Source organism: Stenotrophomonas sp. YJH_SMC_54, from assembly GCF_059368435.1.
This window is the reverse complement of record NZ_JCAFRS010000005.1, coordinates 56,415-112,130: the sequence shown is the minus strand read 5'-3', so window position 1 is coordinate 112,130 and position 55,716 is coordinate 56,415. Positions and strand designations below refer to the sequence as shown.

Genomic DNA, 55,716 nt, shown 5'->3' with positions numbered 1-55,716 from the left:
TTTGTCGTTGTACGGCGGCGGCAGTTCGCCCATCCGCAGCAACGTGCTGCCCAGCTTGCGCGCGACCGCCCGCGAGTTGTCGTTGTTCTCGGCGATGGTATGGATCACCTCGTGCCAACCCAGCGTGTCGAAGGCCCAGTCGATCGCCGCGACCGCCGCTTCCGGCGCATAGCCCCGGCCCCAGCTGGCGCGGCGGATGCCCCAGCCGACCTCGGTACCCGGCCAGTCCTGCGGTTGCCAGGGGCCCATCCGCCCGATCCAGTCCCCGCTGGATTTTTCGATCACGCTGAACATCGAAAAGCCGAACAGCTGCCAGGCGCCAGCCAGGCTGCAGAAGCCGCGCCAGGCTACCGAAGGCGGCTGCACGCCACCGAGGGTGCGCATCGTTTCCTCGTCGGCGCAGAACGCCAGATAGGGTTCGTAGTCCTCGCGCAGCAGCGGACGCAGGATCAGGCGCTCGGTTTCCAGGCGCAGGTCGAAGATGCTCATGCCGACTCCATGTCGAAGGGGCCACCATGATGGTGGATTCCGCCTCCACACGGATGAATGCCCGCGCTCACAACGAAACGGGCCGGCATGCGCCGGCCCGTCGGGTACAGCACGTATTCTGGATTACTGGCGCGTGGCCGCAGTGGCGCCGGCAGCAGCGGTCTGCGTGACCAGCTGGCCATCGACCACCGGCAGGCGATCGCTGGCCGGCTTGTTGTCCATGCGCACGGTCTTCTCGGCGCCGTCGTAGCGGTAGGTCACGTTGTAGCCCTTCACCACGTCATTGGTGCCCATGGCGATGCGGTTGCCCGGCTTGCTGGCCATGCGCATGGTGCCGGTGGTGCCGTCCTCGTTGCGGTAGGTCACGTTGTAGCCGGTAACACGGCTCGACTCGGAGGTGGCGGTCTCGGTGTGGCACTGGCGCTCGGTGCGGTTGACCACGCGGCCACCCACATGGCGCTTGTCGATCTGGTTGCCGATGAAGCCACCGGCCACGGCACCGGCTGCGGTCGCGGCCTTCTTGCCGTTGCCACCGCCGACCTGGTTGCCGAGCAGGCCGCCGACCACCGCGCCGACCACGGTGCCGCCGACGTTGCCGTCACGCTCCGGCAGGCGCTCCTGCACGGTCACGTCCTGGCAGACCTCGTGCGGGGTCTGGGTGGTGGAGGTCTCGCGCACGGGATCGGTGCCGATCACGGTGGCGTAGGCCTTCTGCTTCTCGGTGATCGGGTCGACCTTCAGCACGTCGGCGTATTCCAGCCCGCGCGGTGCAGACGGGTCGAGCTTGTCACCACGCGCGCCATCGTCAACGGCATTGCCGTCAACCAGCCGCGATTCACCGTTGGGGGTTCCGGCGCTGATGGAATCAGGCGACTTGTCGCCACTCTTCATGAAGGCGGCGGTGGCGATGCCACCGACCAGCAGCGCGCCCGCTGCGACCAGGACAGTTGTAGTTGTGCTTTTCATGACCTGCTCCTTGCGGACCATCCGCAACGTTCTCGGCCCAGATTGCAGCATGCACTGCCTGAACGGAATCTCCACATTTCCTGCTCATTCCTGTAACCCATTCAGCATCGGGAAATGCTGGGCCCGTGGTAGCGTTTGCATATTCCCCACGAGGATCCACGCCATGGCCAACCCGATGCTGCTGCCGGTACTGCAATGGGCCCGCCGGCTGCGCTACCCCACCCTGTTCAAGCTGACCGCCGGCCTGTTCGTGCTGACCCTGTTCATTCCCGACCCGATTCCGTTCGTCGACGAGCTGGTACTGGGCTTCGGCACCCTGCTGCTGGCCAACTGGAAGAGCCGCAATACAGTCCCGGCCCCGCCGCCGCTGGAACAGCGTTGATTCCGCTGGTCGACAGCCACTGCCATCTGGATGCCAGTGAATTCGATGCTGACCGCACGGCGGTGATCGAGCGCGCGGGCGCCGCGGGCGTGCGCGAGCAGGTGGTACCGGCCGTCACGGCCGCCAGTTGGCCGAAGCTGCGCGAGGTCTGCCGGCAGGCACCGGGGCTGTACCCGGCCTACGGCCTGCATCCGATGTTCCTGGCCGAGCACCGGCCCGACCATCTGCCGCTGCTGCGCGAATGGATCGTTCGCGAACGCCCGTGCGCGATCGGCGAATGCGGGCTGGACTTCTTCGTCGAGGGACTGGATGCAGAGGCGCAACAGGCGTACTTCATCGGCCAGCTGCAACTGGCCCGCGAGTTCGAGCTGCCGGTGATCGTGCATGCGCGACGCGCGGTGGATGCGGTCATTGCCGCGATCCGTCGCGTCGGCGGCCTGCGCGGCGTGGTGCACAGCTTTTCCGGCAGCCCGGAACAGGCCGCGCAACTACATCGGCAAGGCTTCCTGCTCGGTCTCGGTGGTCCGCTGACCTACGATCGCGCGCAACGGCTGCAGCGCCTGGTGCGCGGGATGCCGCTGGAACAGCTGCTGCTGGAGACCGACGCGCCCGACCAGCCTGACGCCGGCATCCGCGGCCAGCGCAACGAACCAGCGCGACTGGCAGTCATCGCCCGCCACGTGGCCGCACTGCGCGGGATGGAGCTGGACGCGGTGGCCCAGGCCACGACGGAGAATGCGCGGCGCCTGTTCGCGCTGCCGGCAATGTAACGGGCAGGTGCCGGCCGCTGGCCGGCACGATCCATCACACCTCGCTGGACTCGACCACTTCGGCCTTCACCTTCTTCGGCTCCAGCAGCATTTCAAGCGCCTTGCCGACCGCCGCAAAGGCGAAGGCACCGGTGATGTGGGTTGCCGCACCGAGGCCTGCGCCACAGTCCAGTTTCAATGCAGCATCCGCACCGAGGTTCGGGCGGATGCCGCAGACGCTGCCATCGGCCTGCGGATACTTCACGTTTTCCAGCGAGTACACCGCCGGTACGCCAAAATAGCGCTTGGCATTCTTCGGGAAATTGAACTCGCTGCGCAGCTTCTTGCGGATCAGCGCCAGCATGGCGTCATGCTCGGTGCGCGAGACATCGCGGATGCGCACCAGGGTCGGATCGGTGCGACCACCGGCAGCCCCCACGGTCAGCAGCGGCAGCTTGCGGCGACGGCACCAGGCGATCGTCTCGACCTTCACCCGGAAGCTGTCGCAGGCATCGATCACCAAGTCGAAGCCACGGTCCAGCAACTCGGCCATGTTCGACACGGTCAGGAATGCCTGCACGGCATCCACCTCGATGTCAGGGTTGATCGCACGGCAGCGCTCGCCCATCGCCTCGGCCTTGTTGCGGCCGTAGTTGCCTTCCATCGCCGGCAGCTGCCGGTTGGTGTTGGACACGCAGATGTCATCGGCGTCGATCAGGGTCAGGTGGCCGACCGCCGAACGCGCCAGCGCTTCCACCACCCACGAGCCGACCCCGCCCATGCCCACCACCGCCACGCGGCTGCCCTGCAGGCGCTCGAGCGCACCTACGCCATACAGCCGTTCGATGCCGGCGAAGCGTTGTTTGACCTGTTCGTTCATGCGGCTATTTTAACGTGCAGGCGCCAGCGCCTACAGCGCGCCGGCATCGAACCCAACGTTGCACGCCAGGAGAGCCCGCCATGAACGCCAGCCCGCCCCGCCGCCCGTCCACTGCCCAGCGGTACCTGTTCGTGCTGTGCCTGGGCCTGCTGATCGGCCTGGTCGCCACGGTCATGGTCGGCCGCGCCCTGCAGGCCCGCCGCGACCCGTTCCCGGACAGCCTGATGCAGGTGATGCAGCGGCAAGCGCAGCTGCTGCAGCAGGCCCAGCAGCAGAACCGCTGCAGCCTGGCCGACAGCGTGCCGCGGCTGCAGGCCCTGCGCCTTCTGTCCAACGACCTCGACCTGGCCTTTCCCGGGCTGAAGGACAACGGCCGGTTCCAGCAGCACGCCAGCCAGCTGCGCGGCAACCTCAACGCCGCATTGGCGGCTCCGCCCAGTGACTGCACCGCCCTGGCCAAGGTCGTGGAAACCGTGCAGGCCGACTGCCGCGCCTGCCACCAGGACTTCCGCTGACGCGCATTCATCCTGTAGCCGGGCAAGGCACGCCTGGTTGGCACCTTGTTCACGTTCGAAAGGAGAGGATTCGTCCACCCTGCTGCATGACGCAGTACCACCCAACACCCGCCTTCACGGCCAGGAGACGCTCCATGAAGATCCAGCTCATTGCCGCCAGCGCCATCGCTACCCTCGCCCTGGCTGGCTGTGCCACCTCGCCCGGCTACGGTGGCGGTGGTTACAACAACGGCTACAACAATGGTGGCTACGGCAACAACGGCGGTTACAACCAGGGCCGTTGCGCTGACTGTGGCATCGTCACCCGCATCAACACCGTGCCGTCGGGCCGCACCGCGCCCAGCGCGACCGGCGCCATCCTCGGCGGCATCGTCGGTGCCGTGGCCGGCCATGAGATCTCCGATCACACCGGTGGCAGCCGTGGCAACAAGAACATCGCTGCGGCCGCAGGCGCGGTCGGTGGCGCGCTGGCCGGCAACCAGATCCAGAAGAACGTGACCAGTGATACCTACGACATCAGCGTACGCATGGACGATGGCCGCACCATCGTGGTCAACCAGCGCGACCTCGGCGGCATCCGCGAAAACACCTACGTGCGCGTGGTCAACGGCAAGGTCATCCTGCGCTGACCTGCGCCGGGCCGGCGGCAAAGAAAAAGGCCCGCTTGCGCGGGCCTTTTTCATGTGACGGCTTGCAGCGCGATCAGGTCGGCTGCACGGCGTCGGCCTGCAGGCCCTTCTGGCCCTGCACGACGGTGAAGGTGACCTTCTGGCCTTCCTTCAGGCTCTTGAAGCCCTGGGTCTGGATGGCACGGAAGTGCACGAACACGTCTTCGCCGTTTTCACGGCTGATGAAGCCGAAGCCCTTTGCATCGTTGAACCACTTGACGGTACCGGTCTCGCGATCAGACATCTCACTAACTCCCTGGTGACTCTCTCTTGTTGTTGGAAACGCCTGGTGGGCGGCTGACAAGCAAGGGGGAAGCGAGGTGCATCGATGCAGCGGATCGGGAAGATCTTGCTTCATCAGGCCACGATCCACGGTGACCTTGCCAAGCTCAGCGACTGCAACTTAACCCGCCCAAAACGAAAAAGCAACTGGCAAAATCTTTCACTGTCAACCCCAAAACGGCGACCATACGGGACAGCATGGGACTCTCATTCATCTTATATCTGCTAGCGGTCATTTTTGTCCTTGTCGGCATCGCCGGAATCATCCTGCCGGCCCTGCCCGGCATCCCGCTGGTGTTCATCGGACTGCTGCTGGCGGCCTGGGCGGACGGCTTCACCCACGTCGGCTGGCCGACCCTGGTCGCGCTGGGCGTACTGACCGTCCTCTCGCTGCTGGTGGACGTGCTGGCCACGGTGGTGGGTGCGCAGCGGGTCGGTGCCAGCCGCAAGGCACTGTGGGGTACGTTCGTCGGCAGCATCGTCGGCCTGTTCTTCATGCCGATCGGCCTCTTTGCAGGCCCCCTGATCGGCGCCCTGGCCGGCGAGTACTGGCACACCCGCGAACTGGGGCGCTCGACCAAGGTAGGCCTGGCCACCTGGCTCGGTATCCTGCTCGGCCTGGCGCTGAAACTGGCCGTGGTGATCGCGATGCTCGGCCTGTTCGCCTTCGCCTGGTTCCTGTAACCCGCACTGCCTTCACGCCGCGCGCACGCGGTGCCCGTGCATAAACCGTGGGGGCTGGCCGTGAACCGGTGCAGCCGCCACACTGTGCGATTCCCGTATTCACCTAAGGGCCTGCTGCAATGACCCTGTCTCCGCTGCTTCCCCGTCTCGCGCCGCTGGCGCTGGCCCTGGCCAGTGCGCCGCTGGCCGCGCAGGAGTTCGCGCCCAGCGCCGAAGCCTCGCCGGCCGCGTGCGCGGCGATTACCACCGATGCTGCCCGCCTGGCCTGTTATGACCGCCAGTTCGGCCGTACCCCGCAGGCCACTGCCGAGGCCGACGCTGCGGCCGAGGCGGCCGCGCAGGCCCGTCGCGAAGAACGCCAGACTGCACGCGTGAGCCAGGGCGAAGAGAAGCTGCGCGAGCGGGTCAGCGATCTGTTCCGTCCAGCAGCCCCTGACAGCGCACTGGCCAATGCTGGCCGCGGTTCGTTGCTGGACAGCCGCTGGGAACTGGCCGAGGACTCCAAGCTGGGCCCGTTCCAGCTGCGCGCCTACAAGCCGGTGTACCTGCTGCCGGCGTTCTGGACCAGCGATCGCAACACCACGCCGCATTCGCCGAACCCGGCCAACACAGTCACCACGCCGCAGGTGCTGGACAGCGCCGAGCTGAAGTTCCAGATCAGTTTCAAGACCAAGATCGCCGAGAACCTGTTCGGCGACAACGGCGACATCTGGGCCGGCTACACCCAGAGCTCGCGCTGGCAGGCCTACAACGGCGAGGATTCACGCCCGTTCCGCGAAACCAATTACGAGCCGGAAGTGATGATGGTGTTCCGCAACGGCTACTCGATCGGTGGCTGGCGCGGGCGCATGACCGGCATCGCGCTGAACCACCAATCCAACGGCCGCGCCGACCCGCTTTCGCGCAGCTGGAACCGGGTGATGCTCAACATCGGCCTTGACCGCGAGAACTGGGCGCTGGTGCTGCGCCCCTGGTACCGCATTCCCGAGACCCGCAGCGACGACAACAATCCGGACATCGAGGATTACATGGGCCGCGGTGATGCGACCCTGACCTGGAACCGCAACGGCCACGAAGTCTCGCTGATGGCGCGCCATTCGCTGCGCACCGGCAGCCGCTCGCACGGTGCCCTGCAGCTGGATTACGGCTTCCCGATCAGCAATCTGCTGCGCGGGCATGTGCAGGTGTTCGACGGTTACGGCGAAAGCCTGATCGACTACAACCACAAGGCCACCTACGTGGGCGTGGGCGTGTCGCTGCTGGAGTGGTTCTGATGCCCGTGACGATCTGGCACAACCCGGCCTGCAGCAACTCGTGCGGCGCATTGAAGCTGATACGTGATGCCGGCTTTGATCCAGCGGTGATCGAGTATCTCGGCAATCCACCCGATGTGGCTACACTGCGCCAGGTGCTGGCCGAATCAGGATTGAGCGCACGTGATCTGGTGCGCAGCAAGGAAGCGCAGTTCGCCGAACTGGGCCTGGAAGGTGCGGACGAGGCCACGCTGCTGGCCGCGATGGCCGAACACCCGCGACTGATCAACCGCCCCGTGGTGCGCACGGACAAGGGCACACGCCTGTGCCGTCCACCGGAAACAGTGCTGGAGATCCTGTAACCCGCCTCGCCGCCGCGTAGCGGAGCGTGTTGGTAGAGTCGACTGTTGGTAGAGTCGACTGTTAGTCGACTCCCTCCCCACCCTTCATATGCATCCGCGGAAAAGCCCGCACTGCGTGCGATAGTCGACTGACAGTCGACTCTACCCCAGCGCCCTCTTCTACCCGGATGCCCTCCCCCCCGGCTGGCTTACAGCCAGTCGGTGATGCCTTCGCGGCGGTACACCTCGGCGAACGCCGGGCGCGCCTTCATCGACGTGGCGTGCGCCTTCAGTACCGGCCAGGTGTCGGTGGGCCTGGGCATGTTGCGCGACCAGCGCATCAGCATCACCAGCATGTAGTCGACCACGCAGGGCGTGGCGCCCAGCAGGTAGGGGCCATGTGCATGCAGGTGCGCGGCCACATGCTGCCAGGCCGCTTCCAGGCGCTGCCGTGCCATGCCGCGGCTGGCCTCGATATTCGCCTCGCCCGCCATTTCGTGTGGATAGAACCAGGCTCGATAGGCCGGCTGCAGCGTATTGGCACACCAGAACATCCAGCGGTAGGCATCGGCGCGCTGCGGCGTGCCCAGCGCGGGCAGCAGGTTGGCGTCCGGATGGCGATCAGCCAGGTACAACGCAATGGCCGCCGCTTCGGTCAGTACCAGGCCATCGATCAGCAGTGTCGGCACCACACCGGCCGGATTCAGCGCCAGGTACTGCGCCGACTTGTGCTCGCGCGCGTCGAAATCCAGCAGCACCAGTTCATGCTCGATGCCCAGCTCGATCAGCAGCCAGTGCACCACCAGCGCGGCGGTACTGGTCGAACCATACAGCGTGGTGCTCATGCAGAAGATCCTGTACAGGTGGATCAGCCGATTATGCGCCCGCGCGCACGATCGTTGCTCAGCCGCAGCTGCTCATGCAGGAATCCCGGCGTTCGCCACAGGACATCATCGGCGCGCGCATCGTACAGTCATGCGTCTTCAGTTCGCAGGCATGGCGCAGGTCCGGGTTGTCCACGTCCTTGCAGCGCTTGTCCGGCGCCGGCACCAGCCGCTGCTCGCAATTGCTCTGGCGGCTGCCGAGAGAGTCATTCTGCGCCATGCAGCTGCGATAGCCGGCCTGGCACTGCACGCGGCACTGCGCCGATGCAGGGAAATCCGCGCCTTCGTACGACGCTGGGGTGTTGCAGCCGGCCAGCGCCAGCAGCATGCCTACCACGATGAATCGATGCAGGGCCATGGACACGTCCTGTGCGAGGGTGTGCCGACCGTAGCAGAGCAAGGGCTACAGGCGCGTTAATCCCCCCCCCCGGATACAACAACGGCGCCACACGGGCGCCGTTGTCTGGACCGAAGCGTGCGGGGAGTTACTCCACCACCACCGGAATCTTGCCGATGCGGGCCTGCCATTCGCGCGGGCCGGTCTTGTGCACCGATTCACCGGTGGAGTCGACTGCCACGGTCACCGGCATGTCCTGCACGGTGAACTCGTAGATCGCCTCCATGCCCAGGTCAGCGAAACCAACCACCTTGGCGGCCTTGATCGCCTTGGACACCAGGTAGGCCGAGCCACCGACGGCCATCAGGTAGGCCGACTTGTGCTTCTTGATCGCCTCGATCGCGGCCGGGCCGCGCTCGGCCTTGCCGACCATGCCCAGCAGGCCGGTCTGTGCCAGCACCTGCTCGGTGAACTTGTCCATGCGGGTGGCGGTGGTCGGGCCGGCCGGGCCCACCACTTCGTCGCGCACCGGATCGACCGGGCCGACGTAGTAGATGAAGCGGCCCTTCAGATCGACCGGCAGTTGCTCGCCCTTGTTGAGCATGTCGACCATGCGCTTGTGCGCGGCATCGCGGCCGGTCAGCAACTTGCCGTTGAGCAGCAGGGTCTGGCCCGGCTTCCAGCTGGCCACGTCTTCCGGCGTGATCGTGTCCAGGTCCACGCGGGTGCCCTTGGACGCGTCGTAGGTCAGCTTCGGCCAGTCTTCCAGCGACGGCGGGTCCAGCATCACCGGGCCGCTGCCATCGAGGGTGAAGTGCGCATGGCGGGTGGCCGCGCAGTTCGGGATCATCGCCACCGGCAGGTTGGCCGCGTGGGTCGGGTAGTCGTTGATCTTGATGTCGAGCACGGTGGTCAGGCCACCCAGGCCCTGCGCACCGATGCCCAGCGCGTTGACCTTCTCGTACAGCTCCAGGCGCAGCTCTTCGATGCGGTTGGACGCACCACGGGCCTGCAGCTCGGTGATGTCGATCGGCTCCATCAGCGCTTCCTTGGCCAGCAGCATCGCCTTCTCGGCGGTGCCACCGATGCCGATGCCGAGCATGCCCGGCGGGCACCAGCCGGCGCCCATGGTCGGCACGGTCTTCAGCACCCAGTCGACGATCGAGTCGGACGGGTTGAGCATGGCGAACTTGGTCTTCGCTTCCGAACCACCGCCCTTGGCGGCGACGATCACGTCGACCTTGTTGCCCGGCACCACCTTGACGTTGACCACGCCCGGGGTGTTGTCCTTGGTGTTGATGCGCTTGCCGGCCGGATCAGCCAGCACCGAAGCGCGCAGCTTGTTGTCCGGGTGCATGTAGGCACGGCGCACGCCTTCATTGGCCATGTCTTCCACGCCCATGGTGGCGTCGTCCCAGCGCACGTCCATGCCGATTTCCAGGAACACGGTGACGATGCCGGTGTCCTGGCAGATCGGACGGTGGCCTTCGGCGCACATCCGCGAATTGATCAGGATCTGGGCCATCGCTTCCTTCGCGGCCGGCGACTCCTCGCGCTCGTAAGCGGCGGCGAGGTTCTTGATGTAGTCGACCGGGTGGTAGTACGAGATGTACTGCAGCGCGTCGGCGATGGACTGGATGAGGTCTTCCTGCTTGATCGATGTCACGTCTTGCTCGCTTGCTCGAGGCTGGCGGGGGTAATCCGCCCATTTTACCCCCTCCCCCGGCCCCGGGGTGGTAGTGCCGGCCGCTGGCCGGCAAGATTCCCCCGACGCTCTGTCACGCCACGCGCCACTGCGGCGTCCTTGCCCACATGAACGCCGAAACCGCTTTCCAGACCCACCGCCCGCGCCTGATGGCCCTGGCCTACCGCCTGCTTGGCAGCCGCGCCGACGCCGAAGACGTGGTCCAGGATGCCTGGCTGCGCTGGTCCGGCGCCGACCCGGCGGCCGTCCGCGACCCCGAAGCCTGGCTGGTCACCACCACCACCCGGCTCGGCCTGGACCGGCTGCGCGCGGCCAAGCGCGAGCGCGTGCACTACGTCGGCCCATGGCTGGCCGAGCCGCTGGCGGTCACCCTGGAGCCCGACCCGGCGCCCGGCCCGGCCCAGCTGCATGCCCTGGCCGACGACGTTTCGGTCGCCTTCCTGACCCTGCTTGAACAGCTCGGCCCCGAGGAACGCGCCGCTTTCCTGCTGAAGGAGGCCTTCGACCACGACTACCGCGAGATCGCCGAGCTGATCGGCCACAGCGAGGCCAACTGCCGGCAGCTGGTGCACCGTGCCCGGCAGCGCCTGCAGGCCGGACGGCCGCGCTTCAACGCCGATGCCAGCCAGCACCGGCAGCTGCTGGCGCGCTTCATGGATGCCTCGCAGCGCGGCGACAGCGAGGCGATCCAGGCCCTGTTGCACGCCAACGCGTTGCTGGTGTCCGACGGCGGCGGTGTGGTCACCGCAGCGGTGCGCCCGCTGCTGGGCGCCGAGCGCATCGGTCGCCTGTTCTGGGCGATTGCCCGCCGCGGCGCGGTGCATCCGGCCCAGCTGGGTTACGTCAACGGCGAGCCGGCGATCCTGCGCTTTGTCGGTGATCGCTTGCACTCGGTCACCACCATCGAGGTGGTCGATGGCCGCATCGCCAACGTGTACAGCGTGTTGAATCCGGAAAAGTTGCCGACTATTCAAGGCGCACTCTCCGATTAGACATACGGACTTGGGCTTGGGCAATCTGTCAGCGCAATGGATAGGAAATTGACGGCAATGAATCCCAAGAAGCCAAGAAAGAGGATCAAAGTGAACGTCGGCGATGTATTTGCCGTACCGCTCAATGAAGTCGAGCTCGTTTTTGGCTATTTGCGCACTTACCAAGATCCGGACGTAGCGATCCTTCCATTCATTTCAAAGGGCAGAATGCTCCGTGACTGCGAACTTCCCACGTTGAAGAGCTTCATGGATGTACTGACTATTCGCACCGGAATTGAAAGAGGTGATTGGCCCAGAATCGCCTCTTTTCCTTTTCCGAACGAAGAATCAACTTGGGCACCACCAAGAAGGCAACTATCAACGATCCGTCCGGATGTCAGGCTCGTGGTAGTCAAGGGCAACTTTGTTCCTGCTGAAAAATATGGCGAATGGGACACTCTACCCGTGCTCATCAAAGCCGATACTGACCAATTGAAAGCGTTGATTCTCACGTCAGCAGCCGAGTTCCAGATTCTCACTTGAGCGGGATGCACCACGGCTCGATGACACTACAGCAGTCTTTGAGGAGGTCGGCACGCGCATCTGGAGTCGCACTTGGCCCGTCGGCATTTCGCTTTTGACCATTCGATGTCACGAACAGGGACGGCACGGCGTCCTTGTAATGAAAGGCGGCCATCGTGGCCGCCGTGGAGCCCCCGATGTCCAATCACACTTCTCCCCGCGTCCCCTACACCCGCCTGGCCGCCGAGGCCTTCAAGGGCCTGCTGGCCACCAGCCAGGCGGTGCATGACAGCTCGATCGATCCGACCCTGATGGAACTGGTGTTCCTGCGCGTGTCACAGCTCAACGGCTGCGGCTACTGCATGGACATGCACGGCACTGTGCTGCGCAAGGGCGGCATCGAGCCGCGCAAGCTGGACACGCTGCCGGCATGGCACGAGAGCCGCTTCTTCGACGAACGCGAGCGCGCGGCGCTGGGCTGGGCTGAGGCACTGACCCGGCTGACCGACGGCGCGCCGTCGCAGGCGGCGTTCGATGCATTGGCGCCGCACTTCGATGAGAAGGGCATCAGTGACCTGAGCATGGGCATCGCGGTGATCAATGCCTGGAACCGCCTCGGTGCGGGCCTGCTGCCGCCGCTGCCGGCCTGACCCACCCCGCCTTCGACAGTTCACTGGAGCTGCTGGTAGGTGTCGACCTTGGTCGACACGGTGGATCCACGCCATGCGTCGATTCAGGAGGGCCGGATCCCTTTGCCGCGCAAAGGGATCTGACCCCGGTGCCGGCCACACGCCTGCACTGACCCCCTCTGCACGTATCAGGCGCGCACAATACGCGCATGCCTGCTACCCCCACCGCTGGCGCTGACGCCGCGAAGAAACCCAGCCTGCGCCAGCGCTTCAGGGCGATGCGCAACCTGCCGCCGTTCCTGCGCATGGTCTGGAAGACCAGTCCCGCGCTCACCCTGGCCAGCCTGGGGCTGCGCCTGATCCGCGCGCTGCTGCCGGTGGCGATGCTGTACGTCGGCAAGCTGATCATCGACAGCGCCCTGCACCTGAGCCAGCACGACGCGGGCTTCCCGCCGCTGGGCGAAGCGCTGTCCAGCGGCGTGCTGAATCCGCTGCTGGGCCTGCTGGCGCTGGAATTCGGCCTGGCCATCGCCTCGGACCTGCTCGGCCGGCTGGTCAGCTACGCCGATGCCCTGCTCTCCGAGCTGTTCGCCAACGTCACCAGCATCCGGCTGATGGAACACGCGGCGACGCTGGATCTGGAGGACTTCGAGGACCCGGACCTGCAGGACAAGCTGGACCGTGCGCGGCGCCAGACCATGGGCCGGATGAACCTGATGAGCCAGCTGTTCGGCCAGGTCCAGGACGCGATCACCGTAGCCAGCCTCGCCGTCGGCCTGCTGGTCTACGCGCCGTGGCTGATCCTGCTGCTGGCGCTGGCACTGGTGCCGGCCTTCATCGGTGAATCGCACTTCAACGCGGCCGGCTACAGCCTCAACTTCCAGTGGACGCCCGAGCGCCGCCAGCTCGACTACCTGCGCCAGCTCGGTGCCAGCGTGGAAACGGCCAAGGAAGTGAAGATCTACAACCTGCACCGCTTCCTGGTGGAACGCTACCGGCGGCTGTCGGTGGCGCTGTTCCAGGCCAACCGTGCACTGGCCCGGCGCCGCGCGTTCTGGGGCACGCTGCTGGCTGCGCTGGGCACGCTGGGGTATTACACCGCCTACGCCTACATTGCCTGGCGCACGGTGCGCGGCGACTTTTCGATCGGCGACCTGACCTTCCTTGCCGGCAGCTTCCTGCGTCTGCGCCAGCTGCTGGAAGGCCTGCTGATCGGCTTCTCGCAGGTGGCCAGCCAGGCGCTGTACCTGGACGACCTGTTCTCGTTCTTCCAGATCGAGCCGGAAATCCACTCGCGCGAAGGTGCGGTGCGCGTGCCGCAGCCGATCCAGCAGGGTTTCGTGTTCGAGAACGTCGGTTTCCGCTATCCCGATGCCGAACAGTGGGCGGTGCGCCACCTCGATTTCCAGCTGCAGGCCGGCGAAGTGCTGGCCCTGGTCGGCGAGAACGGCGCGGGCAAGACCACGCTGGTGAAACTGCTGGCACGGCTGTACGAGCCGGACGAAGGCCGCATCCTGCTCGACGGCCGCGACCTGCGCGACTACGACCTGGACGACCTGCGCGCCAACCTCGGGGTGATCTTCCAGGACTTCGTGCGCTACAACCTCAGCGCCGGCGAGAACATCGGCGTCGGCCAGGTCGAGGCGATGGACGACCAGGCACGCATCGCCGATGCCGCGCGGCGAGGCATGGCCGAGGAAGTGATCGACGACCTGCCCGGCGGCTACGACCAGCTGATCGGGCGCCGCTTCAAGCAGGGCGTGGACCTGTCCGGTGGCCAGTGGCAGAAGATCGCCATTGCCCGCGCGTGGATGCGCAATGCGCAGGTGATGATCCTGGATGAGCCAACGGCAGCGCTGGACGCGCGCAGTGAGTTCGAAGTGTTCCAGCGGTTCAGGGAGCTGGCGGATAATCGTACGGCAGTGCTGATTTCCCACCGTTTCTCTTCGGTACGCATGGCCGATCGCATCCTGGTGCTGGCCGATGGCCGCATCGAGGCCAGCGGCACCCATGAGCAGCTGATGGCCCAGGGAGGACGGTACGCCGAGCTGTTCGAGCTGCAGGCGGCGGGTTACCGCTGAGAACGCCTCTCGTTCCGCCCAATGAGAACCCATCTCATTTGAGATAGAATCAACCCCGACGACTTTCGATAGATACGCCCATGTCCTCCGCTTTCGGCGCCGAAACGGTGCTTGAGGTCCGTCACTGGACCGATGCCTACTTCAGTTTCACCACTACCCGCGACAGCGGCTTCCGCTTCGAGAACGGCCAGTTCGTGATGATCGGCCTGGAAACCGAGGCACGGCCGCTGCTGCGCGCCTATTCCATCGCCAGCGCCAACTGGGAAGAGCACCTGGAGTTCTTCAGCATCAAGGTGCAGGACGGCCCGCTGACCTCGCGCCTGCAGCACATCAAGCCGGGCGACAAGGTGCTGGTCGGCAAGAAGCCCACCGGCACCCTGCTGATCAGCGACCTGCACCCGGGCAGGAACCTGTACCTGCTGGGCACGGGCACCGGCATGGCGCCGTGGCTGTCGGTCATCAAGGACCCGGAGACCTACGAGCGCTTCGAGAAGGTGATCCTCTGCCACGGCGTGCGCTACGAGAAGGATCTGGCCTACCGCGATTACTTCGAGAAGGAACTGCGTGAGCACGAGTTCCTGGGCGAGATGATCGGCGACAAGCTGCTGTACTACCCGGCCGTCACCCGCGAGCCGTTCGCCAACCAGGGCCGCCTGACCCAGCTGATGGAAAGCGGCCAGATGCAGCGCACCCTCGGCCTGCCGGAGCTGAGCCCGGAAAACGACCGCGCGATGATCTGCGGCAGCCCGCAGATGCTGGCTGATCTGCGCAGCGTGCTCGATGCCCGCGGCTTCCAGGTCTCGCCGCGCATCGGCCAGCCGGGTCACTACGTGTTCGAGCGCGCGTTCGTCGAGAAATGATCTGCAACGGCAGCCGGCCGCCGGCCGGCTCTCCGTGCGCTCCGGGATTGCCGGCCAGCGGCCGGCACTCCCCCCTTCACAGCAGCGCTTCGATCGCGCTGCGCAGCTGTTCCGGCCTGGTGGTTGGCGCAAAGCGCGCAGCCACCCGCCCTTGGCGATCGACCAGGAACTTGCTGAAATTCCACTTGATGCGGGCGCTACCCAGCAGGCCGCGCTTCTCGCGTGACAGCCATGCCCACAACGGATCAGCCCCCTCGCCGTTGACCTCGATCTTCTCCGAAAGCGGGAAGCTGACCGGATAATCCAGCGAACAGAACTGGCGGATCTGCGCGGCGTCCCCCGGCTCCTGCGCGCCGAACTGGTTGCATGGGAAGCCGATCACCACCAGGCCACGCTCGCGATACTCCTGCCACAGCTGTTCCAGCCCGGTGTACTGCGGGGTGAAGCCACAGCGGCTGGCGACATTGACCAGCAACAGCGGGTGACCCCGGTACCCGGCGAGGGCCTGTGGCTGGCCGTCGAGGTCGCGGAAGCTGAAATCGTAGGCAGTGGTCATGGCGGTGAACCGTGGGCGGTGAATGCATGGTACCCGCGCCCGGCCGCGGCAACATGCCTTTTGACACAAGTGCGGGCGCCGCCGGCCGGGTTACCCTCGGGCCCTTGTTTGCCTTACCGGAGTTCCTGCCTTGACCACCCGCCTTGCCCTTGCCGTGGCCATGTCCCTCGGCCTTGCCCTGCCCGCCTTCTCGGCCGGCGCCGCCACCCCGGCCGCCAGCAGCACCGCCCAGCAGGCCAATCCGTTCTTCGCCGAAAGCCCGCTGCCGCTGCACTTCCCGCAGTTCGACAAGATCAAGGACAGCGACTTCGCCCCGGCCTTCGACGCCGGCATGGCGCAGCAGCTGAAGGAAGTGGAGGCCATCGCCAACAACAAGGCCAAGCCGACCTTCGACAACACCATCATCGCCCTGGAAAAGAGCGGTGACATCCTCGACCGCGCGACCACCGTGTTCTTCAGCCTGGTCGGTGCCGACACCAACGACACCCGCAAGAAGCTGCAGGCCGACTACTCGGCGAAGTTCGCCGCGCACAGCGATGCGATCGCGCTGAACGGCAAGCTGTTCGCCCGCATCCAGGCGCTGTACGACACCCGCAGCCAGCTGGGCCTGGACGCCGAAGGCGTGCGCCTGGTCGAGAAGTACTACGACAACTACGTGCGCGCAGGCGCCAAGCTGTCCGACGCCGACAAGGCCAAGCTGAAGGAGATGAACGCCGAGCTGGCCAACCTGGGTACCAAGTTCAGCCAGAACGTGCAGTCGGAGGTGAACGCTTCGGCGATCACCGTCGACGACGTCAAGCAACTGGACGGCCTGTCCAAGGAGCAGATCGCCGCCGCCGCCGAAGCCGCCAAGGCCCGCGGCCAGGACGGCAAGTACGTGATCACCCTGCTCAACACCACCGGCCAGCCGCCGCTGACCAACCTGGCCAACCGCGCCCTGCGCCAGAAGATCTACGAAGCATCGGTGAGCCGCGGCAGCCGCGGCGGTGAGTTCGACAACACCGCGCTGGTCTCGCGCATCATGCAGCTGCGCGCCGACAAGGCCAAGCTGATGGGCTTCCCGAACTTCGCCGCCTACAACCTGACCAACCAGACCGCCAAGACCCCCGAAGCGGTCAACGCGATGCTGGGCAAGCTGGCCCCGGCCGCGGTGGCCAACGCCAAGCGTGAAGCCGCCGACCTGCAGGCGATGATCGACCAGGAACAGAAGGCCGCTGGCAAGCCGACGTTCAAGCTGGAACCGTGGGACTGGGCCTTCTACAGCGAGAAGGTGCGCCAGGCCAAGTACAACTTCGACGAGTCGCAGCTGAAGCCGTACTTCGAAATGAAGAACGTGCTGGAGAACGGCGTGTTCTACGCCGCGGGCCAGGAATTCGGCCTGACCTTCAAGCAGCGCACCGACCTGCCGGTCTACCACGATGACGTCACCGTCTACGACGTGTTCGACGCCGACGGCAGCCAGCTGGCGATCTTCATCTTCGACCCGTATGCACGCGCCTCCAAGCGCGGTGGCGCGTGGATGAACTCCTACGTCTCGCAGTCCAAGCTGACCGGCTTCAAGCCGGTGGTCGCCAATCACCTGAACATTCCGAAGCCGCCGGCCGGCCAGCCGACCCTGCTGACCTGGGACGAGGTGAACACCACGTTCCACGAGTTCGGCCACGCCCTGCACGGCATGTTCTCCAACGTGAAGTACCCGTACTTCTCGGGCACCTCGGTGCCGCGTGACTTCGTCGAGTTCCCCTCGCAGGTCAACGAGATGTGGGCCGACAACCCGGTCATCCTGAAGAACTACGCCAAGCACTACCAGAATGGTTCGGCGATGCCGCAGGCACTGCTGGACAAGGTGCTGGCGGCAGCCAAGTTCAACCAGGGCTTCGCTACCACCGAGTACCTGGGTGCGGCCATGCTGGACCAGCGCTGGCACCAGATCGGCGCCGACCAGGTGCCGGCCGCCAAGGACGTGATGGCCTTCGAGCGCGCCGCGCTGGAGAAGGACGGCATCTACTACGCGCCGGTGCCGCCGCGCTACAAGACCCCGTACTTCAGCCACATCATGGGCGGCTATTCGGCCGGTTACTACGCCTACATCTGGTCGGAAGTGCTCGACGCCAACACCCAGAAGTGGTTCAAGGACAACGGCGGCCTGAGCCGCAAGAACGGCGACCACTTCCGCGCCACCCTGCTGTCCAAGGGCGGCAGCGTCGACGCGATGCAGCTGTTCCGCGATTTCGCCGGCCACGAGCCGCAGATCGAACCGCTGCTGGAAAAGCGTGGCCTGACCGGCGCCGGCAACTGATCGCCCGCGCAGTAGCCTGAAACGAAAAACCGCCCGGGAAACCGGGCGGTTTTTTTGTTGGGACATCCACGCATGGCGTGGATCTACTGGTGGGTGCCGACCGTTGGTCGGCACGATCCATTCGCGCCACGAACCCCGGCATCATCGATCCACACATGACGCACTCCAGTAGATCCGCGCCATGCGTGGATGCGCTTCCAGATCAGCGCCGAAACAGTCGCTCCCACCACCGTCGTTTCGGCGCACCGGGCGCGGCAGCGGCAGTCGATGCGATATCCGGGTGCGCTGCCACGAACTCCGCCAGCTGGGCCGCCGCGGCTTCCGCATAAAGGATCGCGCCATCCGGCGCGCAGTTCAGCAGATTGCTCAAGCTGGTCGATGCATTGAGATCCATCGGGTTCGGCTCGACCACCTCGCTGGCCTCCAGCAATCCGCATCCGCTGGCGATCGCTTCATCGACAACACGCCAGAAAACGACCAGGCGTCCATCGGAGAACAGCTCCTCCAGGCGCGCAGCAAGTGCGCTGTCCACTGCATAATCAGCGCGTAATTGCTTCAGCCGGGCATGCGTGATGAACACGCCACCACCATAGTTTTCACGTAGATGGTTGCCGGCGGCAGCATCCGCCCACTGCAACGGCACCAGTTGCCGCCAGTCCGCGAAATACCGGGCGACCACCGGATCGTCGATGAAAAACGAAAGGGCGCTCCCGCGGAGATAGTGATACCGCCGAAGGTGGCCGGCCACGATCGCCAGGTACAAAGCGTGCCCCTTCTCGAAAGGCACGTCGGCGCTGATCGAGCGAGCCTCGTCGATGCGTTCCTGCAACTGCTCCATGTAGAACGGCTCGATCCGGAACCGCTGTTGCAGCGCCTCGACCAGCGTCACGTCCTCCAGAGCACGGAAATAGATGTCACGGATCTCCGAATCCGCGACTGGATGGTAGGTGATGTCCCAACCCATGCTGCAACGCCTTCAGGAATGCGGTAACCCCGCCGACCCAACAGCGTAGCGTCGACGACGCCCACGCGCGGAGCTGACCGTGCAACACACGGATTTGGCGTCAGTAAGTATCGCATCCGGCCTGATCTACCCCTGCGCACCCTCAGCGTGGCGCCACGTACCCACCCGGTACGCCTTCCGGCGACAGCACCAGCTGCCACAGCTGCGCGTGCCGGCAGCGGAAGGTGGCCATCGATCCGGCCAGGTAGAACCGCCACATGCGGCGGAAATGCTCGTCGTAGCGCGCGTCCAGCTGCGGCCACGCCGCTTCCACGTTGCGTCGCCAAGCCTGCAGGGTGAGGTCGTAGTCGGTGCCGAAGTTGTGCCAGTCCTCCAGCACGAAGCGCCCTTCGAACGCCTTGCTGATCTGCACCGCCGACGGCAGCATTGAATTGGGGAAGATGTAGCGCGCGATCCACGGATCGGTGCGATGCCGCGAGATGTTGGTGCCGATGGTGTGCAGCAGCAGCAACCCGCGCGAAGACAGGCAGCGCCTGGCCACCTCGAAGAAACTGGCGTAGTTCTTGTCGCCGACATGCTCGAACATGCCGATCGAGAAGATCGCATCGAACGGCTCATCCAGTTCGCGATAGTCCTGCAGGCGGATCTCGATCGGCAGGCCGGCGCACAGTTCGCGTGCGAACCCGGCCTGTTCCTGCGAAATGGTCACGCCGACGCCGGTGACGCCGTAGCGCTCTGCTGCGAACTTCAGGGCTTCACCCCAGCCACAGCCGATGTCCAGCACACGCTGCCCGGGGCGCAGCCCCAGCTTGCGGCAGACCAGGTCCAGCTTGGCCTCCTGCGCGGCATCGAGATCACCGGCATTGCGCCAGTAGCCGCAGCTGTACACCAGGCGTTGGCCGAGCATGGCCTGGTAGAGGTCGTTGCCAAGATCGTAGTGGCGGCGGCCCACTTCGTAGCTGCCCTGCCCGACCTGCAGGTTGAACAGGCGCGCCTTCAGCGCATCGGCCACTTCGCGCCAACCGTGCACCCGTTCATCCAGGTGTGCCTGCATCAGGTGGACGAGGAATTCATCGAGGACGTTGGCATCCCACCAACCGTCCATGTAGCTCTCGCCGAGGCCAAGCGAGCCGTGCGCCATGACCCGCGCGAAAAAGCGCGGGTCATGCACCTGGATGTCCTGTGGCTGGGTGCCGCCGATGCGGACCCCGGCTTCCTGCAGCAGGCCGGCGACCCGCTCCTGCAACCCTGTATCCACGCCACCTCCTCGACTGCGGTCAACCGCGTGCGAACAGCTCCACGTAGTCCTTGGCCACGTGCGGCAACAGCACCGCCGCCGGTACGTCGGCGGTCTGGGTGCCGTCCGAGTATGGACCCACCTGGTACGGCGGGAAAACAAAGCGCAGCGCGGTGATCTGCCCCTTGTCGTTGGTCAGCGGCTGGAACTGGCTGAAATTGTCGGCCTGGGGGCCGGTACCGTCGGCGATCATGCGCGATGCGTTACGCAGCGATTCCTGCAGCTGGGCCGGGTCCATGTCCTCGCCACTGAGGCGGGTGGCCACGCGTTCGCGCAGCTGGTCGGCGACGAAATCACTGATCGCCTTCCAGCCCTTGGCATCGGCCACCAGCTTGTCGGCACTGAGCATCTGCTGCTGCGCCGGCAGCCACACGAAACGCGCCACCAGCGGCTCGCCGTGGGCGCCACCGGTATAGCGGCTGCCATCGGCACTGACCACCACCAGCTGCGGCGTTTCCAGCAGCTTCTCGAAGCTCAGCGACAGTTCGTAGGGCATGGTCGGCTTGTCATTGCCGAGCCCGTCCAGTGCCTGCTGCAGGTCGCTGCGTGCGCTGGTTGCGTAGTTCTGCAGCGCGCGCGCCAGGCCCGGGTAGCGATCGATGCCGGCCGGGTAGCTGATGCCCACCACTTCGCGCTCGTTGTTCTCGATCACGTCGCGCAGGTCCAGCGGCGCTTCCGTGGCCGGCGTTTCACCTGCGGCAGTGGCCTCGGCGGCGGGGGCCGCGTCGGTCGCCGGTGCCGGCTCGCTTTCACGCTGGCAACCGGCCAGCAACAGCACGCCCACCACGCCGGCCAGCACGCTGCCGTGCAATGGCCGGTTGTTTCCAATCTTCATCGGGATCCCCTGTTCATGTTTGTACATCATCGCCTGCCATGGCTGAAGCGTGGCCCGCTGGCATTCAGCCAGCGAGCAGGTCGTGGTACTCCTCGTGCCGCTGCAGGAAGGCTTCGGCGTAGGAACATGCCGGCACCACCTTGTACTTCTGCTCGCGGGCAAAGCGCAGTGCCACGCGGGTCAGCTCACCTGCGATGCCACGGCCGGCAATCGGCTCTGGTACCTCGGTGTGGGTGATGACCATGCGCCTGCGTTTGATCTGGTAATCGAGCACCGCCAGCTGTCCGCGCACACGGGCGGTGAAGCGATGGTTGGCCAGGTCGTGTTCGACCTCGTAGGCCAGACCGGGGGGCGTGACCGAAGCCATGGAACTGTCTCCTGCGGCGACTGCGTGGATGGTGCGCAGCCGGGCGCCATGATCGCGTGAAGCCTGAACAGGGGCAAGTCCAATCCATTCACGTCAGTTTTCGACCCTCAAGCTGGAGCGAGGACGGCCGCTATCGCCTGTGGAGGGGTACGGCCATGCTGGCACGGCCCTTGCGACCGTTGATCATGCGCACCACCGCGGAGGCTCCGATGCACCCCAGCGATTCCCATTCCGACACCGACCGCGCCCTGCTGGAGGGCCTGCTGCAGCTGGCGGTGGAAGGGCAGACCGAAGATCAGGATTTCCAGCGCATCGGCGAAGAGGTATTCGCCCGCCTGCTGGACACCTACGGCCAGCAGACCCGCGCCTGACCAGGAGCGGGTCCCTGCCCCCGGGGGCGGATCCAGTGAATCCGACCCCAGCCCCTCAACCGCCGCCGAGGCGGAAGGTCGGGTTGGAAAGCTCGCGCAGGAAGTGGGTGAAGATGCTCGGCTGCATGGCCAGCATGAAGATCACACCGAACGCCGCGCCCGCCAGGTGGGCGCTGTGGTTGATGCGATCACCACCGCGCTTGTCCATCCAGATGCTGTAGCCCACGTAGAACGCGGCATAGACAATGGCCGGTGCCGGGATGAAGAACACCAGGATGATCGACCACGGCTTGATCAGGATGAAGGCGAACAACACCGCCGACACCGCTCCGGACGCGCCCAGGCTGAGGTAGTTCGGGTTCTTCTGGTTCTTCAGGTAGCTGGGCAGGATCGAGACCAGCAGCGCACCGATGTAGAACGCCGGGTAGGTCAGGTAGCTGCCGGTCAGCTGCACCATCACGCTCTCGATGAATCCCCCGAAGAAGAACAGGGTGATCATGTTGAAGATCAGGTGCGACCAGTCGGCGTGGATGAAGCCATAGGTCACCAGCCGGTCGTACTGGCGGTGACGGTCGATGGCCGGCGGCCACAGGATCAGGCGGTCGGCCAGCTTGCGGTTGCTGAACGCCATCCACGACAGGAGGGCGGTGATGGCGATCAACAGCAGATTGACGGGGGTCATGTCAGGCTCAGGCGCTACGGTAGTTGTCGACCATACGATAGCGTTTCGCGTACCAACCGAAGGCCAACGCCGCGACGAAGGCGAAACCGGCGAAGAAGAACATCAGGAATGCCGCCTCGCTCAGGCCCGTACTGGCGATCTTGTGGGTCACCGCATCGTTGCGCACAGCAGCGTTGGACAGCAGCACCCACAGGTTGCCGATGGTGGTGGTCAGGTTCCAGAAGCTCATCACCACGCCCTTCATCGCCTGCGGCGCCTGGCTGTAGGCGAACTCCAGGCCGGTGGCCGAGACCAGCACCTCACCGAAGGTCAGCAGCGCATACGGCAGCATCTGCCAGAAGATCGACATGGCATTGCCACCGTCCATCACCACCTGGATGCCGCCGACCACGATCCAGGCCAGGCCGCTGAAGGCGATGCCGGCGGTCATGCGGCGCAGCGCGGTCGGCTCGAAGCCGAAGCGGCGCAGGGCCGGGTACAGCACCAGGTTGTTGAACGGAATCAGGATCATTACCAGCAGCGGGTTCAGCGCCTGCATCTGCGAGGCGGTGAACCAGCTCGGCATCTGCATCTGCTGGCCCTGCAGGACCCAGGTCGAGGCCTTCTGGTCGAACAGCGAGAAGAACGGCGTGGTCAGGGCGAAGATCACCAGCACGCGCAGCACCGAGCGCACGCCTTCGACCGCTTCGGCCGGATGCTGGCCACGGGCGCGGTCCAGCTGCAGCCAGGTGCCGCCACCGATACCCGCCAGGATCGCCACCAGCGCCAGGCACAGGCAGATCACGATGCCCAGCGAGCCCACCAGGCCGAACGACGCCACCGCCAGCACCAGGCCGAGCGTAGCGATCACCAGGCCTGGACGGCCCTGGCCGGCCACGCGTGCGGTCAGCGCGGTGCGCACCACGTTGGCGAACGAATGCGGATCCTTCGGCGGCAGCGGCACCAGCACGTAGCGCTTGCGGCCCAGCCAGAACACGAAGGTGGCCACGAACATCAGGATGCCCGGGATGCCGAACGCCCACTGCGGGCCCCAGTTCTTCAGCACCAGAGGGATCAGCAGCGAGGCGAACAGCGAGCCGAAGTTGATGATCCAGTAGAAGGCGTCGAAGACGATCTTGGCCAGGTGCTTGTTGCTCTGGTCGAACTGGTCACCCATGAACGAGGCCACCAGCGGCTTGATGCCACCGGCACCCAGGGCGATCAGGCCCAGGCCGAGGAAGAAGCCCTCGCGGCTGTTCTCGAACAGCGCCAGGCACAGATGGCCGGCGCAGTAGACCAGGCTGAACCAGAGGATGGTGTGGTATTTGCCGAAGAACCTGTCGGCCAGCCAGCCACCGAGCAGCGGGAAGAAATACACGCCGATCATGAAGCTGTGCATGATGTCCTTGGCTTCACCGGCACGGCCTTCCGCAGTGATTTCCTGCAGCAGCAGCGAGGTGATCAGGAACTGCACCAGGATGTTGCGCATCCCGTAGAAGCTGAACCGTTCGCAGGCCTCATTGCCGATGATGTACGGGATCTGGCGCGGCATCTTTCCTTGGCCGGCGATGGGGGCGACTGCGTCGTGGCTCATCCTGTAGGGCATTCCTGCAAAGCGAAAGGCGCAAGGTTACCGGAACCGGGGCTTGCGAAGCACGCTGCAGGGCTGCATGACAACGGTGGCAAACCATGGCAGGCAACACCGGCCCTGCCGGAAGTCACGGCACCTGCACGATGAAAGCGTAAACTTATCGTTATGCGCTCCCTCACCCACGCCCGCCGCCTGCTCAGCTGCCTTGCGCTGGTGCTGGCGTTGCAGGCGCAGGCTCAGGCGCGGCCACAGGCGCCGGCCGCTGCCGCCCCGGACGCCGAGCCACGCCAGCTGACGGTGGCGGCGCTGGAACTGCCCAGCCGCGACGACGCGCAATGGAAGCTGCGCCGCGAGCAGGTCGCGCAGCTGCTCACCGAACTGCAGCCGGACGTGATCTCGGTGCAGCAGGTGCTGCAGCAGCAGGGCCGCAACCCGGCCTGCTGGCTGGCCAGCCGGCTGCGCTACAGCTGCGACTTCGTCACCGCCGACCCGCCCAGCCAGTCGCTGCGGCATGGCAACGCGATGCTGACCCGGTTGCCGGTCAGCGAAGACGGGGTCACCCTGCTGCATCCCCCGGGCACGTTCAGCGCGGCCGGCATGATGCGCCTGAAGCTGGGCCAGGCGCTGGTGAACATCTACGTGGCGCGGTTGCGCCCGGACCCGGACGAGGCCACTGCCCGCCAGCACCAGACCAGCGACCTGATGACCTGGATCGGCGCCACCGCCGAGGGCATGCCCAGCCTGATCGCCGGTGATTTCTCGGCAACCACCGTCGAGCTCGTGCGCAGTACCCCGGGGTTCCAGCCGGCCCGGCGCAATCCGGGCGGCCGCCCCGAGCCGCCGGCGGCCAGCGGCGGTGGCGCCAGTGGTCATGGCCTGGACGTGCTGTTCCAGGTCAAGCACTTCGGCGGCATCCGCCAGCAGCCGATCCTGCTGCCGGCCGACGGTGACCTGCCGGGCCTGCGTCTGGGCGTAATGGCCACCCTGCGCCTGCAGGGCGATACGGCCACGGCCGAATAGGTAGTGCCGGCCGCTGGCCGGCATTCCAGGGCTGCCGGCCAGCGGCCGGCACTACCAATGCGGAAAACAAAAAGGCCGGGGTCTCCCCCGGCCTCTTCATTTCATCCAGCGACGCAGATCAGGCAATCGCTTCCTGGTAACGGCGCTCGACTTCGTTCCAGTCGATGACGTTGAAGAACGCGCCGATGTACTCCGGGCGGCGGTTCTGGTACTTCAGGTAGTACGCGTGTTCCCACACGTCCAGGCCGAGGATGGGGGTGTTGCCTTCCATCAGCGGGCTGTCCTGGTTGCCGGTGCTCTCGACCACCACCTTCTTGTCCGGAGTCACGCTCAGCCAGGCCCAGCCGCTGCCGAAACGGGTCAGCGCTGCCTTGGTGAAGGCGTCCTTGAACTTGTCGAAGCCGCCCAGGTCCTTGTCGATGGCCTTGGCCACGTCGCCCACCGGGTTACCGCCCGCGTTCGGTGCCATCACGGTCCAGAACAGCGAGTGGTTGGCATGGCCGCCACCGTTGTTGCGCACCGGACCCTGCAGGTTCTCCGGCAGCGACTTGAGCTTCTTCACCAGTTCTTCGACCGGCAGGTCAGCGTACTCGGTGCCTTCCAGCGCCGCGTTGACGTTGTTGATGTAGGTCTGGTGATGCTTGGTGTGATGGATTTCCATCGTCGCCGCATCGATATGCGGTTCCAGCGCGTCGTAGGCGTAGGACAGCTTGGGCAGGGTATAGGCCATGATGCATCTCCTGATTGCGAGGGCACCCGACGGTGTCGGGCGTTGCGCGGTGAATGATGGGGACAGACCGCCAGATTACCAAGGGGGATGTAAAGGAAATTGCGTCCTGCCGGTGAGCACGACGGCAATTGTTACGCAGCGGTGACGCGGCGCCGTCCTCATGCACCGTGCAGCGCGCAGGCGCTACAGTGCGAGCACCACCCTCGCCCGCTTCCTTGCCCATGCGCAACCCCCGGCTGCTGATCACCGCCATCGCCCTGCTGCTGCTCGGCCTGGTCGTCAACCATTTCATGCAGCGCCCGCCGGCGCCGCAGTTCGCGCCGGACCTGCAGGGTGCGACTGCCGCGCGCGCACCGGCCACGGCCACGCCCGGCAAGGGCAACGGTCTGCCCGCCTTCCTGCCCGCCGAAGCCCTGCAGACGATCGCGCTGATCCAGCGCGGCGGGCCGTTCCCGCACCGCCAGGATGGCAGCACCTTCGGTAACCGCGAACAGCAGCTGCCGCAGCGTCCGCGCGGTTACTACCGCGAATACACCGTGGACACCCCCGGCGCGCGCACCCGTGGCACGCGCCGCATCGTCACCGGCGGCGATCCGCCGGAGGCGTGGTACTACACCGACGACCACTACGAATCGTTCCGCAGCTTCACCGTACCGGCCCAGGGAGCGCAGTGATGAGCCACGATGATTTCGGCCTCGGCCTGCATGACATCAACAATGCCGGCGTCTACGCCATCGACAGCGACGACATCGGCGCACTGGCCGCAGCGATGCGCGATGCCGGCCTGAAGGTGATCCGCATCGACCTGGAAGGCGTCGCCGACAAACGCACCCTGCTCGCCCGGCTGGCGGCGCAGCTGGATTTCCCGGCTGGCTTCGGCGGCAACTGGGATGCACTGTCGGACAACCTTCGTGATCTGCAATGGCTGCCGGCCGACGGTTACGCGCTGTTCCTGGCCGACGTGGATACGTTGCGCGCCTCCACACAGAAGGATTTCGACACGTTGCTGGACGTGATGGACGAAGCCAGCCGCGACTGGGTCGGCCGCGACGTGCCGTTCTGGGTGTTCCTGTCGCAGAGCGCGTAGGGCAATGCCCTGGTAGAGGCCGACCTTGGTCGGCGTTCCTGTGCCAACCAAGGTTGGCACCTACCCAAGCGCGAGCCGGCCAGCGTGTGGCGCGCGCGCCTTGCCTAGCGGCTCCCGTTATCTTCCTGCAGCTCTTTCTTGAACGGAATGTCCGGCGGCGGCCGTGCCACCGCCGGCTGGTCCTGCATGTTCGGATTGGTGAGGCCGCAGCCGCCACCCGCCTGCAGGATCGAGATCACGCAGGAGATCTTCGTACCGGTGCCCGGCAACGGAATCTCCATCGACTTGATGCCCTTGCGCACCCATTCGGCCAGCAGTGATTCCTGCGGCACCCAATACTTGTCGAACGAAGTCGGCGTGTAATCGTACGGCGGTCGCTTCAACCAGGTGCCAGACTGCGCGATGCGCTCCTTGCTCCAGCCATCGTTGGCGCCACCTGGGGCACCACGTTCGGCGTGACCGCCGCCTTCCTGCCCCGGCACGCGCACGCTGCCGTCGGCATTGAACAGGCCATTGCCCTTGCCGGCGGCACTGGCCTGGCTTGCGCCCCTGCTGGCGCCGTCGTGGTTGCGGCTCGACGCGCCCCAGTCGTCGCCCTTGGCAGGCGTAGCCCAGTTGCCCGGGTTGGGAGCCGGACGCGCGCCGGCCTGGGCCGGTGTCGTGCTGGAGGCGGATGGCCGTGGCGTGCTGCTGTTGGCCTGGGTTGCAGTGCTCCTGGCCGCAGGCGCGGGCGTTGCCGCTGGCGCGCTGCCACTGGACGTTGAAGGCGCCGCCGCGGGTGCCGACGCAACTTCGCGCTCGCGCACCTGCAGGTCACGGCCTGCCGGCGCACGCACGGTCGGCTCGCGCCCGGCCACAGCAGCCATCCGTACCTGCGGATCGACCACGGCCTGCACTTCGCGCTCGCGCACCTGCACATCGCGCTGCGGCACACGGACCTGTACATCGGCTGTGCGCAGCGGCTGCGATATCGCCGGTGCATCGACCGTACTGATTTCACGCTCCTGCACCGGGATGTCACGCAGCTGCGGCGTCCGCACCGCGATCTCCGGCGCACGCAGTGCGGCCGGGGCCGGCGGCGCCTGCACCGGCTGCACGCTGCGCTCGCGCACCGTCGGTACCGTGTCGCGCGGCACGATGCTGATCTCCGTGCGCGGCACGCTGACAGGTGGCACCACGAAATCCGTACTGGCCTCGGCTACTTCGGTGGCCTGCACCGGAGACGGCGGCGGTGCCGCGACCGGCGCCGGCTCGGATTCGGCGGGCGGCGGCGGCACGCTGGCCACTGCAGCCGGAGCGGGTGCGGACGCAGCTGCCGACGCGGACGCCGGACGCGGCTCAGGTGCCGTTGCGGCCCCTGCGTTCTGGCCAGCTGCAACCTGGCCCGGCGGTGCAGCGGCCGCCGCTTCCGCACCTGGCTGATCGCCGCCGCCCTCCCGGGTAGCGCGACCGACGAACTCCACCTGCACGCGCTCGCCCTCGGCGCCTTGTTCTTCCGGTGCCGAGGTGCGGATCACTGCCACCCATAGCAGCAGCATGAAGAACAGCAGATGCAGCAGCGCACTGGCCAAGGCCGAGACCCAACGCATCCAGCGCTGGTCGCGCGGCGCAGCATCCCAGTCCTGCCAGAACAGACGGCGCATCGCTTGCCAGGGTGACAACCGGGGCAACTGCCCGGGTGGCCCTGGCAGCGGACGCGGCAGCAGCACCGAGATCAACTCGCTGGCGTGCAGCGGCCGCGGCAACGGACCGAGCGAGCGCAGCCACAGCGCCCAGCCATACGGCAGGCGCGTGGTTTTCTCGAGGACGGCCCTGGGCTGCTGGCGGGCCAGCAGCAGGTCGATGAACTGCTCGGCCCGGGTCAGAGGCACGCGTCAGCGATCAGGCGGCGTTGCCGCGAGGGATATACGGCGCGTGGCCACTGTCGTGGTCGGTCGCGTCGCGCACGGCGGTCACGCCCGGCACGCGGCCCATCAGGGTCTTTTCAATGCCCTGCTTGAGGGTCACGTCGGCCATGCCGCAGCCCTGGCAACCGCCACCGAAGCGCAGCAGCACCACGCCTTCGGCCGAAACTTCCTGCACGGCCACCTTGCCGCCATGCGAGGCCAGCTGCGGATTGATTTCGTTTTCCACCACCCAGTGCACGCGCTCGACCAGCGAAGCGGCATCGCCGGGCGCTTCGCCCTTGATGCGCGGCGCCTTGATGGTCAGCTGCTGGGTACCGGCACTGCCGGCGACGATGTCGATCTCGGCGCCATCGAGCCAACCGACGCTGCCGGCATCAACGTAAAGCGTGAAACCATCGCAGTCCACCGCCCACTCGTCGCCGAGCAGGTCGGTCGGTTCGGCGAACTCCAGCCGGGCGTCGGCGCGCGGGGTGCCGGGATCGACCGCGCTCAAGCGCACACCCATGCCGGGCACGCCCTCGCGTTCGATCAGCTTGCGGAAATGGGTCTGGGCAGTGTCGGAGATCTGGATCATCAGGCTATTCTAGCCAAGTAAGCGTCAGCCGCTCATTCGATTTATACACCGTCCGGCGCATTGTTCAGTCAACACGAGGTGGAGATTCCCATGGCCGACCTGATTCCACTGGCCCAGGCCCGTTGCGTGCCGCGCAAAGGCAGCGACCACAAGCTCGGCGAAGCCCGCCTGGCCGAACTGCTGCCGCAGATTCCCGGCTGGGAGCTGAGCGAGGGCGGACAGGCCCTGACGCGCACCTTCCGCTTCAAGGATTACTACGCCACCATGGCCTTCGTGAACGCGCTGGCCTGGATTGCCCACCGCGAGGACCACCATCCGGACCTGGGCGTGCACTACGACCGCGCCGTGGTGCGCTTTTCCACCCACGACGTGGGCGGCCTGAGCGAGAACGACTTCATCTGCGCTGCGAAGACTTCGGCCCTGACGGAGCAACTGCCATGAACGTACGCTTGCTGAGCCTGTCCCTGATTGCTGCGACCGGCCTGGCCGGTTGTGGCCCGTCGGAACCGCCGGCACCACCGCCGCCGCCGCCGACCGAAGTGGCCGCGGTGAAGACGCCGCCACCGCAGTACCCGCTTGAACTGGCCTGCATGGGCGTAGGCGGCACCAGCACCTTCAAGGTGACCATCGGCACCGACGGCAAGCCAAGCGAGGTCGCCCTGCTGACCAGCGCCGGCAACCCGCAGCTGGACGAACTGGCCAAAACGGCCGTTCAGGGCTGGCAGTTCAAGGCCGCCACCCGCAATGGCGCTGCCGTGCCGGCCACCATCCAGGTGCCGGTCAGCTTCAACCCGCCGCAGCCGAAGCCCGATCAGTGCTTCGCCATCGAAGAACGCCTGCGCCGCGGCGGCTGATCGCGCGCGCCCCGACGAGGCCAGCCGACGCCCGCCTCGCCCTCCCCGCCCCGGGCTCATCCGGGGCGGCTGTCTGTTGACCAGGACCGCGTCGGTACATGCTGCAGATTCCCCCCGAAAATGTCTGGATCGCACTGGCGGTCACCCTCGCGGCCGGCCTGGCCACTGCCATCGGCAGCCTGCTGGTGCTGTTCTCGCGCCGCCCCAATCCGCGCCTGCTGGCGTTCGGCCTGGCCTTCGCCGGCGGCGCGATGGTCTATGTGTCGCTATCGGAAATCCTCAACAAGTCCATCGCATCGTTCGCCCTGGCCTATGGCGAGCGCACCGGCTTCACCTACGGCACGCTGGCCTTCCTGGCCGGCGTGATCGTGATCGTGCTGATCGATCACTTCATTCCCAATCCGCATGACAGCCTGGACAAACAGGACCCTGCGTTCCGCGAGAACAGCCGCGAGTACCTGAAGCGGGTCGCGCTGCTGACCTCGGTGGCGATCACCGCGCACAATTTCCCGGAAGGCCTGGCGACCTTCTTCGCTACGCTGGAAAGCCCGTCGGTGGGCATGCCGCTGGCCTTCGCCATCGCCATCCACAACATTCCCGAGGGCATCGCGATCGCGGTGCCGGTGTACTTCGCCACCCAGAACAAGTTCTATGCGTTCAGTGCCAGCCTGCTGTCCGGCCTGGCTGAGCCGGTGGGCGCGGCGCTGGGCTACTGGTTGTTGTCAGGATCGCTGTCGCACGCCACGTTTGGCTGGGTGTTCGGACTGATCGCCGGCGTGATGGTGTTCCTGGCGCTGGACGAGCTGCTGCCGGCAGCCAAGCGCTATGCCAAGGGCCACGAGACGGTATATGGCCTGGTGGCCGGCATGGGCACCCTGGCGATCAGTCTGGTGCTGTTCAAGTGGTGAGGGGTTCCCGGCCAACGGGCTGAGCCCCCTCGCGGCTGGCACGTTCCGCAGTATCGAGAGGTCACGGGCGGGGCCGGCTTGCAGGGGACGCCGTGAACCCGTCCATGGGGGCTTGTCCGCGGCATCCATGCCGCGGACACCCCTGCAAGCCGGCCCCGCCCGTGCCCCGTCATTCTTCCGTGCACGCCAGCCGCGCGATGAAAAGATTGAAGAGCGAAGCGCGCGCTGCGCGCGTGAGTCGAGTACGACTCGAGTCTACAAAGGCTGCGTGCGGGTATGGGCCTACGCTGCGGATGTCCGGGTCCGCCTTGTAGCGAGCCGAGCACCGCAGGTCCGGCGAGGGCGAAGAGGCGCGGGTGTCTGAGCGCTGCGAATGGCGCCGACCAAGCGCCCGGCGCCGCCGAACTGCCGTCAGCGCAGGCGGTCCAGCGCCTCGACCAGCTCATCGGCCAGCGGCGCGTTCAGCACATACGGGCTCTTGCCGTCGTCCAGCGCGAACTCCAGCGAGGCCGCGTGCAGGAACAGACGCTTCAGCCCGATCTGCTCACGAAGCCGCTTGTTGACAGCCGGATCGCCGTACTTGTCGTCGCCGGCCACCGGATGACCCAGGTGCTGGGCATGCACGCGGATCTGGTGGGTACGGCCGGTCTCGATGCGCACCTCGCAATAGGAATGGCCGCCGCGGCGCTCCAGCACCCGGAAGTGGCTGATCGATTCCTTGCCGATCGCGTTCACCTGCACATGGCGCTCGCCGCCCTGGCGCAGGCCGACATGCAGCGGCGCATCGACCGTCATCACCCCGTCGGGCATGCGCCCGGCCAGCAGGGTCAGGTAGCGCTTGCGGATGCCGGCGCCGTGGTCTTCACGCAGCAGCGCCTGCAGTTCGCTCAGCGCCGAGCGCTTCTTGGCCACGATCAGCAGGCCCGAGGTGTCGCGATCCAGCCGGTGGACCAGCTCCAGGGTCTGCCCCGGGCGCAGCGCGCGCAGGGTCTCGATGGCGCCGAAGCTGATGCCGCTGCCGCCGTGGCTGGCCACGCCGGTGGGCTTGTTCAGGGCCAGCAGGCGCGCGTCCTCGAAGACGATGGCCTGCTCCAGCCGGCGCATGAATGCCTCCGGGGGACCCACCTTGTCTCCCTCTTCGGTGAGACGAACCGGCGGCACGCGCACTTCGTCGCCCGCCTCCAGCTTGCGCTCGGCCTTGGCGCGGCCGCCGTTGACCCGTACCTGGCCACTGCGCACCAGCTTGTAGACCAGGCTGCGCGGGGCGCCCTTCAGCTGGCCGAGCAGGAAGTTGTCCAGGCGCTGGCCGGCGCGGTCGGCGGGAACGGTGATCATGCGCACGGAAGGCTTGTCGCCAGCGGGCTTGGTGGGGTCTTGGGCGGTCATCAGGCTGTTTATTCTGTTACACTCGGGGGGCGAGATAAGGGATTGATTTCGTTGGAAGTTACTCAGGGCCAGAAGCCCAGCTTCCGACGAATCCGGCACAGTGCGCGACCACCGCCCGCGGGGCGGCCATGTTAGCGGCTCACCGGCCTTCCCGGCCATCGCCGGATGCCTGACACGCAACCGTGCTGAACATGTCCCGCGTGGCGCTCCAGCCTGGCTGACAGCTGCCTGCGGCCCTGCAACACCCAAAAACCATAAGAGTGAAGCGCTCCCGCGGCCTGCCGTGGTGTCGTAGCGCTGGAAACCCAAGCCGCCCTCCCCGCGCTTGCGCGAATGGGCGGCGAGCCGTGTCCAGAGGCGAAACCCCATGGCGTTCCGCGCGGTAGCCGCTTGCGAGGAACGCAACAATGAAGCGAATGCTGATCAACGCCACGCAGGCTGAAGAGCTGCGTGTTGCCATCGTGGATGGCCAGTCGTTGTATGACATCGACATCGAACAGCCGTCGAAGGAACAGAAGAAGTCCAACATCTACAAGGGCCGGATCTTCCGCATCGAGCCCTCGCTGGAAGCGGCCTTCGTCGAGTACGGCGGTGGCCGCCATGGCTTCCTGCCGCTGAAGGAAATCTCCCGCGACTACTTCCAGGCCGGTGTCGACCACAACAAGGCCGGCATCCGCGAGCTGCTGAAAGAAGGCCAGGAGATAGTCGTCCAGGTCGACAAGGAAGAGCGTGGCAACAAGGGCGCCGCCCTGACCACGTTCATTTCGCTGGCCGGCCGCTACATGGTGCTGATGCCGAACTCACCCAGCGCCGGCGGCGTGTCGCGCCGCATCGAGGGCGAAGACCGGGCCGCACTGAAGGACGCCCTGGACAAGCTGAACATCCCCGACGACATGGGCGTGATCATCCGTACCGCCGGCGTCGGCCGCGATGCGGAAGAACTGCAGTGGGATCTGGACTACCTGCTCAATGTCTGGCGCGCCATTGCCGAAGCGGCACTGAGCAAGCCCGCCCCGTTCCTGATCTACCAGGAATCGCGCCTGATCGTGCGCGCCCTGCGTGACTACCTGCGCGCCGACATCGGCGAGATCCTGGTGGACACCGAGGAAATGTACGAGCACGCCCGCGAATTCATGCAGCAGGTGATGCCGCAGACCCTGCGCAAGCTCAAGCACTACAAGGACGACATCCCGCTGTTCAACCGCTTCCAGATCGAATCGCAGATCGAAGGCGCCTACGAGCGCAACGTGCGCCTGCCGTCGGGCGGCTCGATCGTGGTCGACCAGACTGAAGCGCTGACCGCCGTCGACGTCAACTCCTCGCGCGCCACCAAGGGCAGCGACATCGAGGACACCGCGTTCCAGACCAACCTGGAAGCGGCCGAGGAAGTGGCCCGCCAGCTGCGCCTGCGTGACCTGGGCGGCCTGGTGGTGATCGACTTCATCGACATGGCGTCCAACAAGCACCAGCGCGAAGTCGAGAACCGCCTCGCCAACGCGCTGAAGTACGACCGCGCGCGCGTGCAGGTCGGCCGCATCTCGCGCTTCGGCCTGCTGGAAATGAGCCGCCAGCGCCTGCGCCCGAGCCTGGGCGAGTCCAGCCAGATCGTCTGCCCGCGTTGTGACGGCCACGGCCGCATGCGCAGCGTCGAGTCGCTGTCGCTGTCGATCATCCGCGTGGCTGAAGAGCATGCGATGAAGGAGAACACCGGGCAGGTGCTGGTGCAGGCCCCGGTGGAGATCGCCAATTACCTGCTGAACGAGAAGCGCAGCGCCCTGCGCGAGATCGAACAGCGCCACGAGGCGCCGATCGTGATCGTCGCCGACGAGCAGCTGCACACCCCGCACTACACCGTGACCCGCCTGCGCGAGAACGAGCTGGGTGAAGAAAGCAGCAAGCCCAGCTACCAGCGCGGCACCCCGCGCAAGCTGCCGGTGCACGCGCTGACCAAGGGCCAGCTGAACATCCCGCCGCCGGCGGTGACCCAGGTCAAGCACACCTCCCCGGCCCCGGTGCGCGAGGAAGTGGAGCCGGCCGCGGCCGCTCCGGCCCCGGTCGCTGCAGCGCCGGTTGCGCCGGCCCCGGCGGGCGGCGTGATCGGTTGGCTCAAGCGCGTGTTCGGTGGCGAACCGGCGCCCGCGCCGGCACCGGCCGCCCCGGCTGCACGCCAGCAGCAGGACGGCGGTCGCAAGGACCGCAACAAGGATCGCAACAAGGACCGCAAGGACCGTCGCGACGACAATCGTGGCAATGGCAACGCGCAGCAGCAGAAGGACGGCGGCAACCGCAAGGACCGCGGCGAGCAGCGCAAGGACGGCCGCAACGGCAACAATGGCAATGCGCAGCAGCAGCCGCAGCAGGGCAAGCAGAAGGAGCCGCAGCACAAGGATGGCCAGCAGCCGCCGCAGCAGCAGAACAAGCCGCGCAACGAGCAGCAGGGCCAGAACCAGAACCAGCAACCGAAGCTGAAGCAGCCCAAGCAGCCGCGCCCGCAGCAGCAGGACGGTGACAAGCCGGCCGAGAAGCCGCAGCGCAATGCCGCCGAAGCACCTGCCGAAGCCGTGACTGCAGCCGTAGCCGCTACGGCCGTCGCCGCCAATGGGGTGAACGCGCAGGAAGCCACCGCGCCTGTCGCCCCGGTCGCCCCGGTGGAAGCGGCCGCACCGGTCGACACCGCTGCCAATGCGGCCAGTGCGACCGACGTGGTTGCAGTTGCCGGTGAAGAGGCTGCAACCGACGCCAATGGCGAGCAGGCTGGCGAAGGCGCAACCCGCCGTCGCCGTGGCCGTCGTGGTGGCCGTCGTCGTCGCCGCGGTGGCGCCGAAAACGCCGCCGGCAGCGACGCCCTGGGTGATGACCAGGACGAGGGTGATGACGGTGATGACGCCGACGGCGCCGAGCCGAACATCGACAGCACTGCCGGCACTGCGCCGGTCGCGGCTGTGCAGCCCACGCGTTCGCAGCCGGAGTTCGACTTCGATGACGAAGCCGAGCCGGTCGCTGTCGAAGCCGAGAAGCCAGCCCGTGCTGCCGCCGCTGTTGTCGCCGCGCCGGTTGCCGTGGTGAGCAGCGCTGTGGTCGAAGCCGCCGCCCCGGTCGTGGCTGAAGTGCAGGCACCGGTCGAAGCTGCGAAGACCGAAGCGGTGTCCTCGCCGGTGCAGACCAGCATGCTCGATGCCATCGACGCCGCGACCCCGGTCCAGCCGGTCGCCGCTGCCGCACCGGTCGCCAACGCCACTCCGGTGGTGGACGCTGCTGCGTCGGCCATCGAAGCAAAGCCGGTTGTGGCTGAAGCGGCCGCGGTGGTTGAAGCCGCTCCGGTGATCGAAGCGAAGCCGGTCGCAGTCGAGGCCGCGCCGGTCGTGGAATCGAAGCCGCAGGTGGTTGAAGCAACCCCGGTGGTTGAAACCAAGCCGGTAGCCAGTGAGAGTGCCCCGGTGGTGGAGGCCGCCCCGGCCGTTGAAGCCACGCCGGTCGTCGAGACTGCGCCGATCGTGGAACAGCCGGTCGCTCCGGTAGCGGTCGAAGCCGCACCGATCGAAGCCGCCGCCCCGAGCGCTGATGCGGTGGTGACGCCGTCGATCGATCCGGTCGCCGATGGCCATGCCGACGCTGCAGCCCAGGCTGCAGAAGCCAAGGCTGATGAAGAAGACGAAGAGGCCGCCAAGCGCACGCCGCCGGCGAACTGATCGCTCCTTGATAGCGTGAAAACGAACCGGCGGGGATCAATGATCCCCGCCGTTTTTGTTTGTGCTTCGGGCCGAACCGTGCCAACCAAGGTTGGCACCCACCAGGGCACAACCCGCGCACGGTCACCGCTTTGGTAGAGGCCAACCTTGGTTGGCGCCGTTGATCGAGTGCACGCGGACACGCCCGTGCCAACCAAGGTTGGCACCTACCCAGGCGTGTCCCGTCAGGGTTTCGGCGCGAACTGCAGGCGGGTCCACACGCCGTAGTGGTCCGAGGCCCAGCGACCGCTGTCGTCGGGCTGGTCGAACAGGATCTTCGCCTCGCGCGCGACCATCTCGTCCTGCTGGAAGAAGATGTGGTCGATCCGCGACGGCGCCTGGTAATAGTGGCGGTTGAGCGTACTGACCCCGGACAGATCGGTGTTGACGTGCACGCTGCCGTAACTGTCGCCGTAGTGGCTGCGCAGCTCGCTCAGATCGCCGGCATCCACCAGTGCATTGAAGTCACCTGCGATCACCACCGGCGCGCCCGCCGACGTCGCGCTGATGAAGCGCAGCAGGTCCTCGACCTGGCTGCGACGGATGCGTTGTCCGCTCTCATCACTGCGCTCGTTCAGATGCGTGGCGTAGACGTTTACCGGCGTACCATCGACGTCGATGCGCAGGTGGGCCACGGTGCGGTAGTCGTCCAAGGGCTGCAGCAGATGATCCCCCTGGGCAAGGATCGGCCGCCGGGTCAGAAGCGCATTGCCGTAGCGCTTGGGCGCGCCGACCGCATCGGTGGACACGAACACGTACTTGTAGCCAAGTTGGCTGGCCAGCCATTGCGCCTGGTTTCGCACGTTGCGGCGTTGGATCACCTCCTGCAGGGCAACCGCATCCGGCTGCAGGCGCTTGAGTTCGGCCAGGATGGTGCGGCGCCGGCGTGGCCAGTCCTCGCGGTCATGATGCAGATTGAAGGTGACCATGCTCATGCCTGGCGCGGTGGCGACATCAGCCGCTGCCCCGGCGGCTGGATCGGCCGCCATCACGGCGCCCGGCAGTGCCAATGCAATGGCCAGCCCCAAGGCACGCACGGTCGTGCGCACTCTTGCCCCCTGCTGCTTCATCGTTACTGCCCCTTGCGCTCGGCGCGGCGCACCGCGCTCGGTACATCGATCTCGACCCGCGCCGGCAGCTGGTGCACGTGCAGTTCCTTGTTGACCCATTCGGCCGCTTCGCCGTTGATGGTCGCCTCGCCCGGATCACCGGCGTACGGCCATGGCAACACCACGCCACCGACCGGTGGCACCAGGCCCGGCTGCACCTCCAGCACCAGCTGCTTGTCGCTGCGCTGCAGGCGGTAGTTGAGCTGGCCCTGCGGCGTGCGCAGGCCCTGCACGGCGATGCCCTCGCCCTGAAGCCAGGCGCTCGGAATGCCGGCGGCCAGCACCAGCGCATCGTCCATGTCACGGCTGTACGCGAACATGTCCAAGGCCGAGCGCACGAAGTCCGAGGCTACCCAGGCGTGCGGCAGGTCACCGACGAAGAACGGCTTGCGCGGCGTGCGCGAGACCACCTCGGCCCACTGGTTCCAGGCCTGCGGCGCACGGTCCCTGAAGAAGAACTCGGTGGCCTGCCAGGCGCGGTCACGCCAGCCCAGGCGTACGAACGCCGCCACGTTGCGCCACTCGTACGGGGTGTAGTCCTTCCACTCACGCTTGCCGTCACGGCGGGCCACGAACTCCTTCCAGTAGCGCTCGAAGGTCGCCTCCAGTGCCTGCTGCGGCAGTCGGCCCTGCTCGCCGCCCGGCGCCAGCGCGATGGTGGTCGAGGTCGCATCGAAATCGCCCAGCTCGGCCGAGCCCGGCAGGTAGTCGATGTCGTGCTGCTGCATCGCCGACAGCAGCGAGGCCTGCAGGTCATCACGGAACTGGTCACGCGATCCGGCGATCTGCATCGCCTCGACCTTGCCCAGCTGGGCCGCCAGCGATGCCGCGTCCTTGTAGCCGCGCAACGCCCAGAAATTATCCCAGTACGAATGCATCGGCTTGGCCGAATAGCCTTCGTGGCTGATCGAGGCCGGCATCATCCCGTAGAAGGCAGGATTGCGTGCGCGGTTTTCCTCGGTGCGCTCGCTGGCGCGCAGCTGCTCCATGTAGTTGTAGGCGCCCTGCACGTGCGGCCACATCAGCTCGGTGAACGTGCTGTCGCCGGTGTAGCGTCCATACTCGGCAATGCTGTAGATCAGTTCGCCATGGCTGTCGTTCTCCGGTACCGGGTCGCTGCCGCGCGCGTCGACGCAGCACGGCACCTTGCCGTTCTCGAACTGGTACGGCGCATACCAGTTGATGTAGTCACGCACGGCATCGCTGCGCCCCATGCGCAGCAGGCCCTCGGAAATCATCGCGCCATCGCGGATCCAGCTGCGCGCGTACGAGCGCGTGCCCGGCTGCAGGCGTGGGCCAACCCGCGAGATCAGCATGTGCGCGACGGCCGTGCGCAGGGTATCGACCAGTGCCTGGCCCGCAGCCGGCACCTGCAGCGAGACCACGCCCAGCTTCTGCCGCCATTGATCGGCCACCTGCGCCTGCGCCTTGGCCACGTCCAGCGCCTGCGGCGCCCAGCCACCGGTCTGCGGCAGCACCACCGCCACTTCGCGGCTCTGCCCGGGCTCGAGCTTGATCGTGTACATCAGCGCACCCGACGCCATGCCGGTGCTGTCCTTCACTGCGGTCGTGGCCGGGTACTTGCCGCTTTCCAGATGCATCGCATCGAGCTTGCCATCGAACGTACTGGCAAAGCGCGCATCCGGCACCTGCAGCGGATAGATGCGCGGCTCACCGTTGACCCGAACCAGCTGTTCGCCCACATCCAGTGCATCGATGCGGCTGAAGCCACCGACGGTGTTGAGGAACTGGGTGGGCGGGTTGACCTGCCACGGACGGATTGCCAACGCCAGGGTGTACTCGTGGGCGACCTTGTCCGGATTGCTCAGCCGGTAGCGGCCGATCAGCTGCGCGCGCTCGGGCGTGCCCTGCACGAAACTGGTCACCGAAAGCCCGGCCTTCTCATGCACCCAGTCGACGGTGGCGATCGGCAGGTAGTGATCCTGCAGCGACTGGGTGATGGCGACCTTCGACCAGTCCAGCAGCTTGCCATCCAGGCGGATGAACGGCTCGATGCTGAAGCTGCCCTTGGCCGGCTCCAGCGCGCCATCCTCGCTGATCAGCGCCTGCTCCTGGCCACCATCGAGGCCGAGCAGGGTCCAGTACGGCTGTTCGCCCACATAGGCACGCGGCAACGAGCCGCGCGGCAGATCGGCGGCCACCGAGGACAAGAAGGCATTGGGCGTGGCGGCGAAGGCCAGCGGCTTGAGTGCGATGTCACGGATGCCATAGCGCCAGTTCGGGCCATCGCGCAGATCGAAACGCACGTAGCGCGCGTCGGTATCCGGCAGCGCCAGCCAATCGCGCCCCCCCGCACCGCCGGTCACCTCGCGCACAGTGCGCCAGTCCCGGCCATCCTCGGACGTCCGCACGGTGTAGCGATTGGCTTCCAGGTTCGGCAGCCAATCGATCACTACACCGCCGATCTCGCGGCTCTTGTGCAGGTCCAGGCTGATGGTCTGCTGCTTGACGCCACCGCTGATCCAGAACGTGTCGCTCTTGCCGTCGATCATGCGGTCCTGCAGCGCGGTGGCCGTATCGGCAATCACCGATGGCACCAACGCCGAATCATCCTGCGGCGGCAGGCCCTGCAGGGTCAGCTTGTCGAAGCACACCGTGCCGCGGCCACCGACCTTGCTGTAGATCGTGAACTCGACGGCAGCGCTTCGTGCCATCTCCTTCTCGGGCGAGGGACCCCACGCCTTGTCGATCTGGCGGCGGCGGTACTCGACCGGCGTCCACGCCTTGGGGAAGCTGTAGCCGGGCCGGTTGACCCACCAGACATTGTCGCCGCTGGCATCGATCAACTTGAACTGCAGGTCGTTGCCCGGCGATTCGCCACGCAGCTGGAATCCGAAGCGGTAATTGACCGGGTATTCGATGTTCAGCGCGCGGCGGATGCCGACGTAGCCGGAGACATCGTGGAAGTCATAGTCCAGGCACAGCGCGCGGCCACCACCGGCACCACTGACCGGACGCAGCGAACCGCTGACCTGGTCGGACAGCACCAGCGTCCAGGCCGCGATGTCGTCGAAGTCGTCCAGCACCTTCGGTGCCGGCAGCGCCGGTGGTGCGGCGATCGCCAGGGAAGTCCACAACAGGCCCAGTCCAACGGCGATCGCTCGCTTCATCCCTTGACGCTCCCCAGCAACAGACCTTGGATGTAGTACCGCTGCAGCACCAGGAACAGCGCCAGCACCGGGACCACGGTGACCACCGCGCCAGCCATCATCATTTCCACGTCCATGATGTGCTCGCGCGAGAGGGTGGCCAGTGCCACCGGCAAAGTGTAGTGCTCCTGGTCGGTCAGCACGATCAATGGCCACATGAAATCGTTCCATGCGCCCATGAAGGTGAAGATCGCCAGGGTCACCAGCACCGGCTTGAGCATCGGCAGCACAATCTGGAAGAAGATGCGCAGCTCCCCTGCCCCGTCGATGCGCGCCGCTTCCAGCAGTTCGTCCGGGATGGAACGCGCGTACTGGCGTACCAGGAAGATGCCGAACACGCTGGCCAGCGCTGGCACGATCACGCCACCGAAGCTGTTGACCAGGCCCAGCTGCTTCATCAGCAGGAACAGCGGCAGCATCGCCACCTGCGCCGGAATCACCAGCGCCGCCATCAGCACCTGGAACAGGCGCTCGCGGCCGACGAAGTTGAGCTTGGCGAACGCGTAGCCGGCCATGGTGTTGAGCAGCAGCGAACCGACCGTGATGCCGAGCGACACCAGCAGGCTGTTGGCGAAGTTGCCGCCCATGCCAGTGCGCGCGAACAGCTCATGGTAGTTGTGCGTGGTGATGCTGGAAGGCAGCAGCGGCGGCGGGAAATGGCTGGCCTCGCCCTGCGGCATGAACGAGACCGAGAGCATCCACAACAGCGGTGCCAGGCTGACCAGGGCCAGCACCAGCAACGCACCATTGATCAACCACGGGTACCAGCGCGACTGGCCGATTTCACGACTCATACCAACTGCCTCTTGCGGCCGAAACGCAGCATCACGGTGGTCACCGCCAGGATGATCAGGAACAGCAGGAACGCCACGGCGGAGGCGCGTCCCAGGTTCCACCACTTGAAGCCTTCCTCGAACATGAAATACAGCACGCTGACGGTGCTCTGCAGTGGGTCGCCGCGGGTCATCACGTAGGGTTCGGCGAACAGCTGGAAGTAGCCGGACACGGTAATCACGCCGACCACCAGCAGCACCGGGCCGAGCATCGGCAGGGTGATGTGCAGGAACTGCTTCCAGCGCGAGGCACCGTCGATGCGCGCGGCCTCGTACAGGTCATGCGGGATCGCCTGCAGGCCGGCCAGGAAGATCACCATGTTGTAGCCGAAGTTCTTCCACACCGCGAACAGCATGATGGTCGGCATCGCCCAGTTGGGATCGCCCAGCCAGTCGATCGGGCTGATGCCCAGATGGCCCAGGCCGTAGTTCACCAGGCCGTAGCTGGTATGGAACAGGTAGCGCCAGATCACCGCCACCGCCACCAGCGTGGTCACCACCGGCGCGAACAACGCAGTGCGGAACAGCGCCTTGAAGCGCGCAGCCGGCGCATTCAGCAGCATTGCCGCGCCCAGCGATACGCCGATCGACAAGGGCACGCCGATCAACACGAAGTAAGTGGTATTCCACAGCGACTTCCAGAACATCGGTGTCTGCAGCAGATCGATGTAGTTGCCGAGGCCGACAAAGCGCAGGTTGCTGCTGTCAGCCAGGGCATACAGGTCGAAGTCGGTCACGCTCAGCGCCAGCGCCGAAGCCACCGGCAGGCCGAAGAACACGCCCAGCACGATCAGCGAGGGACCGGCGAAAATCCAGCCGGCGAGTGAAGTACGTTTCATTGCGCGCTCCCGGCGGCCACGGCACTGCTCGTTTGCGGCGACGGAACGCGCTGCTGCAGGCGTTGTTGTTCATGCATCCAGCGGCGCTTTGCCAGCACCTTGTCCACGCGCTGGTCGAGCTCTTCGACGGCCTTGTCCTGCGGCAGGCCACCGCGTACCACCTTCTCGGTGACGATGCGCATTTCCTGCACGATGCGCTCCCATTCGAGCACCTTCGGCGTCGGCTTGACCCGCTCCAGCTGGTCACGGAACGCTGCGGCCAGCGGATCGTTGGCCAGCGACGGCGCACTCCACGTGCTACGGCGTGGCGGCAGGTCGCCGATGATCGAATGGAAACGTGCCTGGATCTGCGGGCGCGACAGGAACTCGATCAGCTTCCACGACGCCTCCTTCTGCTGCGACTTGCGGAAGATCACCAGGCTGGTGCCACCGGCGATGCCCGCGCCCGGGCCCTCCGGCCCCGGCAGCGCTGCGGTGCCCCACTGCCCTTCCAGTTCCTTCGGCTGCAGCTTCTTGAACTCGCGGATGTTCCATGGGCCGGAAATGTAGAAGACGTTGAAGCCACGGAAGAACTCATCCCAGACGTTTGAGATCTGCGTCTCGGACATCTTCGGCGCCCAGCCCTGCTCGAACATGTTGGCGTAGAACGCCAGCGTGCGGCGGAAGCCGGGGCTGCTGAAGTTGCCGCGGGTGTCATCATCGCGCAGCAGCGGATCGGGCTGCTGCAGTGCCAGCGACAGCTGCTGCTCGAACTCGTTGATCGGCATCAGCACCGCATAGCGGTTCGGGCCCTGCATGCGCTTGATCGCTGCCATCTGCTCATCCCACTGCTGCCACGTGCGCGGCGGGTGGTCGTAGCCGGCCTTGGCCAGCAGGTCCTTGCGGTAGTAGATCAGGCGTGTATCGACATACCACGGCACGCCGACCAGCTCGCCGTGGATCACGTTGGTGTCCCAGATGCCCTGGAAATAATCCTTCTCATCGACCACGGCAGAGCGATCGACGAACGGTTGCAACGGGGTCAGCGCATCGAGCTCGGCGAACTCCGGCACCCAGGTGTTGCCGAGCTGGCACACGTCCGGCAGGCCGTCGGCGGCGAACGCGGTCAGCAGCTTTTCGTGCGCAGCGGTCCACGGGATGTTCTGCACGTCCACCTTGATGCCCGGGTTCTCGGCTTCGAACTCATGGATCAGTTCGCTGACCACCTCGGCTTCCCGGCCCATTGCCCAGAAGCGCACAGTGGTGGTGCCCGGTTCGGTGCGGGCGCAGCCGGCCACGGCCAGTGCGGCCAGGGCTGGCAGTGTCCAGCGGCGCAGACGGTCGATCCAGTTCGGCATCGGGTTACTTGCCCTGGCCTGTGTTGCGGTTGGCATTGTTCTTCTGTTCCTGCGCGGCAGCCGCGCGTGATTCGGCGATACCCACCGCGCGTGCCGCCGCGGCCTTTTCGTCTTTCTGCAGTTCCAGCGGCTGGAACGAACCTTCCGGCGCCAGCCAGCCACCACTGAACCCCGCCCGCTCCAGGCCCTTGCGGATGTACGGGTTCTTCTTCATCACTTCCCAGACGAAATCATTGCGATAGTTGGCGATCATGGTCAGGATCGGCCCCTGGTCGATGGCGATGTAGTCGCTGGCGACCCAGCCACGATCCGGCACCACCCGGCCGGTCTTGATCGGGATGTCGTAGTTGAAGCTGGGATTGAACGAATCCAGGAAGCCGTAGCTGGAATAGATGTAATCGCCGTAGCGCTTGTGCATCTCCAGCGTGGCCGGGATCACCTGTTCCGGCGCGAACACCACCGACGCGATCGCGGCGGTCGGAGCGATGGTGCCGTCATCGAAGTTCTCGCGCAGGCCGGCGCCGCGCGAAGAGTAATGGCGGAACTGGCGCTGCTCGCCACGGTATTCCTGCGTGGTGTTCTGCGGGCCATCGCTGGCGGTCAGGCCCCAGACGTTCTCGCCGTAATCCTTCCACTGCATCGGGTTGGCGATGGCGTACTCACGCTGGGCCAGTGCGGCCGAGCGGCTGTTGAGGAAGTAGGTGCTGCCGCGCTCGCGCATGTAGGCGTCCTGGATGTCGCGGAAGTCGATCCAGACGTGGCTGTACTGGTGGCCGAACAGCGGGCCGAAGGACAGGTATTCCTGGCCCTGGTAGACCCCCCAGTCGTTGTCATAGGTGCGCGTCCACACCGTCCACGCATCCGGGCTGACCGGGTGCGTCGGCGAACCCAGGGCAAGGATGTAGACCATCATCGCCTCGTTGTAGCCCATCCAGTCGTGGTCGATGAAACCGCTCTCGGGGAACCAGCCCATCGAGATCAGCGGCGCACGCTGCTGCAGCCAGGGCCAGTCGACCTTCTTGTACAACGTGTCGGCGATCTGGCGGATTTCCTTCTCACGCGGATCGTCACCGTCGTAGTACGACTGCGCGAACAGCACCCCCATCATCAGCAGCGCGGTATCCACCGAGGACAGTTCGACCCAGCTGTCGTAGCGACGGCCTTCCTGCATGTCCAGGAAGTGGTAATAGAAGCCCTTGTAACCCGCCTTGCCGGTACGCTGCGGGCCCATCGGCACATCGCGGAAGAATTTCAGGGTAGTCAGGGTGCGGTCGATCGCCTGGTTGCGGCTGACCCAGCCGTTCTCGATGCCGATCGGATACGCGGTCAGTGCGAAGCCGACCGAGGCGATGCTGGCGAACGGCCGCGACGGATAGCGGTCCGGGGTCAGGCCATTGATCTCGTTGGTGGTATCCCAGAAGAACTGGAAGGTGCGGCGCTCGATGTCATCGAACAGCGGCGGCAGCTCAGGTTTCATCGGCCGCGGCGGTGCATCGGCCTCGATCAGGATCACCGGCGGCCGCGGCTTGGCAGGCTCCTGCTGGGCCGGCTGGCAGGCGGCCACGGCCAGGCTCAACGCTGCGGCGGACAACAGATGACGTGCCTGCATGGCGCGATTTCTCCGGTGGTCTGATCGATGGGAAAGCATACCGTCCAATGATCTGAAATCGTTTACAAGGTGCGTTCTTAAAAAACCACGAAAAACGTGGTTTGACACCGCGATCATTGCCCATGCCGATGCCCCTTGACCGGCAGCGGCATGGGCAATGGACCGGCACAGGGCCGGCCATTGCCATGTATCCATTCAGCCGATGCCGCCGGCGGAGCGGCGGCATCGGGGTCATGCATCCATCCGGGCTTAGAAGCGGAAGCCCACTTCGGCCTTGACCTGGCGCGGCGTACCGACGATGTCGCCGGTCTCGTTGTAGCTCGCGGTCAACTTGCCATTCTTGTAGTAGTTGTAGTTCGAGAAATTGTCGAAGTTGAACACGTTGATGATGTCGATACGCGCATACAGCTCGGTATCGCCCGGCATCTTGAACGTCTTCGTCGCCTGCAGGTCGACCGAGCGATAACCGAAGATCTTGCCACCCAGCAGGAACTTGCCGTTGCCACCCGGAACCGCCGCCATCGGGGTCGGCAGGTCGAAGCCATTGGCCTGCGGCACGCCGTACCAGTCGTTGATCGCGGTCGGGGTGGCCAGGGTGATCTTGCCACCGAAGGTGATGCCCCAGAAGCCCGCATACGAACCGGTCACCACCAGGCGGTGACGCGGCGCGCCGTTGGAGCGGATGGTCGGGTAGTCACCGATCACGCCACGGTCGAACGCGTAGTGCTCGTTGATGTCACGGTTGTGGCGGGCGGTGGTCCAGGTATAGGCGATGGAGGTGCCCCAGCCGCTTTCCTGGGTGAACGGCTTCTGCGCCGACAACAGGATCTGGGTAGCACGGGTCTTGATGCCCTGCTGGCCGATGATCAGGCTGCCGAAGCCCGGCACGTTGCAGCTCCACGCCTGACCCAGACCGGCTTCGGTGCCACCGCACAGACGCGGATCGTCGAAGAAGTTGCCGGTCGGGTAGCGGTTGCCTAGGGTGAAGGCGAAGCCGTCATAGGTGAGCGTGCGCGAGATGGTGGCGTCGGTCAGCCAGTCGCCGATCTGGTTGCTCATGCCCAGGCTGAACTGGTCAGCGTAGGGCACCTTCAGATTGTTGTTCAGCAGGTCGACCTCCAGGCCGGCATTGCTGGTCGAACCGACCAGGCTCTGGAGGTTGCCGATACCGTTGAGCAGGTTCGGGTTCCAGTCATAGCACGCGGCGTTGCCCTGGAAGCACTGACCGGTTGCCGGATTGCGGAAGTAGATCGTCGGCTGCGGCAGGGCCAGCTTGGTGGTTTCCAGCTGCAGGTAGTCGAACAGGTCGCGGTCGTAGGAACGACCGGCACCACCGTGGATCACGTGCTGCTCGTCGGCATTGATGTCATACGAGAAACCCAGACGCGGCTGCCAGGCATTCTTGAATGCCTTGCGGTTGTGGCCGTTGCTGATGTAATCGTTGATGTTCAGGCCGCTCAGCGCCAGCGTGTCAGCGTAGCTCTGGCCAGCGGCGGCACGCGGATCCTGCGCGAACAGCGCATTGACCACTTCCGGCGGGGTCACGAAGTCCAGATAAGACGGGTTCTTCTCGTAGTCCCAGCGCAGGCCGAGGTTCAGCTGCAGGTGGTCGTTGACCTGCCAGTCATCCTGGATGAACAGACCGATCTGCTTCACCTTCGAGCGCACCTCGCCGGACACGCCGGACACGCCGGTGACCGGCTTCACGAACTGTGCCTTGTACGGGATGCTGTCCGGGAAGGTCGGGTTGTCGATGGTGTAGTAGAACTGCGGATTGATCTGCGCCGCATCGGAGGCGTACAGGTCGATCTGCTTGTACTTGGCACCCATCTTGATGGTGTGGTCGCCCGCCCACTGGATGCCATCCAGGGTCAGGTTGTCTTCGATCGACCAGCCCTTCTGGCCCTTCACCTGCGACGACATTGCCGAGGAACCACCGATCGAGACGATGGCGCGCTCCTCGTTCTTGCCGTCCGGCGCGGTGTAGTTGAAACCGTTGCCCATGCTCAGCGGCTTGGGATTGTTGAACGAATCCTCGTGGGTAACCATCAGCTCGTTGTAGTAACGCTCACCGCTGTGGTTCCAGCGCAGCGCGTAACGACGGTCAGTGTTCTTGGTTTCCTTGCCGTGCATCGGCGCGGTCTGGTCCGAGAACTGCTGCTGGGTTTCATCACGGTCCTGGAAGGTCAGTTCCAGGCGATCGTTGTCGGTCGGCTCGAAGTCGACCTTGGCGAAGATCAGGTCCTGCTGGAACGGCTGGCTGGCCGGGCCTAGGCCGGCCTGGGCATCAGCCGGGACGCGGTTGGCCTTGTTGGTCACCGAACCATGCGGTGCGATGGTCACCGGCAGATCGAAGCGCTTGGCTTCATAGGTCACGAAGAAGTGGGCCTTGTCCTTGACGATCGGGCCGCCCAGGGCGAAACCGTATTCCTTCTCAGCCGAATCCTCCTTGCCCTTGCCCGGCTGACGCTCGGCCGGGGTCATCGCGCGCATGCTGTCGTTGGTATAACGGTAGAAGGTTTCACCCTTGAACTCGTTGGTACCCGACTTGGTCGCGGCCGTGACCGCTGCACTGGACACCTGGCCGTACTCGGCCTTGTAGTTGCCGGTGATGACCTTGTACTCGCCGATGGCCAGCTGCGGGAACGGGTTACCGGCACTGCCGGACTGACCGGCCACGCCGCCGCCCTTGACGTAGCTCTTCTGGCCCACACCGTCGATGTAGACGTTGGTGCCGTCGGAGTTGGTGGCACCGCCGCGCAGCGAGGTGTTGCCCTTGGCGTCGCGGGTGAAGATCATGCCCGGCACCGCGTCGGCGAACTCCAGGAAGTTGCGCGAGACCTGCGGGGTGGTCTGGATCTGCTGCAGGCTGACGGTCTTGCCGACTTCGGACGTGCGCACTTCCTGCAGCAGGGTCGGCGCGACGACGTTGACAGTGTCCAGGTTGGTGGCTGCGGTCGTACCCGGGGTGCTGCTGGCAGCGCCGGCAAAGTTCAGGGTAGCGGTCGAGGCCACGGTGACGGTGACCTTCTGCGACTGGCCGTTGGCGACCACATCATAGGTGCCCGGGTCCAGGCCCATCAGCGAGTAGCTTCCATCGGCACGGACGGTACCGCGACGGACGGTGCCGGTGGCCACGTTGGTGGCGGTCACCTCGGCGCCGGCCTGCGCGCCGGAAACCTGGCCGCGCAGGCTGGCATTGGCCGACTGCGCCATGACGTTCGGAGCAGCAGCCAGCATCAGGCAGCTGACCAGTGCGGTGCTCAGCAGCCGGCGCGCCGGCGTGCGGAAGGTGGTGTGCATCATCAACTCAATCTCCGGGTGGCGGTAACCGCTTGCGCGGTCCCTGCGATCAATCAAAAAAGAAGGAACGCCTCCGGCTTCAACGGCCGGATGGCGGAGTGGTGGAATCGCGAACTATCAAGCGGGGAACCAGGGTCTGCTTGTCCCCTGTCCCATCCGTGGAGGTGCCGTCCATCAACTGCATCAGGCGCGTCATGGCCCGATCGCCGAGTTCGGCGATGCTGACCTGCATGGTGGTCAGCGACGGGTGGACGAAACGCGCCAGTGGAATGTCATCGAAACCGGCCAGGGCGACGTCGGACGGAACGTGGACACCTGCCTGCGTGAACGCATACAGGCAACCCAGCGCCATCATGTCGTTGGCGGCGAACACGGCATCAGGCAGCGCTCCGGCTGCCAACAACTCCTGACCGGCGCGATGGCCGGAAGCTTCGTCGAAATCACCGGGCAGCTCGATGCCTTCGGCGTCACTGCCGAAAGCCGCCAACGCGTCACGGAAGCCACGCAGGCGCTCGCGCGCGTCGAAGTTGAGGTCCGGGCCAGAAATAAAAGCGATACGGCGGTGACCCGCGTCAAGCAGATGGCGGGTCATCGCCATCGCACCGGCATGGTCATCGATGCTCAGCACCGGGTGGTCCTGCCCGGGCAGATAGGTGTTGATCAGCACCGTTGGCAACGACTGCGGCAGGTTGTCGGTCAGGAAGCCCGGGCTCTCCGCATAGGGCGAGAGCACCAGCAGGCCGTCGACGCGGCCGCGCATGGCGCGCAGGGCCGCGCCCTGCTGCTCCTGGTCACCGTGGTAACTGGACACCAGCAGGTGCTGGCGGCGGTTGCGGGCGACGTTGTCGATGCCGCGCATCAGCTCGGAGAAGAATTCGCCGTACAGGTCAGGCAGTACCACGCCCACCGTATTGGTGCGACGGCTGCTGAGGCTGCGGGCGGCGGCGTGCGGGGTGTAACGCAGCCGTGCGGCCACCTCCAGCACAAGCTGGCGGACCGGTTCGGCGACATTTTCATGCCCGTTGAGCGCGCGGGAAACCGTGGCCACGGAGACCCGGGCTTCGCGAGCGACGTCTTTGATTGTGATAGCTGCCTTGTTCACGAAGCCGCCCTCCACGGCTTGGACCTACCAGCATTGGCGCGGAATGTAAGCGTTTCCATCTGGGCTTGTAAACAGTCCGTTAGGCGAATGTCCTGAAATGGACATGGAAATCTGTCTGTGGCGGGCCCGCAGACGGACCCGCCAGGACAGTGTGGGACAAGGGCTCAGCCCTGTTCTGACGGGGTCAATGCGCGAATGGACAGCGCGTGGATGTCGGTCTCCATCATCGCGCCCAGCGCGGCATAGACCGCGCGATGCCGGGCCAGTGGACCCAGTCCGGCGAAGCGTTCACTGACCACATGCACGTTGAAATGGCCGCGGCCATCGCGCGCACCGGCGTGGCCGGCATGACGATGACTGTCGTCTTCGATTTCCAGCACGCTGGGGGCCAGCGCCTGCTGCAGTGCGTCACGTATCCGCTCGATCCGCTCCGCGTTCACGGCAGGACCTTGCGGAACGGACGCACCTGTACATGGGTGTAGACACCCGCGGCTACGTAAGGGTCGGCATCAGCCCAGGCCTGGGCCTGCACGAGCGACTCGAACTGCGCGATCACCACCGAACCACTGAAGCCGGCCGGGCCCGGGTCCTCGCTGTCTACTGCCGGGCACGGTCCGGCCAGCAGCAGGCGGCCTTCGTCGCGCAGCGCGTGCAGGCGCGCCAGGTGTTCCGGACGTGCCTGCAGTCGCTGTGCCAGCACGTCCTGGCCGTCATAGCCTTCAATCACATACCACACGGCATTTCCTCGCTTGCGTTGTCGGGTGCGCAGATTCTAGCCAATGCCGCCCTCGCCCCAGCCCGGCTGGACACTGGCGCGACAAAGGCTTACCCTAGACACCATTGCACGTGGCTGGATGCAGCAGCCCGTCGGTTTCTGCGGCCAACGCAGCCCCCGACGACCGTCCCGCTGCTTCGAACCGGACCACCTGGCCGGGCCACGTAGACGACCTCCCCGTAGTTCCGTCGCTGCCGTTTACTGCGGCGCGTCCTGCTGTTTGATATGTGTGGAATCGCGCCGATCCCGGCGTGTCTGGTGCCGTGGGGCGCCGTGGCGTTGGCCCGGTGAACCCGCTGCCGCGACTGGTCCGATGCAATCCTGATGTCCATTAGATGACTTCCGAACTCGCGCTCGACGCGAACCCGCCAACCCGGCCGCCCGCCCCCCAGCAGCAGGAAATGCCGCTGGCCGTGGTGCATGGGCAACCGGTCCTGCAGATTCCGCAGGACCTGTACATCCCGCCGGACGCGCTGGAAGTCATCCTGGATGCCTTCGAAGGCCCGCTGGACCTGCTGTTGTACCTGATCCGCCGCCAGAACCTGGACGTACTGGACATTCCCGTGGCCGAGATCACCCGGCAGTACGTGGAATACATCACCGTGATGCGCGAGCTGCGCTTCGAGCTGGCCGCCGAGTACCTGGTCATGGCCGCGATCCTGGCCGAGGTGAAGTCGCGCATGCTGCTGCCGCGCCCGGTCAGCGAGGAAGGCGATGAGGCCGACCCGCGCGCCGAACTGGTGCGCCGCCTGCAGGAGTACGAACGCTTCAAGCAGGCCGCCGAGGACATCGACGCCCTGCCCCGCCAGGACCGCGACACCACGGTGGCACACGCCTTCATGCCCGAACGTGCTGCGGTGAAGCTGCCGCCGCCGGTGGACCTGAAGGAAATGCTGCTGGCCCTGCACGACGTGCTCAAGCGCGCCGAGCTGTTCAGTGGCCACGCCATCAAGCGCGAGGCGCTGAGCGTGCGGCAACGCATGGGCGAAGTGCTGGGCCGGCTTGAAGATGGCAAGTTCTACCGTTTTGAAGGGCTGTTCACTGCAGAAGAAGGCAAGCTGGGCGTGCTGGTCACGTTCCTGGCGGTGCTGGAACTGGCCAAGGAACAGCTGCTGGACATCGTCCAGGAAGAGCCGCTGGCGCCGATCTACGTGAAGTCCCTGGCCGCCGGCAACACCAATGCCCCGCTGCAGTTCAGCAGCGAGTTCGACGACAACGACGCCGCCAACGAGAACGAGTGAGCGCTGACTGCCGATGGACCAAACGCTGATCAACCGCATTGTCGAGGGTGCCCTGCTGGCCTCCAGCCAGCCGCTCACCCTGGCCCAGCTGAAAGACCTGTTCCCGGAAGAGGAGCCGGCACCGCCGGGCAGCATCGAACGTGCGCTTGAGCGCCTGCGCGAAGCCTGCGAAGGCCGTGGCGTGGAACTGGTCGAGGTCGCCTCCGGCTTCCGCTACCAGGTGACCGGCGAAGTGCATGGCTGGATCAGCCGGCTGTGGACCGAACGCAAGACCCGCTATACCCGTGCCACCCTGGAAACCCTGGCGCTGATCGCCTACCGGCAGCCGATCACCCGTGGCGAGATCGAGCAGGTGCGCGGCGTGGCGGTCAGCAGCAACATCATCCAGGCGCTGGAGGAACGCGAGTGGATCCGCGTGGTCGGCCACCGCGACGTGCCCGGCAAGCCTGCCCTGTTCGGCACCACCAAGGGCTTCCTGGACTACTTCGGCCTGAAGCGCCTGGACGAGTTGCCGCCGCTGTCGGAACTGAAGGACCTGGGCGAGCTGGAACCCCAGCTGGCCCTGGACCGCGACGCACCGGCCGCCGCCAGTGCCGAGGGTCCGGACATTTCAGCTGGCGCCGATGGCGCTGCTGCCAACGATGACGCCGGCCTGGCCGGCAGCGACACCCCCGATTCCGCCGACGCAGCGTCTGCGTCGGCTTCCGATGAGCAAGCACCTTCGCCCCTTGATGATGGGCACCCCGATTCCGCGCCGGGCGAGCGCGCGGTGCCCCTGAACGAACGCGAAGACAACGCCGTCGCGATGACGACCGTGGCTGTTGACCAAGCCGATTCCGAACCAGAGGCCGACCCCGAAACCGTCGGCCGGAGCAAAACTGATGAGTGACACCCCCCGTAACAAGCTCTCGCTCAAGCGCGAAGCCACCTCCGAACAGTTCAAGCTGGAAGAGCGCCTGCACAAGGTGCTGGCCCAGGCCGGCCTGGGTTCGCGCCGCGCGCTGGAACAGCGCATCGCCGAAGGCCTGGTCAAGGTCAACGGTGAAGTCGCGCAGACCGGCATGTCGGTCAAGAGCGGCGACAAGATCGAGCTGGATGGCCGCGGCTTCGTCGCCACCGCCCTGGCCGAACCGTCGCGCGTGCTGGTCTACAACAAGCCGGAAGGCGAAGTGACCACCCGCGAAGACCCCGAAGGCCGCCCGACCGTGTTCGAATCGCTGCCGCCGCTGAAGGGCGCGCGCTGGATCGCCATCGGCCGCCTGGACATCAACACCACCGGCCTGCTGCTGGCCACCACCGACGGTGAACTGGCCAACGCCATGATGCACCCGTCGTTCGAGGTCGAGCGCGAGTACGTGGTGCGCGTGCGCGCCCCGGAAGGCGAGGAGAAGGTCTCCGACGCCATCGTCGACCGCCTCGCACGCGGCGTGGCACTGGAGGACGGCCCTGCCAAGTTCGACGAGATCGAACGCATCGGCGGCACCGACTCGCACGACTGGTTCCGCGTCGTGGTGAAGGAAGGCCGCAACCGCGAAGTGCGCCGCCTGTGGGAGTCGCAGGGCTGCCAGGTCAGCCGCCTGAAGCGCACCCGCTACGGCAAGGTGAGCCTGCCGCGCGAACTGGCCCGTGGCCATTCGGTGGAACTGGGCACCGCCCAGGTTGAAGCCCTGCGTGCGCAGCTGAAGCTGGAAGAAGGCGCGCCGTCGGCTCTGACCCTGCAGCCGGTGATCGGCCAGCGCCGCGCCGCCAAGACCACCGTGCGCGTGCGCGAAGGTGGCCGTGGCAATGCCTACGTCAACGGCCATAACACCGCAGACGAAGGCCGCGAGCTGCGTCGCTTCGACAACGTCCGCGAAGACCGCGGCCGTGGCCGCGGCGGCAAGGGCGGCGGTTTCAAGGGTGGCCTGACGGTCAGCGGTGAAGCAGCAGCCAAGCAGTCGCAGAAGCCGTTCAAGCAGCGCACCCAGAAGAATGACCGTTCGCTGCCGGAAGGCAACCCGGCCGCGTTCCGCACCTGGTACGTGCCGGATGGCGTGAGCACGGGCCCGAGCGGCCATCGCAATGCCGGTCCGGGCGCGCGCGGCCCGGGTGCCCGTGGTCCGGGCGCAGGCGGCCAGGGCCGTCCGTACGGCAAGCCGAAGGGTCCGGGCGCCGGTGGCGGACAGGGCCGTGGCGGTTTCGGCGGTGAAGGCCGTGGCGGCGCAGGCGGCCAGGGTCGTCCGGCCGGTGCCGGCAACCGCTCGCAGGGCCAGGGCAACAAGCACCCGTATGGTCATCCGGGCAATGCCCCGAGCTTCCCGTCCGACCACGCCACGCCGGGCTTCAACCCGTATGGCAGCCCGAAGCCGGCGCAGGGCGCCCGTCCGGGCGGTCGCGGGCCGGGTGGTGGCAACCGTGGTCCGGGCGGCAATCGCGGCCCCGGCGGTCCGGGTGGCAACCGTGGCCCGGGTGGCCCCGGCGGCAACCGCGGTCCGGGCGGCCCGCGCCGCAGCGGCCCGCGCGGCGGCTGATCACCGGCACGCCTGAAATGAAAAACCCCGGCGCAGGCCGGGGTTTTTCGTTGAAAAGGGGACGGAGGGGATTAAGTCGTTTTTGCCACGGCCTGTATCAAAGGGGCGAAAGCGACTTAATCCCCTCCGTCCCCTTTTGCGTGGCGCTGGAACGCGGCGGGTGTGGTGCCGGTCATGCCGCGGAAGAAGGCGATGAACGGGCTCTCGGCGGAGAAGCCGGTGTCCTGCGCCACGTGCGCCACGCGTTGGCCCAGCAGCAGCAACTCCATGGCCCGCATCAGTCGCCATTGCTGGCGCCAGGCCTGGTAGCTCATGCCGGTATCACGCTGCATCAACCGGCCGACGGTACGCGCGCTCAGGCCCGTGCGCGCGGCCAGCTCCCCCAGTTCGGGCGGCAGCTGCTCGGCCACCGGGAGGCACCGTGCGATCCGCGGATCACGAGGCAGAGGCAGGTCCATCGGTGCCACCGGTGCAGCAGCGATCTCCAGCACGCACAACGCCAGTTGATGGCGTGCGCGCGGCGACTGCCAGTCATGGTCGAACGGCGCCTGCGCGATCGGCTCCAGCAAGGCCTGCAGCAGCGGCCCCACGCCGATGATCGCCGGCTGCCGGGGCAGTTGGGCCGACAGCGTGGCGTCGAAGTACAACGAACGGTAGTCGACCGCCTGGCGCATCTGCGCGCGATGGCGCAGCCCACCCGGAATCCACGCGGCGCGCGCGGGCGGCAGCAGGCTGATGCGATCACCGTAGGTCAGGCGCGTGCAGCCCTGCCGGGTGTACAGCAGCTGCGCGCGTGCATGCTGGTGCCAACCCGAGTCGTGATCCGCCAGTGAGGCTGCAATCCCCAGCACCGGAGCGCTCCAGGCATCGGCGTCGAAGTGCGCGTGCGGCTGCAACCAGGCCATGTCTGATTTCATACATTCGATGACAAGATAGACAGAGTGCGCCATTGCGGACGCGACCACAATGCGGGGCCCTGTTCCTGGAGCGCCCGCATGTCGCGCCGCCTGTTGTTGCTCACCATTGCACTGCTGATGTTCCCGCAGTTGGCACAGACCCTGTACAGCCCGGCCCTGGCCGATCTGGCCGAACGCTTCGCCCTGCCGCCGAGTGCCGCCAGCCAGGCCATGAGCCTGTACCTGTTCGGCTTCGCTGCAGGCGTGCTGCTGTGGGGGCGCCTGGCCGATCGTATCGGTCGTCGCCCTGCCCTGCTATGCGGCCTGGCCGTGTTCGCACTGGCCGCCTGCGGCGGCCTGCTGGCCAGCACCTTCGGCCAGGTCCTGCTGGCACAGGCACTGGCCGCGCTGGGTGCGGCGGCGGCCTCGGTGGTAACCCAGACCGTACTACGCGACCACCTGCAGGGACCCGCGTTGGCGCAGGCATTCTCCTGGATCGGCATGGCCCTGGCCCTGAGCCCGGCCATCGGCCTTGCACTGGGCACGCTGCTGGTCGCCGCCCATGGCTATGTCGGCGTACAGTCCGGCCTGCTGCTGATCGCTGCCCTGCTGGCAGTCGCATGCCTGGCGGGCCTGCGCGAAAGCCGCCCTGCACAGAT

The 55,716-nt window shown here is 66.2% G+C and carries 54 protein-coding genes (2 of these 54 running past the window's edge); 25 read left to right on the top strand and 29 right to left on the bottom strand.

Annotated elements, in window-relative coordinates; all coding sequences use genetic code 11:
* Both AC5P5S_RS07665 and AC5P5S_RS07660 read right to left on the bottom strand, forming a co-directional pair.
* Positions 1-489 carry the 5' portion of a GNAT family N-acetyltransferase gene (locus tag AC5P5S_RS07665; RefSeq protein WP_005410283.1) on the bottom strand. The gene continues 54 nt to the left of window position 1, outside the view, so 489 of the gene's 543 nt are visible here — the first part of the coding sequence; its start codon is at positions 487-489; its stop codon lies beyond the left edge, outside the window.
* 123 nt (positions 490-612) lie between these two features.
* Positions 613-1,455, bottom strand: a complete 843-nt coding sequence (locus tag AC5P5S_RS07660) for a glycine zipper 2TM domain-containing protein (RefSeq protein ID WP_005410284.1) — start codon at positions 1,453-1,455, stop codon at positions 613-615.
* 163 nt (positions 1,456-1,618) lie between these two features.
* On the opposite strand from AC5P5S_RS07660, the gene AC5P5S_RS07655 reads away from it, so the two are divergent.
* Positions 1,619-1,837 carry a DUF6116 family protein gene (locus AC5P5S_RS07655; RefSeq protein WP_005410285.1) on the top strand — a complete coding sequence of 73 codons (219 nt, stop codon included), beginning with the start codon at positions 1,619-1,621 and terminating at the stop codon, positions 1,835-1,837.
* Positions 1,834-2,607, top strand: a complete 774-nt coding sequence (locus AC5P5S_RS07650; protein ID WP_080353398.1) for a TatD family hydrolase — start codon at positions 1,834-1,836, stop codon at positions 2,605-2,607. Before AC5P5S_RS07655 ends, AC5P5S_RS07650 begins: the two co-directional genes overlap by 4 nt.
* 34 nt (positions 2,608-2,641) lie before the next feature.
* On the opposite strand, the gene AC5P5S_RS07645 is transcribed toward AC5P5S_RS07650, so the two are convergent.
* Positions 2,642-3,466, bottom strand: a complete 825-nt coding sequence (locus AC5P5S_RS07645) for a tRNA threonylcarbamoyladenosine dehydratase (RefSeq protein WP_062607407.1) — start codon at positions 3,464-3,466, stop codon at positions 2,642-2,644.
* Positions 3,467-3,546: 80 nt separating this feature from the next.
* On the opposite strand from AC5P5S_RS07645, the gene AC5P5S_RS07640 reads away from it, so the two are divergent.
* Entirely contained in the window at positions 3,547-3,981 is a 435-nt protein-coding gene (locus AC5P5S_RS07640) for a hypothetical protein (protein WP_012480790.1), read from the top strand.
* 134 nt (positions 3,982-4,115) lie between these two features.
* The gene (locus AC5P5S_RS07635; protein WP_005410289.1) at positions 4,116-4,610 is read left to right on the top strand and encodes a glycine zipper 2TM domain-containing protein; all 495 of its coding nucleotides are present in this window, start codon (positions 4,116-4,118) and stop codon (positions 4,608-4,610) included.
* A 73-nt stretch (positions 4,611-4,683) separates the two neighbouring features.
* On the opposite strand, the gene AC5P5S_RS07630 is transcribed toward AC5P5S_RS07635, so the two are convergent.
* A complete protein-coding gene (locus tag AC5P5S_RS07630; protein ID WP_005410290.1) occupies positions 4,684-4,893 on the bottom strand; it encodes a cold-shock protein in 210 nt (69 codons plus the stop codon).
* Between the two features lie 236 nt (positions 4,894-5,129).
* Between AC5P5S_RS07630 and AC5P5S_RS07625 the strand changes: the two genes are divergently transcribed.
* The 3 genes from AC5P5S_RS07625 to arsC all read left to right on the top strand — a co-directional run bounded on the left by AC5P5S_RS07625 (position 5,130) and on the right by arsC (position 7,230).
* Positions 5,130-5,615 carry a DUF456 domain-containing protein gene (locus AC5P5S_RS07625; RefSeq protein ID WP_033835435.1) on the top strand — a complete coding sequence of 162 codons (486 nt, stop codon included), beginning with the start codon at positions 5,130-5,132 and terminating at the stop codon, positions 5,613-5,615.
* 119 nt (positions 5,616-5,734) lie between these two features.
* Positions 5,735-6,889 carry a phospholipase A gene (locus AC5P5S_RS07620; RefSeq protein WP_005413953.1) on the top strand — a complete coding sequence of 385 codons (1,155 nt, stop codon included), beginning with the start codon at positions 5,735-5,737 and terminating at the stop codon, positions 6,887-6,889.
* Entirely contained in the window at positions 6,889-7,230 is a 342-nt protein-coding gene (arsC, locus tag AC5P5S_RS07615; protein ID WP_495276300.1) for an arsenate reductase (glutaredoxin), read from the top strand. The genes AC5P5S_RS07620 and arsC overlap by 1 nt, the downstream gene beginning before the upstream one ends.
* A gap of 188 nt (positions 7,231-7,418) precedes the next feature.
* On the opposite strand, the gene AC5P5S_RS07610 is transcribed toward arsC, so the two are convergent.
* The 3 genes from AC5P5S_RS07610 to AC5P5S_RS07600 form a co-directional block, all read right to left on the bottom strand.
* Positions 7,419-8,054, bottom strand: a complete 636-nt coding sequence (locus AC5P5S_RS07610) for a glutathione S-transferase family protein (RefSeq protein WP_012480793.1) — start codon at positions 8,052-8,054, stop codon at positions 7,419-7,421.
* Positions 8,055-8,112: 58 nt separating this feature from the next.
* The gene (locus tag AC5P5S_RS07605) at positions 8,113-8,451 is read right to left on the bottom strand and encodes a hypothetical protein (RefSeq protein ID WP_495276299.1); all 339 of its coding nucleotides are present in this window, start codon (positions 8,449-8,451) and stop codon (positions 8,113-8,115) included.
* Positions 8,452-8,578: 127 nt separating this feature from the next.
* Entirely contained in the window at positions 8,579-10,096 is a 1,518-nt protein-coding gene (locus tag AC5P5S_RS07600) for a fumarate hydratase (RefSeq protein WP_005410296.1), read from the bottom strand.
* Between the two features lie 146 nt (positions 10,097-10,242).
* Between AC5P5S_RS07600 and AC5P5S_RS07595 the strand changes: the two genes are divergently transcribed.
* The 5 genes from AC5P5S_RS07595 to AC5P5S_RS07575 all read left to right on the top strand — a co-directional run bounded on the left by AC5P5S_RS07595 (position 10,243) and on the right by AC5P5S_RS07575 (position 15,198).
* Positions 10,243-11,127, top strand: a complete 885-nt coding sequence (locus AC5P5S_RS07595; RefSeq protein WP_062607411.1) for an RNA polymerase sigma-70 factor — start codon at positions 10,243-10,245, stop codon at positions 11,125-11,127.
* A 57-nt stretch (positions 11,128-11,184) separates the two neighbouring features.
* On the top strand, positions 11,185-11,649 hold the full coding sequence (locus tag AC5P5S_RS07590) for a hypothetical protein (protein WP_140416103.1): 465 nt from the start codon (positions 11,185-11,187) through the stop codon (positions 11,647-11,649).
* Positions 11,650-11,825: 176 nt separating this feature from the next.
* A complete protein-coding gene (locus AC5P5S_RS07585) occupies positions 11,826-12,278 on the top strand; it encodes a carboxymuconolactone decarboxylase family protein (RefSeq protein WP_005410298.1) in 453 nt (150 codons plus the stop codon).
* 188 nt (positions 12,279-12,466) lie between these two features.
* On the top strand, positions 12,467-14,338 hold the full coding sequence (locus AC5P5S_RS07580) for an ABC transporter ATP-binding protein (protein ID WP_062607413.1): 1,872 nt from the start codon (positions 12,467-12,469) through the stop codon (positions 14,336-14,338).
* Between the two features lie 80 nt (positions 14,339-14,418).
* Positions 14,419-15,198, top strand: coding sequence for a ferredoxin--NADP reductase (locus tag AC5P5S_RS07575; RefSeq protein ID WP_005410300.1), 780 nt, complete (start codon positions 14,419-14,421; stop codon positions 15,196-15,198).
* Between the two features lie 76 nt (positions 15,199-15,274).
* Here AC5P5S_RS07575 and AC5P5S_RS07570 read toward each other — a convergent pair whose 3' ends face one another.
* Positions 15,275-15,754 (bottom strand): glutathione peroxidase, encoded by a 480-nt coding sequence (locus AC5P5S_RS07570; RefSeq protein ID WP_005413962.1) that lies wholly within the window; start codon positions 15,752-15,754, stop codon positions 15,275-15,277.
* Between the two features lie 130 nt (positions 15,755-15,884).
* Here AC5P5S_RS07570 and AC5P5S_RS07565 point away from each other — a divergent pair, with 130 nt between their 5' ends.
* Positions 15,885-18,053, top strand: a complete 2,169-nt coding sequence (locus AC5P5S_RS07565; RefSeq protein ID WP_005410302.1) for a M3 family metallopeptidase — start codon at positions 15,885-15,887, stop codon at positions 18,051-18,053.
* Between the two features lie 202 nt (positions 18,054-18,255).
* Here the strand turns inward: AC5P5S_RS07565 and AC5P5S_RS07560 are convergent, their stop codons facing one another.
* The 4 genes from AC5P5S_RS07560 to AC5P5S_RS07545 all read right to left on the bottom strand — a co-directional run bounded on the left by AC5P5S_RS07560 (position 18,256) and on the right by AC5P5S_RS07545 (position 21,516).
* A complete protein-coding gene (locus AC5P5S_RS07560; protein ID WP_012480798.1) occupies positions 18,256-19,017 on the bottom strand; it encodes a hypothetical protein in 762 nt (253 codons plus the stop codon).
* 142 nt (positions 19,018-19,159) lie between these two features.
* Positions 19,160-20,275, bottom strand: a complete 1,116-nt coding sequence (gene cfa, locus AC5P5S_RS07555; protein ID WP_012480799.1) for a cyclopropane fatty acyl phospholipid synthase — start codon at positions 20,273-20,275, stop codon at positions 19,160-19,162.
* Between the two features lie 19 nt (positions 20,276-20,294).
* Complete coding sequence (locus AC5P5S_RS07550; RefSeq protein ID WP_005410304.1) at positions 20,295-21,176, bottom strand: DUF3298 and DUF4163 domain-containing protein; 882 nt, start codon at positions 21,174-21,176, stop codon at positions 20,295-20,297.
* 37 nt (positions 21,177-21,213) lie between these two features.
* Positions 21,214-21,516, bottom strand: coding sequence for a GNAT family N-acetyltransferase (locus AC5P5S_RS07545; RefSeq protein WP_005410305.1), 303 nt, complete (start codon positions 21,514-21,516; stop codon positions 21,214-21,216).
* A gap of 209 nt (positions 21,517-21,725) precedes the next feature.
* Here AC5P5S_RS07545 and AC5P5S_RS07540 point away from each other — a divergent pair, with 209 nt between their 5' ends.
* A complete protein-coding gene (locus AC5P5S_RS07540; RefSeq protein WP_005413966.1) occupies positions 21,726-21,887 on the top strand; it encodes a hypothetical protein in 162 nt (53 codons plus the stop codon).
* Between the two features lie 55 nt (positions 21,888-21,942).
* Here AC5P5S_RS07540 and AC5P5S_RS07535 read toward each other — a convergent pair whose 3' ends face one another.
* Positions 21,943-22,569, bottom strand: coding sequence for a rhomboid family intramembrane serine protease (locus tag AC5P5S_RS07535; protein ID WP_062607415.1), 627 nt, complete (start codon positions 22,567-22,569; stop codon positions 21,943-21,945).
* A 7-nt stretch (positions 22,570-22,576) separates the two neighbouring features.
* The gene (locus tag AC5P5S_RS07530; RefSeq protein ID WP_062607417.1) at positions 22,577-24,142 is read right to left on the bottom strand and encodes a POT-type proton-dependent oligopeptide transporter; all 1,566 of its coding nucleotides are present in this window, start codon (positions 24,140-24,142) and stop codon (positions 22,577-22,579) included.
* Positions 24,143-24,304: 162 nt separating this feature from the next.
* On the opposite strand from AC5P5S_RS07530, the gene AC5P5S_RS07525 reads away from it, so the two are divergent.
* The gene (locus tag AC5P5S_RS07525; protein ID WP_062607419.1) at positions 24,305-25,159 is read left to right on the top strand and encodes an endonuclease/exonuclease/phosphatase family protein; all 855 of its coding nucleotides are present in this window, start codon (positions 24,305-24,307) and stop codon (positions 25,157-25,159) included.
* A 118-nt stretch (positions 25,160-25,277) separates the two neighbouring features.
* Here AC5P5S_RS07525 and AC5P5S_RS07520 read toward each other — a convergent pair whose 3' ends face one another.
* Positions 25,278-25,889, bottom strand: a complete 612-nt coding sequence (locus AC5P5S_RS07520) for a superoxide dismutase (RefSeq protein ID WP_005410310.1) — start codon at positions 25,887-25,889, stop codon at positions 25,278-25,280.
* Between the two features lie 221 nt (positions 25,890-26,110).
* Between AC5P5S_RS07520 and AC5P5S_RS07515 the strand changes: the two genes are divergently transcribed.
* Both AC5P5S_RS07515 and AC5P5S_RS07510 read left to right on the top strand, forming a co-directional pair.
* Positions 26,111-26,563: a guanyl-specific ribonuclease gene (locus AC5P5S_RS07515; protein ID WP_005410311.1), complete on the top strand. Its 453-nt coding sequence runs from the start codon at positions 26,111-26,113 to the stop codon at positions 26,561-26,563.
* Positions 26,563-26,976 (top strand): barstar family protein, encoded by a 414-nt coding sequence (locus AC5P5S_RS07510; RefSeq protein ID WP_005410312.1) that lies wholly within the window; start codon positions 26,563-26,565, stop codon positions 26,974-26,976. Before AC5P5S_RS07515 ends, AC5P5S_RS07510 begins: the two co-directional genes overlap by 1 nt.
* Before the next feature lie 104 nt (positions 26,977-27,080).
* Here the strand turns inward: AC5P5S_RS07510 and AC5P5S_RS07505 are convergent, their stop codons facing one another.
* Together AC5P5S_RS07505 and AC5P5S_RS07500 are read right to left on the bottom strand one after the other, a co-directional pair.
* Positions 27,081-28,847, bottom strand: a complete 1,767-nt coding sequence (locus AC5P5S_RS07505; RefSeq protein ID WP_076739319.1) for a hypothetical protein — start codon at positions 28,845-28,847, stop codon at positions 27,081-27,083.
* A gap of 10 nt (positions 28,848-28,857) precedes the next feature.
* Entirely contained in the window at positions 28,858-29,457 is a 600-nt protein-coding gene (locus tag AC5P5S_RS07500) for an NfuA family Fe-S biogenesis protein (protein WP_005410314.1), read from the bottom strand.
* Between the two features lie 90 nt (positions 29,458-29,547).
* Between AC5P5S_RS07500 and AC5P5S_RS07495 the strand changes: the two genes are divergently transcribed.
* From AC5P5S_RS07495 to zupT, 3 genes are all read left to right on the top strand, one after another.
* Complete coding sequence (locus tag AC5P5S_RS07495; RefSeq protein ID WP_005410315.1) at positions 29,548-29,898, top strand: 4a-hydroxytetrahydrobiopterin dehydratase; 351 nt, start codon at positions 29,548-29,550, stop codon at positions 29,896-29,898.
* Entirely contained in the window at positions 29,895-30,311 is a 417-nt protein-coding gene (locus AC5P5S_RS07490; RefSeq protein WP_065183471.1) for an energy transducer TonB, read from the top strand. The genes AC5P5S_RS07495 and AC5P5S_RS07490 overlap by 4 nt, the downstream gene beginning before the upstream one ends.
* A 98-nt stretch (positions 30,312-30,409) precedes the next feature.
* Positions 30,410-31,219 (top strand): zinc transporter ZupT, encoded by an 810-nt coding sequence (gene zupT, locus AC5P5S_RS07485; RefSeq protein ID WP_012480802.1) that lies wholly within the window; start codon positions 30,410-30,412, stop codon positions 31,217-31,219.
* Between the two features lie 411 nt (positions 31,220-31,630).
* On the opposite strand, the gene AC5P5S_RS07480 is transcribed toward zupT, so the two are convergent.
* Positions 31,631-32,605, bottom strand: a complete 975-nt coding sequence (locus AC5P5S_RS07480) for an RluA family pseudouridine synthase (protein ID WP_012480803.1) — start codon at positions 32,603-32,605, stop codon at positions 31,631-31,633.
* Between the two features lie 407 nt (positions 32,606-33,012).
* Here AC5P5S_RS07480 and AC5P5S_RS07475 point away from each other — a divergent pair, with 407 nt between their 5' ends.
* Positions 33,013-36,294, top strand: coding sequence for an Rne/Rng family ribonuclease (locus AC5P5S_RS07475; RefSeq protein ID WP_062607423.1), 3,282 nt, complete (start codon positions 33,013-33,015; stop codon positions 36,292-36,294).
* A 224-nt stretch (positions 36,295-36,518) separates the two neighbouring features.
* On the opposite strand, the gene AC5P5S_RS07470 is transcribed toward AC5P5S_RS07475, so the two are convergent.
* The 10 genes from AC5P5S_RS07470 to AC5P5S_RS07425 all read right to left on the bottom strand — a co-directional run bounded on the left by AC5P5S_RS07470 (position 36,519) and on the right by AC5P5S_RS07425 (position 50,371).
* Entirely contained in the window at positions 36,519-37,403 is an 885-nt protein-coding gene (locus AC5P5S_RS07470; protein ID WP_012480805.1) for an endonuclease/exonuclease/phosphatase family protein, read from the bottom strand.
* Positions 37,404-37,405: 2 nt separating this feature from the next.
* Complete coding sequence (locus AC5P5S_RS07465) at positions 37,406-40,573, bottom strand: discoidin domain-containing protein (protein WP_062607426.1); 3,168 nt, start codon at positions 40,571-40,573, stop codon at positions 37,406-37,408.
* The gene (locus AC5P5S_RS07460) at positions 40,570-41,406 is read right to left on the bottom strand and encodes a carbohydrate ABC transporter permease (protein WP_005410322.1); all 837 of its coding nucleotides are present in this window, start codon (positions 41,404-41,406) and stop codon (positions 40,570-40,572) included. Before AC5P5S_RS07460 ends, AC5P5S_RS07465 begins: the two co-directional genes overlap by 4 nt.
* Entirely contained in the window at positions 41,403-42,284 is an 882-nt protein-coding gene (locus AC5P5S_RS07455) for a carbohydrate ABC transporter permease (protein WP_005410323.1), read from the bottom strand. The genes AC5P5S_RS07460 and AC5P5S_RS07455 overlap by 4 nt, the downstream gene beginning before the upstream one ends.
* Complete coding sequence (locus AC5P5S_RS07450; protein ID WP_049397930.1) at positions 42,281-43,621, bottom strand: sugar ABC transporter substrate-binding protein; 1,341 nt, start codon at positions 43,619-43,621, stop codon at positions 42,281-42,283. The genes AC5P5S_RS07455 and AC5P5S_RS07450 overlap by 4 nt, the downstream gene beginning before the upstream one ends.
* 4 nt (positions 43,622-43,625) lie before the next feature.
* A complete protein-coding gene (locus tag AC5P5S_RS07445) occupies positions 43,626-45,230 on the bottom strand; it encodes a glucoamylase family protein (RefSeq protein WP_024956629.1) in 1,605 nt (534 codons plus the stop codon).
* A 249-nt stretch (positions 45,231-45,479) separates the two neighbouring features.
* Positions 45,480-48,536 (bottom strand): TonB-dependent receptor, encoded by a 3,057-nt coding sequence (locus AC5P5S_RS07440; protein ID WP_005410326.1) that lies wholly within the window; start codon positions 48,534-48,536, stop codon positions 45,480-45,482.
* Positions 48,537-48,612: 76 nt separating this feature from the next.
* A complete protein-coding gene (locus tag AC5P5S_RS07435) occupies positions 48,613-49,650 on the bottom strand; it encodes a LacI family DNA-binding transcriptional regulator (RefSeq protein ID WP_012480808.1) in 1,038 nt (345 codons plus the stop codon).
* Between the two features lie 149 nt (positions 49,651-49,799).
* Positions 49,800-50,075, bottom strand: coding sequence for a BolA family protein (locus tag AC5P5S_RS07430; protein WP_043034731.1), 276 nt, complete (start codon positions 50,073-50,075; stop codon positions 49,800-49,802).
* On the bottom strand, positions 50,072-50,371 hold the full coding sequence (locus tag AC5P5S_RS07425; RefSeq protein WP_005410329.1) for a YciI family protein: 300 nt from the start codon (positions 50,369-50,371) through the stop codon (positions 50,072-50,074). Before AC5P5S_RS07425 ends, AC5P5S_RS07430 begins: the two co-directional genes overlap by 4 nt.
* Positions 50,372-50,745: 374 nt before the next feature.
* Between AC5P5S_RS07425 and AC5P5S_RS07420 the strand changes: the two genes are divergently transcribed.
* From AC5P5S_RS07420 to AC5P5S_RS07410, 3 genes are read left to right on the top strand one after another with little or no spacing between them, the layout of a single operon-like run.
* Positions 50,746-51,651 (top strand): segregation and condensation protein A, encoded by a 906-nt coding sequence (locus tag AC5P5S_RS07420; RefSeq protein ID WP_005410330.1) that lies wholly within the window; start codon positions 50,746-50,748, stop codon positions 51,649-51,651.
* A gap of 13 nt (positions 51,652-51,664) precedes the next feature.
* The gene (gene scpB / locus AC5P5S_RS07415; RefSeq protein ID WP_005410331.1) at positions 51,665-52,540 is read left to right on the top strand and encodes an SMC-Scp complex subunit ScpB; all 876 of its coding nucleotides are present in this window, start codon (positions 51,665-51,667) and stop codon (positions 52,538-52,540) included.
* Positions 52,533-54,161 (top strand): pseudouridine synthase, encoded by a 1,629-nt coding sequence (locus AC5P5S_RS07410; RefSeq protein WP_005413982.1) that lies wholly within the window; start codon positions 52,533-52,535, stop codon positions 54,159-54,161. The genes scpB and AC5P5S_RS07410 overlap by 8 nt, the downstream gene beginning before the upstream one ends.
* A gap of 116 nt (positions 54,162-54,277) precedes the next feature.
* Here the strand turns inward: AC5P5S_RS07410 and AC5P5S_RS07405 are convergent, their stop codons facing one another.
* Positions 54,278-55,066: an AraC family transcriptional regulator gene (locus AC5P5S_RS07405; RefSeq protein ID WP_012480810.1), complete on the bottom strand. Its 789-nt coding sequence runs from the start codon at positions 55,064-55,066 to the stop codon at positions 54,278-54,280.
* 90 nt (positions 55,067-55,156) lie between these two features.
* Here AC5P5S_RS07405 and AC5P5S_RS07400 point away from each other — a divergent pair, with 90 nt between their 5' ends.
* On the top strand, positions 55,157-55,716 hold the start of the coding sequence (locus tag AC5P5S_RS07400) for an MFS transporter (RefSeq protein ID WP_062607427.1). 568 nt of this gene lie beyond the right edge of the window; 560 of the gene's 1,128 nt are visible here — the first part of the coding sequence; it begins with the start codon at positions 55,157-55,159; its stop codon lies beyond the right edge, outside the window.

Bases quoted from the DNA above. Each gene is read 5' to 3' on its own strand.
- AC5P5S_RS07660 (WP_005410284.1), bottom strand. From the start codon at position 1,455: ATGAAAAGCACAACTACAACTGTCCTGGTCGCAGCGGGCGCGCTGCTG.
- AC5P5S_RS07655 (WP_005410285.1), top strand. From the start codon at position 1,619: ATGGCCAACCCGATGCTGCTGCCGGTACTGCAATGGGCCCGCCGGCTG.
- AC5P5S_RS07645 (WP_062607407.1), bottom strand. From the start codon at position 3,466: ATGAACGAACAGGTCAAACAACGCTTCGCCGGCATCGAACGGCTGTAT.
- AC5P5S_RS07640 (WP_012480790.1), top strand. From the start codon at position 3,547: ATGAACGCCAGCCCGCCCCGCCGCCCGTCCACTGCCCAGCGGTACCTG.
- AC5P5S_RS07635 (WP_005410289.1), top strand. From the start codon at position 4,116: ATGAAGATCCAGCTCATTGCCGCCAGCGCCATCGCTACCCTCGCCCTG.
- AC5P5S_RS07630 (WP_005410290.1), bottom strand. From the start codon at position 4,893: ATGTCTGATCGCGAGACCGGTACCGTCAAGTGGTTCAACGATGCAAAG.
- AC5P5S_RS07625 (WP_033835435.1), top strand. From the start codon at position 5,130: ATGGGACTCTCATTCATCTTATATCTGCTAGCGGTCATTTTTGTCCTT.
- AC5P5S_RS07620 (WP_005413953.1), top strand. From the start codon at position 5,735: ATGACCCTGTCTCCGCTGCTTCCCCGTCTCGCGCCGCTGGCGCTGGCC.
- arsC (WP_495276300.1), top strand. From the start codon at position 6,889: ATGCCCGTGACGATCTGGCACAACCCGGCCTGCAGCAACTCGTGCGGC.
- AC5P5S_RS07610 (WP_012480793.1), bottom strand. From the start codon at position 8,054: ATGAGCACCACGCTGTATGGTTCGACCAGTACCGCCGCGCTGGTGGTG.
- AC5P5S_RS07605 (WP_495276299.1), bottom strand. From the start codon at position 8,451: ATGGCCCTGCATCGATTCATCGTGGTAGGCATGCTGCTGGCGCTGGCC.
- AC5P5S_RS07595 (WP_062607411.1), top strand. From the start codon at position 10,243: ATGAACGCCGAAACCGCTTTCCAGACCCACCGCCCGCGCCTGATGGCC.
- AC5P5S_RS07590 (WP_140416103.1), top strand. From the start codon at position 11,185: ATGAATCCCAAGAAGCCAAGAAAGAGGATCAAAGTGAACGTCGGCGAT.
- AC5P5S_RS07585 (WP_005410298.1), top strand. From the start codon at position 11,826: ATGTCCAATCACACTTCTCCCCGCGTCCCCTACACCCGCCTGGCCGCC.
- AC5P5S_RS07580 (WP_062607413.1), top strand. From the start codon at position 12,467: ATGCCTGCTACCCCCACCGCTGGCGCTGACGCCGCGAAGAAACCCAGC.
- AC5P5S_RS07575 (WP_005410300.1), top strand. From the start codon at position 14,419: ATGTCCTCCGCTTTCGGCGCCGAAACGGTGCTTGAGGTCCGTCACTGG.
- AC5P5S_RS07570 (WP_005413962.1), bottom strand. From the start codon at position 15,754: ATGACCACTGCCTACGATTTCAGCTTCCGCGACCTCGACGGCCAGCCA.
- AC5P5S_RS07560 (WP_012480798.1), bottom strand. From the start codon at position 19,017: ATGGGTTGGGACATCACCTACCATCCAGTCGCGGATTCGGAGATCCGT.
- AC5P5S_RS07550 (WP_005410304.1), bottom strand. From the start codon at position 21,176: ATGTACAAACATGAACAGGGGATCCCGATGAAGATTGGAAACAACCGG.
- AC5P5S_RS07545 (WP_005410305.1), bottom strand. From the start codon at position 21,516: ATGGCTTCGGTCACGCCCCCCGGTCTGGCCTACGAGGTCGAACACGAC.
- AC5P5S_RS07540 (WP_005413966.1), top strand. From the start codon at position 21,726: ATGCACCCCAGCGATTCCCATTCCGACACCGACCGCGCCCTGCTGGAG.
- AC5P5S_RS07535 (WP_062607415.1), bottom strand. From the start codon at position 22,569: ATGACCCCCGTCAATCTGCTGTTGATCGCCATCACCGCCCTCCTGTCG.
- AC5P5S_RS07530 (WP_062607417.1), bottom strand. From the start codon at position 24,142: ATGAGCCACGACGCAGTCGCCCCCATCGCCGGCCAAGGAAAGATGCCG.
- AC5P5S_RS07525 (WP_062607419.1), top strand. From the start codon at position 24,305: ATGCGCTCCCTCACCCACGCCCGCCGCCTGCTCAGCTGCCTTGCGCTG.
- AC5P5S_RS07520 (WP_005410310.1), bottom strand. From the start codon at position 25,889: ATGGCCTATACCCTGCCCAAGCTGTCCTACGCCTACGACGCGCTGGAA.
- AC5P5S_RS07515 (WP_005410311.1), top strand. From the start codon at position 26,111: ATGCGCAACCCCCGGCTGCTGATCACCGCCATCGCCCTGCTGCTGCTC.
- AC5P5S_RS07510 (WP_005410312.1), top strand. From the start codon at position 26,563: ATGAGCCACGATGATTTCGGCCTCGGCCTGCATGACATCAACAATGCC.
- AC5P5S_RS07500 (WP_005410314.1), bottom strand. From the start codon at position 29,457: ATGATCCAGATCTCCGACACTGCCCAGACCCATTTCCGCAAGCTGATC.
- AC5P5S_RS07495 (WP_005410315.1), top strand. From the start codon at position 29,548: ATGGCCGACCTGATTCCACTGGCCCAGGCCCGTTGCGTGCCGCGCAAA.
- AC5P5S_RS07490 (WP_065183471.1), top strand. From the start codon at position 29,895: ATGAACGTACGCTTGCTGAGCCTGTCCCTGATTGCTGCGACCGGCCTG.
- zupT (WP_012480802.1), top strand. From the start codon at position 30,410: ATGCTGCAGATTCCCCCCGAAAATGTCTGGATCGCACTGGCGGTCACC.
- AC5P5S_RS07480 (WP_012480803.1), bottom strand. From the start codon at position 32,605: ATGACCGCCCAAGACCCCACCAAGCCCGCTGGCGACAAGCCTTCCGTG.
- AC5P5S_RS07475 (WP_062607423.1), top strand. From the start codon at position 33,013: ATGAAGCGAATGCTGATCAACGCCACGCAGGCTGAAGAGCTGCGTGTT.
- AC5P5S_RS07470 (WP_012480805.1), bottom strand. From the start codon at position 37,403: ATGAAGCAGCAGGGGGCAAGAGTGCGCACGACCGTGCGTGCCTTGGGG.
- AC5P5S_RS07465 (WP_062607426.1), bottom strand. From the start codon at position 40,573: ATGAAGCGAGCGATCGCCGTTGGACTGGGCCTGTTGTGGACTTCCCTG.
- AC5P5S_RS07460 (WP_005410322.1), bottom strand. From the start codon at position 41,406: ATGAGTCGTGAAATCGGCCAGTCGCGCTGGTACCCGTGGTTGATCAAT.
- AC5P5S_RS07455 (WP_005410323.1), bottom strand. From the start codon at position 42,284: ATGAAACGTACTTCACTCGCCGGCTGGATTTTCGCCGGTCCCTCGCTG.
- AC5P5S_RS07450 (WP_049397930.1), bottom strand. From the start codon at position 43,621: ATGCCGAACTGGATCGACCGTCTGCGCCGCTGGACACTGCCAGCCCTG.
- AC5P5S_RS07445 (WP_024956629.1), bottom strand. From the start codon at position 45,230: ATGCAGGCACGTCATCTGTTGTCCGCCGCAGCGTTGAGCCTGGCCGTG.
- AC5P5S_RS07440 (WP_005410326.1), bottom strand. From the start codon at position 48,536: ATGATGCACACCACCTTCCGCACGCCGGCGCGCCGGCTGCTGAGCACC.
- AC5P5S_RS07420 (WP_005410330.1), top strand. From the start codon at position 50,746: ATGACTTCCGAACTCGCGCTCGACGCGAACCCGCCAACCCGGCCGCCC.
- scpB (WP_005410331.1), top strand. From the start codon at position 51,665: ATGGACCAAACGCTGATCAACCGCATTGTCGAGGGTGCCCTGCTGGCC.
- AC5P5S_RS07410 (WP_005413982.1), top strand. From the start codon at position 52,533: ATGAGTGACACCCCCCGTAACAAGCTCTCGCTCAAGCGCGAAGCCACC.
- AC5P5S_RS07405 (WP_012480810.1), bottom strand. From the start codon at position 55,066: ATGGCCTGGTTGCAGCCGCACGCGCACTTCGACGCCGATGCCTGGAGC.